Source organism: Pseudorhizobium halotolerans, from assembly GCF_902153235.2.
In the GTDB taxonomy this organism is placed as follows: Bacteria; Pseudomonadota; Alphaproteobacteria; order Rhizobiales; family Rhizobiaceae; genus Neorhizobium; species Neorhizobium flavum.
This window is the reverse complement of the sequence record NZ_CABFWE030000005.1, coordinates 503,442-559,680: the sequence shown is the minus strand read 5'-3', so window position 1 is coordinate 559,680 and position 56,239 is coordinate 503,442. Positions and strand designations below refer to the sequence as shown.

52 protein-coding genes and 3 pseudogenes (2 of these 55 only partly in view) are annotated in these 56,239 nt (G+C 63.7%); 28 read left to right on the top strand and 27 right to left on the bottom strand.

The genetic code is table 11. The annotated features are described in order from the left end of the window. Together FN060_RS07645 and FN060_RS07640 are read left to right on the top strand one after the other, a co-directional pair. On the top strand, positions 1–884 hold the end of the coding sequence (locus tag FN060_RS07645) for an NADP-dependent malic enzyme (RefSeq protein ID WP_142587544.1). Its footprint begins 1,420 nt before the window's first position; only the last 884 of its 2,304 coding nucleotides appear in the window; the start codon falls outside the window, past its left edge; the stop codon is at positions 882–884. Positions 885–958: 74 nt separating this feature from the next. Continuing rightward, the gene (locus FN060_RS07640) at positions 959–1,636 is read left to right on the top strand and encodes a hypothetical protein (RefSeq protein WP_142587543.1); all 678 of its coding nucleotides are present in this window, start codon (positions 959–961) and stop codon (positions 1,634–1,636) included. 9 nt (positions 1,637–1,645) lie between these two features. Here the strand turns inward: FN060_RS07640 and FN060_RS07635 are convergent. Both FN060_RS07635 and FN060_RS07630 read right to left on the bottom strand, forming a co-directional pair. Then, a pseudogene (locus tag FN060_RS07635) lies at positions 1,646–2,487 on the bottom strand (TolB family protein). Beyond that, positions 2,488–4,167 (bottom strand): NAD+ synthase, encoded by a 1,680-nt coding sequence (locus FN060_RS07630; protein WP_142587542.1) that lies wholly within the window; start codon positions 4,165–4,167, stop codon positions 2,488–2,490. Between the two features lie 155 nt (positions 4,168–4,322). Between FN060_RS07630 and FN060_RS07625 the strand changes: the two genes are divergently transcribed. Next, on the top strand, positions 4,323–6,275 hold the full coding sequence (locus FN060_RS07625) for an LTA synthase family protein (RefSeq protein ID WP_244665717.1): 1,953 nt from the start codon (positions 4,323–4,325) through the stop codon (positions 6,273–6,275). Here the strand turns inward: FN060_RS07625 and FN060_RS07620 are convergent. Together FN060_RS07620 and FN060_RS07615 are read right to left on the bottom strand one after the other, a co-directional pair. Beyond that, a complete protein-coding gene (locus FN060_RS07620; protein ID WP_142587541.1) occupies positions 6,251–6,655 on the bottom strand; it encodes a GFA family protein in 405 nt (134 codons plus the stop codon). The genes FN060_RS07625 and FN060_RS07620 overlap by 25 nt on opposite strands. A gap of 137 nt (positions 6,656–6,792) precedes the next feature. Next, entirely contained in the window at positions 6,793–8,886 is a 2,094-nt protein-coding gene (locus FN060_RS07615) for an OmpA family protein (RefSeq protein ID WP_142587540.1), read from the bottom strand. A gap of 325 nt (positions 8,887–9,211) precedes the next feature. Here FN060_RS07615 and FN060_RS07610 point away from each other — a divergent pair, with 325 nt between their 5' ends. From FN060_RS07610 to FN060_RS07595, 4 genes are all read left to right on the top strand, one after another. Beyond that, positions 9,212–9,982 carry an ABC transporter substrate-binding protein gene (locus tag FN060_RS07610; protein WP_142587539.1) on the top strand — a complete coding sequence of 257 codons (771 nt, stop codon included), beginning with the start codon at positions 9,212–9,214 and terminating at the stop codon, positions 9,980–9,982. A 107-nt stretch (positions 9,983–10,089) separates the two neighbouring features. Next, positions 10,090–10,872, top strand: a complete 783-nt coding sequence (locus tag FN060_RS07605) for an ABC transporter permease (RefSeq protein WP_142587538.1) — start codon at positions 10,090–10,092, stop codon at positions 10,870–10,872. Continuing rightward, complete coding sequence (locus FN060_RS07600) at positions 10,869–11,699, top strand: ABC transporter permease (RefSeq protein WP_142587537.1); 831 nt, start codon at positions 10,869–10,871, stop codon at positions 11,697–11,699. Before FN060_RS07605 ends, FN060_RS07600 begins: the two co-directional genes overlap by 4 nt. Before the next feature lie 118 nt (positions 11,700–11,817). Next, positions 11,818–12,084, top strand: coding sequence for an usg protein (locus FN060_RS07595; protein ID WP_142587536.1), 267 nt, complete (start codon positions 11,818–11,820; stop codon positions 12,082–12,084). A gap of 10 nt (positions 12,085–12,094) precedes the next feature. On the opposite strand, the gene FN060_RS07590 is transcribed toward FN060_RS07595, so the two are convergent. Further along, a complete protein-coding gene (locus FN060_RS07590; protein ID WP_142587535.1) occupies positions 12,095–12,817 on the bottom strand; it encodes a DUF2270 domain-containing protein in 723 nt (240 codons plus the stop codon). 132 nt (positions 12,818–12,949) lie between these two features. Here FN060_RS07590 and FN060_RS07585 point away from each other — a divergent pair, with 132 nt between their 5' ends. The 5 genes and pseudogenes from FN060_RS07585 (at position 12,950) to FN060_RS07565 (ending at position 16,370) form a co-directional block, all read left to right on the top strand. Continuing rightward, positions 12,950–13,759, top strand: a complete 810-nt coding sequence (locus FN060_RS07585; RefSeq protein WP_142587534.1) for a class I SAM-dependent DNA methyltransferase — start codon at positions 12,950–12,952, stop codon at positions 13,757–13,759. A gap of 20 nt (positions 13,760–13,779) precedes the next feature. After that, the gene (locus FN060_RS07580; protein ID WP_142587533.1) at positions 13,780–14,340 is read left to right on the top strand and encodes a DinB family protein; all 561 of its coding nucleotides are present in this window, start codon (positions 13,780–13,782) and stop codon (positions 14,338–14,340) included. 2 nt (positions 14,341–14,342) lie between these two features. Next, positions 14,343–14,753, top strand: coding sequence for a CopD family protein (locus tag FN060_RS07575; RefSeq protein WP_142587532.1), 411 nt, complete (start codon positions 14,343–14,345; stop codon positions 14,751–14,753). Positions 14,754–14,805: 52 nt separating this feature from the next. Beyond that, positions 14,806–15,684: pseudogene (locus FN060_RS07570) on the top strand (NAD(P)-dependent oxidoreductase); the annotation flags it as partial. Then, positions 15,681–16,370, top strand: coding sequence for a DNA alkylation repair protein (locus tag FN060_RS07565; protein WP_142587530.1), 690 nt, complete (start codon positions 15,681–15,683; stop codon positions 16,368–16,370). The pseudogene FN060_RS07570 and the gene FN060_RS07565, both read left to right, overlap by 4 nt. 2 nt (positions 16,371–16,372) lie before the next feature. Here the strand turns inward: FN060_RS07565 and FN060_RS07560 are convergent, their stop codons facing one another. The 3 genes from FN060_RS07560 to FN060_RS07550 all read right to left on the bottom strand — a co-directional run bounded on the left by FN060_RS07560 (position 16,373) and on the right by FN060_RS07550 (position 18,141). Next, positions 16,373–16,858: an Lrp/AsnC family transcriptional regulator gene (locus FN060_RS07560; protein ID WP_052638297.1), complete on the bottom strand. Its 486-nt coding sequence runs from the start codon at positions 16,856–16,858 to the stop codon at positions 16,373–16,375. A 66-nt stretch (positions 16,859–16,924) separates the two neighbouring features. After that, the gene (locus FN060_RS07555; RefSeq protein ID WP_244665716.1) at positions 16,925–17,605 is read right to left on the bottom strand and encodes a uracil-DNA glycosylase family protein; all 681 of its coding nucleotides are present in this window, start codon (positions 17,603–17,605) and stop codon (positions 16,925–16,927) included. Next, complete coding sequence (locus tag FN060_RS07550) at positions 17,575–18,141, bottom strand: thermonuclease family protein (protein ID WP_142587529.1); 567 nt, start codon at positions 18,139–18,141, stop codon at positions 17,575–17,577. Before FN060_RS07550 ends, FN060_RS07555 begins: the two co-directional genes overlap by 31 nt. Before the next feature lie 121 nt (positions 18,142–18,262). Between FN060_RS07550 and FN060_RS07545 the strand changes: the two genes are divergently transcribed. Beyond that, a complete protein-coding gene (locus tag FN060_RS07545) occupies positions 18,263–19,798 on the top strand; it encodes a sensor histidine kinase (protein ID WP_142588426.1) in 1,536 nt (511 codons plus the stop codon). 5 nt (positions 19,799–19,803) lie between these two features. On the opposite strand, the gene FN060_RS07540 is transcribed toward FN060_RS07545, so the two are convergent. The 4 genes from FN060_RS07540 to cobT all read right to left on the bottom strand — a co-directional run bounded on the left by FN060_RS07540 (position 19,804) and on the right by cobT (position 22,974). Next, the gene (locus FN060_RS07540; protein WP_142587528.1) at positions 19,804–20,835 is read right to left on the bottom strand and encodes a hypothetical protein; all 1,032 of its coding nucleotides are present in this window, start codon (positions 20,833–20,835) and stop codon (positions 19,804–19,806) included. Between the two features lie 109 nt (positions 20,836–20,944). After that, positions 20,945–21,448: a DUF3280 domain-containing protein gene (locus FN060_RS07535; RefSeq protein WP_142587527.1), complete on the bottom strand. Its 504-nt coding sequence runs from the start codon at positions 21,446–21,448 to the stop codon at positions 20,945–20,947. A gap of 114 nt (positions 21,449–21,562) precedes the next feature. Further along, the gene (locus FN060_RS07530; protein ID WP_142587526.1) at positions 21,563–21,955 is read right to left on the bottom strand and encodes a diacylglycerol kinase; all 393 of its coding nucleotides are present in this window, start codon (positions 21,953–21,955) and stop codon (positions 21,563–21,565) included. Positions 21,956–21,957: 2 nt separating this feature from the next. Beyond that, positions 21,958–22,974, bottom strand: a complete 1,017-nt coding sequence (gene cobT, locus FN060_RS07525) for a nicotinate-nucleotide--dimethylbenzimidazole phosphoribosyltransferase (protein WP_077546062.1) — start codon at positions 22,972–22,974, stop codon at positions 21,958–21,960. Between the two features lie 94 nt (positions 22,975–23,068). On the opposite strand from cobT, the gene FN060_RS07520 reads away from it, so the two are divergent. From FN060_RS07520 to FN060_RS07505, 4 genes are all read left to right on the top strand, one after another. Next, complete coding sequence (locus FN060_RS07520; RefSeq protein ID WP_244665777.1) at positions 23,069–23,851, top strand: adenosylcobinamide-GDP ribazoletransferase; 783 nt, start codon at positions 23,069–23,071, stop codon at positions 23,849–23,851. A gap of 18 nt (positions 23,852–23,869) precedes the next feature. Further along, positions 23,870–24,088, top strand: a complete 219-nt coding sequence (locus tag FN060_RS07515; protein WP_142588424.1) for a DUF1289 domain-containing protein — start codon at positions 23,870–23,872, stop codon at positions 24,086–24,088. Further along, the gene (locus tag FN060_RS07510; protein WP_142587524.1) at positions 24,085–24,789 is read left to right on the top strand and encodes a TIGR02281 family clan AA aspartic protease; all 705 of its coding nucleotides are present in this window, start codon (positions 24,085–24,087) and stop codon (positions 24,787–24,789) included. The genes FN060_RS07515 and FN060_RS07510 overlap by 4 nt, the downstream gene beginning before the upstream one ends. Before the next feature lie 100 nt (positions 24,790–24,889). Next, the gene (locus FN060_RS07505) at positions 24,890–25,048 is read left to right on the top strand and encodes a hypothetical protein (RefSeq protein WP_156157138.1); all 159 of its coding nucleotides are present in this window, start codon (positions 24,890–24,892) and stop codon (positions 25,046–25,048) included. A 5-nt stretch (positions 25,049–25,053) separates the two neighbouring features. Here the strand turns inward: FN060_RS07505 and FN060_RS07500 are convergent, their stop codons facing one another. Then, on the bottom strand, positions 25,054–26,031 hold the full coding sequence (locus tag FN060_RS07500; protein ID WP_142587523.1) for an AraC family transcriptional regulator: 978 nt from the start codon (positions 26,029–26,031) through the stop codon (positions 25,054–25,056). A 74-nt stretch (positions 26,032–26,105) separates the two neighbouring features. Here FN060_RS07500 and FN060_RS07495 point away from each other — a divergent pair, with 74 nt between their 5' ends. Then, a complete protein-coding gene (locus FN060_RS07495) occupies positions 26,106–27,314 on the top strand; it encodes an MFS transporter (RefSeq protein WP_142587522.1) in 1,209 nt (402 codons plus the stop codon). Positions 27,315–27,336: 22 nt separating this feature from the next. Here FN060_RS07495 and FN060_RS07490 read toward each other — a convergent pair whose 3' ends face one another. The 7 genes from FN060_RS07490 to FN060_RS07460 all read right to left on the bottom strand — a co-directional run bounded on the left by FN060_RS07490 (position 27,337) and on the right by FN060_RS07460 (position 34,338). After that, entirely contained in the window at positions 27,337–28,098 is a 762-nt protein-coding gene (locus FN060_RS07490; RefSeq protein ID WP_142587521.1) for an ABC transporter permease, read from the bottom strand. Then, positions 28,095–29,021: an ABC transporter ATP-binding protein gene (locus FN060_RS07485; RefSeq protein WP_142587520.1), complete on the bottom strand. Its 927-nt coding sequence runs from the start codon at positions 29,019–29,021 to the stop codon at positions 28,095–28,097. Before FN060_RS07485 ends, FN060_RS07490 begins: the two co-directional genes overlap by 4 nt. A gap of 129 nt (positions 29,022–29,150) precedes the next feature. After that, a complete protein-coding gene (locus FN060_RS07480) occupies positions 29,151–29,972 on the bottom strand; it encodes a sulfite exporter TauE/SafE family protein (protein ID WP_142587519.1) in 822 nt (273 codons plus the stop codon). 108 nt (positions 29,973–30,080) lie between these two features. Further along, on the bottom strand, positions 30,081–30,404 hold the full coding sequence (locus FN060_RS07475; RefSeq protein WP_142587518.1) for an MmcQ/YjbR family DNA-binding protein: 324 nt from the start codon (positions 30,402–30,404) through the stop codon (positions 30,081–30,083). 11 nt (positions 30,405–30,415) lie between these two features. Then, positions 30,416–31,711 carry an extensin-like domain-containing protein gene (locus tag FN060_RS07470; protein ID WP_142587517.1) on the bottom strand — a complete coding sequence of 432 codons (1,296 nt, stop codon included), beginning with the start codon at positions 31,709–31,711 and terminating at the stop codon, positions 30,416–30,418. A 104-nt stretch (positions 31,712–31,815) separates the two neighbouring features. Continuing rightward, complete coding sequence (locus FN060_RS07465) at positions 31,816–32,394, bottom strand: NAD(P)H-dependent oxidoreductase (RefSeq protein ID WP_142587516.1); 579 nt, start codon at positions 32,392–32,394, stop codon at positions 31,816–31,818. Positions 32,395–32,511: 117 nt separating this feature from the next. After that, positions 32,512–34,338, bottom strand: coding sequence for a methyl-accepting chemotaxis protein (locus FN060_RS07460; RefSeq protein ID WP_142587515.1), 1,827 nt, complete (start codon positions 34,336–34,338; stop codon positions 32,512–32,514). Positions 34,339–34,528: 190 nt separating this feature from the next. Here FN060_RS07460 and FN060_RS07455 point away from each other — a divergent pair, with 190 nt between their 5' ends. Beyond that, positions 34,529–34,936: an acyl-CoA thioesterase gene (locus FN060_RS07455; RefSeq protein ID WP_052638281.1), complete on the top strand. Its 408-nt coding sequence runs from the start codon at positions 34,529–34,531 to the stop codon at positions 34,934–34,936. 4 nt (positions 34,937–34,940) lie between these two features. Here the strand turns inward: FN060_RS07455 and FN060_RS07450 are convergent, their stop codons facing one another. Next, a complete protein-coding gene (locus FN060_RS07450) occupies positions 34,941–36,515 on the bottom strand; it encodes a GMC family oxidoreductase (RefSeq protein WP_142587514.1) in 1,575 nt (524 codons plus the stop codon). A gap of 215 nt (positions 36,516–36,730) precedes the next feature. Between FN060_RS07450 and FN060_RS07445 the strand changes: the two genes are divergently transcribed. Beyond that, a complete protein-coding gene (locus FN060_RS07445; protein WP_142587513.1) occupies positions 36,731–38,728 on the top strand; it encodes a putative bifunctional diguanylate cyclase/phosphodiesterase in 1,998 nt (665 codons plus the stop codon). Here FN060_RS07445 and FN060_RS07440 read toward each other — a convergent pair whose 3' ends face one another. Continuing rightward, on the bottom strand, positions 38,729–40,132 hold the full coding sequence (locus FN060_RS07440; RefSeq protein WP_142587512.1) for an aminotransferase-like domain-containing protein: 1,404 nt from the start codon (positions 40,130–40,132) through the stop codon (positions 38,729–38,731). 113 nt (positions 40,133–40,245) lie between these two features. Between FN060_RS07440 and FN060_RS07435 the strand changes: the two genes are divergently transcribed. After that, the gene (locus FN060_RS07435; protein WP_142587511.1) at positions 40,246–41,109 is read left to right on the top strand and encodes a DMT family transporter; all 864 of its coding nucleotides are present in this window, start codon (positions 40,246–40,248) and stop codon (positions 41,107–41,109) included. Positions 41,110–41,117: 8 nt separating this feature from the next. Here FN060_RS07435 and FN060_RS07430 read toward each other — a convergent pair whose 3' ends face one another. Then, positions 41,118–42,515, bottom strand: a complete 1,398-nt coding sequence (locus tag FN060_RS07430; RefSeq protein ID WP_077546079.1) for an aldehyde dehydrogenase family protein — start codon at positions 42,513–42,515, stop codon at positions 41,118–41,120. A 170-nt stretch (positions 42,516–42,685) separates the two neighbouring features. Between FN060_RS07430 and FN060_RS07425 the strand changes: the two genes are divergently transcribed. Next, positions 42,686–43,318 (top strand): hypothetical protein, encoded by a 633-nt coding sequence (locus tag FN060_RS07425; protein WP_142587510.1) that lies wholly within the window; start codon positions 42,686–42,688, stop codon positions 43,316–43,318. 73 nt (positions 43,319–43,391) lie between these two features. After that, the gene (locus tag FN060_RS07420; protein ID WP_077546081.1) at positions 43,392–43,625 is read left to right on the top strand and encodes a hypothetical protein; all 234 of its coding nucleotides are present in this window, start codon (positions 43,392–43,394) and stop codon (positions 43,623–43,625) included. Positions 43,626–43,672: 47 nt separating this feature from the next. On the opposite strand, the gene FN060_RS07415 is transcribed toward FN060_RS07420, so the two are convergent. The 3 genes and pseudogenes from FN060_RS07415 to greA form a co-directional block, all read right to left on the bottom strand. After that, positions 43,673–44,974 (bottom strand): PQQ-dependent sugar dehydrogenase, encoded by a 1,302-nt coding sequence (locus FN060_RS07415; RefSeq protein WP_142587509.1) that lies wholly within the window; start codon positions 44,972–44,974, stop codon positions 43,673–43,675. A 135-nt stretch (positions 44,975–45,109) separates the two neighbouring features. Continuing rightward, on the bottom strand, positions 45,110–45,874 hold the full coding sequence (locus FN060_RS07410; protein WP_142587508.1) for an AAA family ATPase: 765 nt from the start codon (positions 45,872–45,874) through the stop codon (positions 45,110–45,112). A gap of 189 nt (positions 45,875–46,063) precedes the next feature. Next, positions 46,064–46,556 (bottom strand): annotated as a pseudogene (gene greA / locus FN060_RS07405) (transcription elongation factor GreA). Between the two features lie 231 nt (positions 46,557–46,787). Between greA and FN060_RS07400 the strand changes: the two are divergent. The 5 genes from FN060_RS07400 to uvrB all read left to right on the top strand — a co-directional run bounded on the left by FN060_RS07400 (position 46,788) and on the right by uvrB (position 54,705). Continuing rightward, on the top strand, positions 46,788–47,678 hold the full coding sequence (locus FN060_RS07400; protein WP_142587507.1) for an HNH endonuclease: 891 nt from the start codon (positions 46,788–46,790) through the stop codon (positions 47,676–47,678). A 180-nt stretch (positions 47,679–47,858) separates the two neighbouring features. After that, a complete protein-coding gene (locus FN060_RS07395; protein ID WP_077546088.1) occupies positions 47,859–49,682 on the top strand; it encodes an SLC13 family permease in 1,824 nt (607 codons plus the stop codon). Positions 49,683–49,814: 132 nt separating this feature from the next. Next, positions 49,815–51,023 carry an MFS transporter gene (locus FN060_RS07390; RefSeq protein WP_142587506.1) on the top strand — a complete coding sequence of 403 codons (1,209 nt, stop codon included), beginning with the start codon at positions 49,815–49,817 and terminating at the stop codon, positions 51,021–51,023. 61 nt (positions 51,024–51,084) lie between these two features. Beyond that, positions 51,085–51,477 (top strand): GFA family protein, encoded by a 393-nt coding sequence (locus FN060_RS07385; RefSeq protein WP_142587505.1) that lies wholly within the window; start codon positions 51,085–51,087, stop codon positions 51,475–51,477. A gap of 99 nt (positions 51,478–51,576) precedes the next feature. Further along, positions 51,577–54,705, top strand: a complete 3,129-nt coding sequence (gene uvrB, locus FN060_RS07380; RefSeq protein ID WP_142587504.1) for an excinuclease ABC subunit UvrB — start codon at positions 51,577–51,579, stop codon at positions 54,703–54,705. Positions 54,706–55,158: 453 nt separating this feature from the next. On the opposite strand, the gene FN060_RS07375 is transcribed toward uvrB, so the two are convergent. Next, a protein-coding gene (locus FN060_RS07375; protein WP_244665714.1) for a deaminase crosses the window boundary here: on the bottom strand, positions 55,159–56,239 show its 3' portion. The gene runs 155 nt beyond the window's last position; only the last 1,081 of its 1,236 coding nucleotides appear in the window; the start codon falls outside the window, past its right edge; the stop codon is at positions 55,159–55,161.

Genomic DNA, 56,239 nt, shown 5'->3' with positions numbered 1-56,239 from the left:
TCGAAGATCGCACGGCGCGGCCGATCCTGATCGGTCGCCCGAGCGTCATCGAGGCCCGCCTGAAACGCTTCGGCATCCGCATCCGCCCGAACGTCGATTTCGAGGTGGTCAACCCGGAAGACGATCCGCGCTACCGCGACTATGTCGACGACTACTTCTCTCTCGTGGGCCGTGCGGGGGTCAATCCGGAAGCTGCCCGTACCGTCGTCCGCACCAACACGACCGTGATCGGTGCCCTTGCCGTTCGTCGTGGCGAGGCTGACGCGCTCATCTGCGGTGTCGAAGGTCGCTTCGACAAGCATCTGCGTGACGTCAACCAGATCATCGGCAAGCGCACGGGCGTTCACGCCTTTTCCGGCATGAGCCTGCTGATCTCCCAGCGCGGCGCAATCTTCTTCACCGACACCTTCGTCACCTACAATCCGTCTGCCGCGGAGATCGCCGAAATGACGATCCTGGCGGCGCAGGAAATCCGTCGCTTCGGGATCACGCCAAAGGCGGCACTCATCAGCCATTCCAACTTCGGTTCACGCCATTCCGAAAGTGCGGCAAAGATGCGAGAGGCCCTGGCGCTTCTTCGCCGGCAGGCGCCGGAACTGGAAGTGGACGGCGAGATGCAGGGTGGATCGGCATTGTCGGAGCCGCTGCGCAAGCGCGCCATGCCGGACAGCACCCTCACCGGTGAAGCCAATCTCCTCGTCTTCCCGAATCTCGATGCGGCCAACATCTCGCTCGGGATCGTCAGGACCATGATGGATGCGCTGCATGTCGGCCCCATCCTCCTCGGCGCTGCCTTGCCCGCGCATATCCTGTCGACATCCGTCACCTCGCGCGGCGTCGTCAACATGGCTGCTCTGGCGGTGGTCGAGGCGTCGCAAGGCTGACCGGCTCCTGTTATGACAATCTCAACCGGCGATGTGGATGATCGCGGGGAGAGATTGCTTCGACAGGAGGAGGCATGTTCCTTCGCCTTACCATCACGGCCGCACTGCTGTTCGTTCCGCTGACGGCGACGGCCGAGACGCCGGACATCTGCCGGACGCTGCAGAGGCGGCTTGCGACGCTGCCGCAAGTGATCGGAAGCACGACGGAGGTTCGTCGGCACGCTGAGGCGCTGCGCTATCATGATGACGAAATCCGTCACTTGCGGACGGAAATGCGGCGCGCGCGCTGCGGTGGCAGCATCGTTACGTTCGGCCGGCAGAACGACCTCTGCGCCGACCTGGCAGTCGCCCTGCGGGAGATGGAAACGGCGCGGGACGCCATCGCCGCACAGCGCGCGGCGGCTCAACGCATCCTGCGCCCGAGCGGAGAGCGTAACGCCATCCTCGCAGCGCTGCAGGAAAACCGCTGTCAGGCTGACGCAGTCCCGGAGCCGGTCCCCGTTTCCGCCGACCCTTCCCCCTCCGTTCACGGTGAGGGATCAGTGAAACCCTACTCCAGCATCACGACCCTGGCCCCGGACGCCGGACGCAAGCCCTCGCCGGACGCCGAGGCAATCGCGGCGCCCCCGCCCCCCGAGCGGCCCTATGACGCGTCGAAGCCGGTGCGAACCGTAGGCCCGGTGTTTCTTCCCGACGACGATCGGATCGACCTCGCCAATCCCGCAAAGGACGGGGCCCAGCCGAGGCAATGACCGGGCCACTCAGCCTGACGTGTTGACGGGAAAATAGCGGACATAGGCGAAGGCACTGCCATCCGGCGACCAGTTGGGGGAGTTCATTGTCCCCTGTCCGCCAAAGAGCTCGACCAGGGTTTCGGCATTGCCGCCATCGGAATCCATGATCCGGATCCGGACCGGCTTATCCCGCGGATGGTCGAAAACCTCCGGATCGTAGGAGAGGAAAATGATCCTGTCACCGTTCGGTGACGGATGCGGGAACCAGTCGCCATAGGCGCTCTCGGTGATTCTCTCGGCCGCGCCTCCCTCAGCCGGCACCCGCCAGATCTGCATCAGGCCGCTGCGACTGGAGTTGAAGTAGATCCAGCAGCCATCCGGTGAATAGTCTGGCCCGTCATTGCGTCCTTCGCCGAAGGTCAGCCGACACTCTTCCCAACCTTCCATGTCGATCGTGTAGATGTCGAAGAGGTCGTCCCTGATCCCGCAATAGGCGAATTTCCGTCCGTCGGGCGACCAGCCATGCCAGTAGGAGGGAAGGTTTCGTGTCACCAGCCGCGGCTCGCCACCGGCAGCCGGGAGCACGTAGAGGCCGACTGGCCGTACTCGGCCTTGTCAGAGATCGCGATCAGCGAACCATCCGCGGAGATGCCGTGATCGTTGTTGCACTGTTGGGCGAAGCCCGTGTCGACCAGCTCCGGGCGCATGCTGCCGTCGATCGGCAGCCTGTAGATCAGTCCCTCGCTGTTGAGGAGCAGGTATCGCCCGCAGGGCGACCAGTTCGGCGCTTCGAGCAGCGCCTCCGTCTGCCAGACCACGCGGCTCTGGCGGGTGGCGAGATCGAACGTCTCGATGGAGCTGCGAAGCATCTACCGGTCCCGGAAACGGTTGGTGATCGGGTAGCGCCGGTCACGGCCAAAGTTCTTCTTCGTGATCTTGACGCCGGGCGCCGATTGCCGCCGCTTGTATTCCGCAAGATAAAGCAGGTGCTCCACCCGGTGCACGGTCGCCAGGTCATGGCCGCGCGCCACGATCTCCTCCACCGACATTTCCTGCTCCACCAGGCATTCCAGGATATCGTCGAGCACCGGATAGGGTGGCAGGGAATCCTGGTCGGTCTGATTGGGCCGCAATTCCGCTGACGGTGCCTTGGCGATGATGTTCTGCGGGATGACGGTACCCGTTGGTCCGAGCACGTTCGGCGGCATGTGCTTGTTGCGCCAGTCGGCGATCGCATAGACCTGCATCTTGTAGAGGTCCTTGATCGGGTTGAAGCCACCGTTCATGTCGCCGTAAAGCGTCGCATAACCGACCGACATTTCCGATTTGTTGCCGGTCGTCACCACCATGGACCCGAACTTGTTGGAGATCGCCATCAGGATCGTGCCGCGGGTCCGGCTCTGGAGGTTCTCCTCGGTGATCCCCTCGTCCGTTCCCTCGAAGAGCTCCGCGAGCGACGACAGGAAGCCCTCGACCGGGTCGGCGATCGGGACGATGTCATAGCGCGTCCCGAGCGCGCTGGCGCAGTCGGCGGCATCCTTCAGCGACTCCTCAGATGTGTAGCGATAGGGCAGCATGACGCAGCGCACCCGCTCCTCGCCCAGCGCATCGACGGCAATCGCCGCGCAGACGGCAGAATCGATGCCGCCAGAAAGGCCGAGGACCACGGACTTGAAACCGTTCTTGTTAACATAGTCCCGGAAGCCGAGGACGCAGGCGCGATAGTCCGCTTCCTCCTTTTCCGGCAGGCGTGCCATCGGACCGTTCGTACAGCGCCATCCATCCGGCCCGCCGCGCCAGTCGGTGACGGTGATTGCGGACTCAAACTGGCTCATCTGGAATGCCAGCGTCCGGTCGCCATTGAAGCCGAAGCTTGCGCCGTCGAAGACAAGCTCATCCTGGCCGCCCAACTGGTTGGCGTAGATCATCGGCAGCCCGGTCTCGATCACCTGCTTCAGCACCACCTGGTGGCGCACATCCACCTTGCCGCGATAGTAGGGCGAACCATTCGGTGACAGCAGGATCTCAGCCCCACTCTCGGCGAGCGTTTCGCAGACGCCAAGATCGCCCCAGATATCCTCGCAGATCGGAATACCGAGGCGGATGCCGCGGAAGTTTACCGGCCCCGGCATCTCGCCAGCTACGAACACCCGCTTCTCGTCAAACTCGCCATAGTTCGGCAGGTCGACCTTGTCGCGAACGGCGAGGATCCTGCCCTCGTCCAGCACCGCGATAGAATTATGTCGCCCGCGCTCTCCCTGCCGCGGGAAACCCATGACCACGCCCGGTCCGCCATCGGCCGTGTCCGCAGCCAGCGCCTCGACCGCCTGAAGGCAGGCTCTCAGGAAGGCGGGCTTCAGAACCAGGTCCTCGGGCGGATAGCCGGAGATGAAGAGCTCGGTGAAAATCACCAGGTCGGCGCCCTCGCGCGCGGCTTCGGCCCTTGCCTCGCGTGCCTTTGCAAGGTTCTGGACCACGTCTCCCACGGTCGGGTTGATCTGGGCGATGGCGATACGAAGGGCGCGAGCTTCGGGATTTTTCTGGGTCATGTGCGAGATCTACCGCAGCCTGGGAAAGCGAGCAACGGCGACGCCCGCCGATCGTTGGCAGACCCCATGCAACCTTGTCGTCTTCAACGGGTTCACCTCCCGTTCATGACAGTTATGTGACGGCTTCATGACAGGACTTAGCATGGAGTACGACTGTGGCCGAAGCCGCCGAGCATGGAGATCTGCCGAAGAAGGATATTGGCCGCGTCTCGCCCGCGCTTCATCATGGCGCGATCATTCTCCTTCTCCTGATGCTGTCTGTCGCGCTTGTGGCAGGAGTCGAATCGCTGGCCGGGCGGCCCCTTCACAGGATTCCGCAGTTCCTTTTTTCGATGCCTGGGCTGACGACAGTCGCCGGCATCTTCATGATCGCGCTGGGCCTCGACGTGCTGATGGGTCGCGCCTTCCGTTCCATGCTTCTCATTGCTCCCGCCGCACTCGCGCTCGCTTTCCTATCCGGCGAAAAGCAGCAATATCTTTCCGATCCGCTCTATCCGTCCGACCTCCTCTTTGCCCGCCAGATCAAGGAACTCCTGCCGGTCATGGCGAGTGCCCAGCCGTTGATGGCAGTTACGCTAGGCCTTGTGACAGTGCTGGTGCTGGCACTCGTTGTTTACTGCGGCTTCTTCGCCTGGAACCGCTTTCCGAAGCTCTCCTCCCGCGCGCGCCTGTTTCGCCTGGTCTTCTCTCTGCCGTTCCTCGTCGGCTTTACGCCCATGATGGAATATACCGACCATTCCTGGCTGCGCGACCGGCTGAAGATCCGGCCGATGATGTGGGACCAGGCTGCAAACTACAGGCATAACGGCTTCCTCGTCGCATTTGCCTTCAATGCGCCCATGTCGAAGGTTTCGGTTCCCAAAGGATATGACGCAGCGGCGATCGCACAGGTGGAGGTTGACCGGGACGTCACTCCCGCCTCCCCGGTGGCAGGCCGGAGCCAGCCTGCGGACGTCATTGTGGTCATGAGCGAATCGCTCTGGGATCCGACGAGGATGCCGGGGGTGGAGTTCACGGCCGATCCGATGCCGACCATTCGCCAAAATCAGGCCGGCAATGTCTTCTCCCCGGAATTCGGCGGGATGACTGCCAATGTCGAGTTCGAGGCACTGACGGGCTTCTCTAACGCCTTCCTCCCCTATGGCAGTATCCCCTACCAGCAGTATATCCGCCGCCCGCTTCCTTCGCTTGCGAGGTTCTTCCGCGACAAGGGCTACGAAGCGGTCGCCCTTCACCCCTTCGAGGGCTGGTTCTGGAATCGTGAGAATGTCTACCGACATCTCGGCTTCGATCGTTTTCTGGCACAGGACGCGCTTCCTGAGCTGGAAAAGCGCGGCCGGTTCGCATCCGACGAAGCCCTGATCGACCAGATCATGCGTATCGGTGACGAAAGTGCCGCGCCGCTCTTCCTGTTTGCTGTCACCCTGCAGGGGCATGGCCCCTATGAAGCCACGCGCTATCCTTCCGAAAACGTCGAACTTGCCAGCACCCTCTCGGCCGCTGCGACGCAGCAGGTGGGCACCTATGCCGAGGGTGTCCGGGAAGCGGACGCAAGTCTGACACGGCTGATGGAGTGGGCGAAGACGCGGCCACGCGAGACCATCATCGTCCTTTTCGGCGATCATCTTCCGCCGCTCGGGAAAGCCTTCGTCGAAAGCGGCTATATGGAGGATGCCGTCGCCGCCCGACGCGCGCCTCTGCCGGTCATGCTCAAGGAACACGAGACGCCGCTGATCGTCTGGTCGTCGAAGACGGGGCCGAGAAAAGATCTCGGGACGATCAGTCCGGCGCTTCTCCCCCACCAGATCGTAACGTCCGCCGGCCTCAGTGATCCCTTCTACACCGGCTTCCTCGGAAAGATCGCCGCGCACTACTCGGTGATCGACCGCTACATGCTGGTGGATGCCGAGGGTTCGGCGCACCCCGGCTGGCAGGATGGACGGAAGGCGGCACCGCCTCCCCTCCAGGAATACCGGCTGCTGCAACACGACATGATCTTCGGCGACCAATTCTCCCGCGAACGCTTCTTCCCCGGCCTTGAGGGCGACGAAGCGGAGGCGGGCGAGCCCGTGGCTGCCCTGCCTCAGTCGCCCCGGCTGCCGGGATAGCGCGGGCGCCCGTCATCAGGCAGGTCATAGAAGTCGGCCTTGTCATCACAGAAGATGTGGCAGCCCATCGTCAGGCTGCTCGGCTGGTCGAAAGCACCGGCGAGAACCGAGATATCGTCAGCATCATCCTCTTTCCAGAACAGGGCCGAACCGCAGGTCGCGCAGAAGCCGCGCCGGGCCTGGGCGCTTGCGCGATACCACCGCACGCCGTCTTCTCCCGCGATCCTGAGGTTGGCGACCTTCAGCCTGGTGGCCGTGTAGTAGAGGCCGGTCTGGCGTCTACATTGCGAGCAGTGACATGCGGTCAGATCCTCCAGCGGCCCTGATGTGACGAATGACACCGTCCCGCACAGGCAGCGTCCACTTTTCTTTACCATCATATTCTTCCTCCCTGCGTTGAAGGAGTAGATGACGGCCATCCCGTTCTCAAACGCATTCCGTTGACGGTAAGCATCAGCGAGACGCGAAAAAGCCGCCGGATCGCTCCGGCGGCTTTTCAATTCGAGTCAGTGTACGCTTACTGGTTGGACGCGACCGGCTTCACCAGCGGCGTGATCCGGCGGATCGTGACGCGGCGGTTCTCCTGCTCGGCAGCCTCGGTCCTGATCTTCAGGAAGCGTTCGCCATAGCCTTGGGTGGTCAGGTTCTCCGGCGGGATGCCAAATGCATCCGTGAGGACCACGGCGACCGAGTCGGCACGCTCATCGGACAGGATGAGGTTGCTTTCATCGGATCCCACCGCATCCGTGTGTCCCTCGATGAGGAAGGTCTCGGCCGGGTTGTCGTCGAGGATCTTCTTCATCGCATCGGCGACCTTGCGGAGCGACGTCGCCTGGTTCATCGGGATTTCCGCGCTGCCGGTGGCGAACTTGATCGTGTCAAGATCGATCCGTCGGGCCTTGTCGCGGATACGGGCGGAGTAGCGAACCTCGTCGATCGAGTAGACACGCTCGACGCGCTCGACCGGTGGCAGTTCCAGGAACTCGTAATAATCACGATCCGGATCACTGGAGGTGTCGATGATGTATTCGCTGACCGGCACCGTCAGGCGCATCGGCGGCAGTTCCCGGCCGGGATCGCGCCACACATACTCCTCTTCCTCATAGAGTTCGGGAGCGTAGTAGAGCACGTATTCCTCACCATCGATGATGCGCGAACGCTGGACGACGACGCCATAGCTGTTGCGGATCGTCACCACCTGTACGCCGCCGGGACGTTCTACCACTTCACGATAGCGCTCGCCGGGCAGGCGCTCGTAATAGACTTCGCCTCCGTCCCGATAGAAGCGGCGGGAGTCATCGCTGCGAACGATGGTCCGGTTGTCGATCGAGATGATCACGCGCAGATCGTCGTCGTCACGGTCGAGGCGATCACGACGGTCCCGGTCACGCCGGCCGTCTCCATCCCGATAGGTCCAGCCATCAATCCGACGATATTCCGGTGCGCTCTCGATGCGCTCACCCTCAACGGAGGTGATCGCGCGCATCTCTACCGTGCCGCGCTGCTGCAGCGGAGCCTGGGCTTCAGCATCGGACGTCGGAGCGGCGACCGGCTCGGTCGACTGCGCCTGTACCGGAGCCTGCGCATCGGCAGCCGGAGCTTCGGTCGTGGTCGTGGTGGTTGTCGTGGTGGTGGTTGTCGTTTCCTTCTGGCTGTCGAGGATGGCAGCGCCATTCTCGACCGGCAGCAGGACAGTCTCGCCCTCTTCAGCCGCGGACGGATCCTCGGCCAGTTGCTGGGCGCGCTCGACCTGTTCAGGCGTCGTTGCGACGGCGGGCTCGCTGGCCTGGGCGGCGGGGTCAGCAGTCGGAGCTGCTGCCCCATCGGCATCGGTGGTCGTACCCTCCTCGGCTGGCGCAGGCGCTTCGCCGGTGGCAGGAGTCTCAGCGCTCGGTGCGGTGGCGTCGGCTGGCTGTTCTTCGGCTGGAGCCTCTTCAGCAGACGGCGCCTCCGCTGGAGCTTCTTCCGTCGGAGCGGCGTCCGTGGCAGGCACCTCTTCCGCACTCGGAGCCGGCTCAGCAGGCGCCTCTTCCGCCGCAGGGCTTTCGCTCGTAGCCGGCGCGCTTTCTTCCGCCGGAGCTTCCTCGGCTGGCTGCTCTTCGGGCTGCGGCGCTGTCTCAGCAGCCGGTGCTTCCTCAGCAGCCGGTGCCTCCGGTTCCGGTGCAGGCGTAGCTTCGGGAGCCTCGGCTTCCGGTTCAGCAGGAGCTTCGGGCTCTGGTGCCGGTTCAGGCGCTGGCTCCGGCTCGGGTTCCGGTTCAGGGGCTACTTCGGGCTCTGGTTCTGGTTCCGGTCCTGGTTCCGGCTGCACTTCAGCCGGTGCTTCCTGTTGTGCCTCCGGCGCCGGTTCTGGTGCGGGCTCGGCAGGTGGCTCCTCGGCGGGCGGCTCTTCGGCCGGAGGCTCCTCGGCAGGCGCCTCCTCCTGAGGCTGTTCCTCTTCCGGCGCCGGGGTTCCGTCGGGCAGGATCAATCTCTGTTGAACCTTGATGACGTCGCCTTCTGCTTCAGCGCTCAGAGGTGCCTTCAGCATCACGGCACCGGCCGGCTGAATCATCAGCGGCAGCGACACGAGCGGCGCTGCGACGCTGGCGAACAGTCTGGATTTGATGGACATCGAATTCTCCTCGACTTGGGATTGTCGTCCCTTCTTCACGCGTCCTTATGCCGGACGTCGTACGCAATGGTGCGGGCGCTCAACGAGACGTCACGCTTTTTGTTCCCTGAAGCTTGCCCTCACGGGACTGAACCTCCGGTGAATGGCCATCCGGCGCGCATCGAGCTTCGCCTAACCGTCTGGGCGATGGACCTGCACGTAAAATGCCGTTGCAATTCCCGTGCAGCCGGTATCTAAAAATCTGCAGCCGGAGCGCGAGCTCCGCTTCCGGGCGCGGATAAGAGCAACCCAACAACCGCGCCGGCCGCCAACAGAGAGGATCATCATGCGTATTGCACCACATTTTCTTGCTGCCGCTTCGATTGCAGCATTCGCCCTTTTCGCCGGTTCTGTCTCGGCTCAGGAAAAGATCGTCATCGCGTCCGAGGGAGCCTATCCGCCCTTCAACAGCCTTGAGACCGACGGCACCCTGACCGGTTTCGATATCGACATCGCCAAGGCCCTGTGTGAGGAAATGAAGGCGGAGTGCGAACTCGTGACCAATGACTGGGACGGCATGATCCCCGCTCTGCAGGCCAAGAAGTTCGACGCCATCATCGCCTCGATGTCGATCACGCCGGAGAGGCTCCAGCAGGTCGACTTCTCGAAGAAGTACTACAACACCGGGCCGGCAATCGCGGTCCCAAAGGACACCGACATCACCGATCTGGAAGGCCTGAAGGGCAAGACGCTCGGCGCCCAGACCTCGACCACCCATGCGAACTACGCCGAAAAGCACATGCCGGACTCCGATCTGAAGCTCTATCCGACGGCTGACGAATACAAGCTCGACATCCAGAACGGCCGTATCGATGCGGTGATCGACGACGTGGTCGTGCTCTCGGAATGGGTGAAGTCCGAGGACGGCGCCTGCTGCAAGATCTTGACGCCGCTGACGCCTGACGTGGAGATCAACGGCGAAGGCGCCGGCATTGCGGTTCGCAAGGGCGATCCCCTGGCTGACAAGTTCACCGCCGCCATCGCCGCGATCCGTGAGAACGGCAAGTACAAGGAAATCAACGACAAGTACTTTGATTTCGACGTCTACGGCGACTGAGGCATTCTCCAACCGTAAAGATCGGCGGATGGGTTGCCCTTCCGCCGATTTTCTTTTTTAACAGAGCAACGATAACAAGCGGCCAAGCCGCAAGGGGAAAGCAGTTTATGAGCGGATGGCTCTCCGCCCTCGCCACGGCGCTGGATCCGCTCTGCGGGCCGGTCGGCATCTTCACGCTCCTGGCTGGCGACGGCCTTGTCAGTTGCGGAGCAAGTGGCTGGGGCGACGAAATCGCCTTCGGCGTCAAGGTGACCGTCACTCTCGCGATCGCCACCCTGCCCATCGGCCTCCTGCTCGGCTTCCTGATCGCGCTCGCGGCGCAGTCCGAAGACAAGTTGCTGCGCGCCGCAGTCGGCATATACACGACCATCTTCCGAGGCCTTCCCGAACTGCTGACACTCTTCATAGTCTATTACGGCTTGCAATTGCTGATCCAGTCCATCCTCGGCTGGATGGGCATCGAGCAGCGCATTGAGATCAACGCCTTCCTTGCCGGCATGATCGCGCTGGCCGTGGTGTTTTCATCATACGCGTCGGAAGTGCTTCTCTCAGCATTCCGGGCCATTCCGAGGGGCCAGTACGAGGCGGGCGACGCGCTCGGCCTGCACCGGTCGAGGACGATGATGCTGGTGATCCTTCCGCAGCTCATCCGCATCGCCCTGCCCGGCCTCGGCAATCTCTGGATGATCCTCCTGAAGGACACCGCCTATGTCTCCATCATCGGCCTGTCGGACATCGTCCGCCAGACCAGTGTTGCCGCCCGGGTCAGCAAGGAAGCCTTCTTCTTCTATTTCCTGGCCTGCCTGCTCTATCTCGCGCTGGCAATCATCTCCTCCTTTGGCCTCAGCTTCATCGAGCGCTGGTCCCGCCGCGGCGAGGTTCGCCGATGACCTACGCCCAGGAACTCATCGCCGCGCGCCCGGCGCCGCCCGCACCCGGCAAGCCGCTTACGGCAACGCGCATTCTCGCCCTCGTGATCCTCGCTCTCTGGGCCGCCCTCGCCCTCGCCATGCTGGCACTGGTGGTGACGGGTTGGGACGAGGCAAAGTTCCTCCGCTACGGCCCACGTTATCTTTCCGGTCTCTGGACGACGGTAACGCTGGTCGGCCAGGCGGTTATTCTCGGCGCCATCCTCTCTCTGCCGCTCGCCTTTGCGCGGATGTCGAACAATCGCGTCATCGGCGGCATCGCCTATTCCTATGTCTATGTCTTCCGCGGCACCCCGCTGCTGGCCCAACTCTTCCTCATCTATTACGGCCTCGGCAGCTTCCGGCCGCAACTGGAAGCCGTCGGCCTCTGGTGGTTCTTTCGCGAGGCCTGGTATTGCGGGCTCCTGTCGCTCACTCTCAACACCGCTGCCTACCAGGCGGAAATCCTGCGCGGCGCAATCGAGAGCGTACCCCGCGGTCAGCATGAGGGTGCCGCGGCACTCGGGCTTCCAAAGAGTGTGGCGCTCCGCAAGATCATCCTGCCGCAGGCGCTGATCGTCGCGCTTCGACCCTACGGGAACGAGATCATCCTGCTGATCAAGGGCTCGGCCGTCGTCGCCATCGTCACGGTCTACGACCTGATGGGAGAGACCCGCTACGCCTTCTCGCGAACGTTCGACTACCAGACCTATCTCTGGGCGGCGATCTTCTATCTCGCCATCGTCGAGACGCTCCGGCACATATGGGCCTGGCTGGAGGCCCGCCTCACCCGTCACCTGAAGCGATAGCTTCCCGGAACTTGCGGGGGCAAAGCTTCTAGCGACGCACCCCTAAAGACTTCGTTAACCGCAGCATGTTCCCCTGTGGATGACGCTACTGCGTCGTCAACCAAGAGCGGGAACGAACATGAACGCGGAAATGGAAATGATGCTGAAGGGCTACGGCCTGACGACCGCCCAGATCTTCTATCGCATGCCCGATCATCCCACCCTCCTCCAGAGCTATGTCTGGCAGAACTACGACCTCGCGCCCGACTTCCCGGAGATGAAGGGCTTTCTGAAGTTTTGGGAGGAGAAGCTGGATGGCCCGCTGCACTCAGTGCGTTACGTCCATCGGAAGATGATTTCGGCCAGCGAATGGCGCGCGCTTAAGGGAGAGTTCATCTTGCATTGAGGCTGCGCCCTCAGACATGCACTTCGCCGTGAGCGAGTTCGCCGTCGTCGGAGGCATGGTGAAGCGATGCGTAGAAGACGAAGGCATAGAAGCAGCCAACGACGGCAATGACGCTCCAGCCGGGAAACGGACCGAACGCCGCGTTCGCCACCGCATCGCGCCAGGAGAAGACGACATCGGCTTCGGTCTCGTCCGGAAGTAACTTCGGCGTCGAGATCTTCAGCAGCCAGGCCAGGAGCAGGATCAGGTACATCCAGCAGTAGTTTCGCCTGATCCGACGAAAGAGCGCGTCCCGGTAGCTGACCAGGAAGCATGGTGTCCGCAGGCTTTTTGCGATCGCCTCCGCCCAATCCGGCTTGAGGTCCGCCTGCGGAAAGAGCGCCTGGGCAAAATAGTGCCGCTCCAGCTTTCTCACCCGCGCCCGGTATACGTCGAAGAACCGGTAGCGCCGCGCCTCGATCAGCAGCAGAAGCGATACCAGCAGCATGCCGAAGAGAACGACGCCATGGTGGGCGGTCGGCGTCGACAGCGATACCGACAGCAGCGCGGCCACGACGGTGATTGCCCAGTTGGTCGTCCGGTCGATGCGGTCGCGCCAGCTCGTCATCCGCCCCATCTCGCCGCGATAGTAGTGGATGATCATGTTGGCCTTCTCGGCCGAGGTGATCGGCAACGAGGGCGCTCGCCGCTCTATGTTCTCCTCCAGGGCCGTCTGGACCGGATTGACTGACATCGTCCTTCTCCCACTCGCGTCGCCTGCGAGCCGTTCCGAAGGGATGAACGATCCTGCTGCGGTCTGCGTTCCGCAGCGATTGCCAAAGGCCCCTATCCCGCCTAAAGCGGGCGGCAACGACGGAGAAAGCCGATGAAGAAGATCGACGAGGAAGCGCTGGCCGAAGCCTATAACCGGGCCCTTGGGCTGGAAAAGGCCGGCGACGTCGAAGCGGCCGTCGCCGCCTATCAGGAGGTTCTTGCCATCGATCCGGAAGACCACGGCGGGGCCGCCGTGCGCATCGCCGCACTCGGCCGCGGCGAGGCTCCGCCGAAGGCTCCCGACGCTTATGTGGAAACGCTCTTCGACCAGCATGCCGAAAGCTTCGAGGACATTCTCGTCGAGCAGCTCGGTTATGCAGTCCCTGTCCTTGTTCGCCAACGCCTCCAGGAACTCAACCTCGGCCCCTTCAAGCGCATGCTCGATCTCGGCTGCGGCACGGGCCTGACCGGCGGAACGCTGCGCGACATGGTGGACGATATCACCGGTATCGACATCTCGGAGAACATGGTCGAGATCGCCCACGAGAAGGATCTCTACGAGACGCTCTATGTCGCCGAGGTGGAGGATTTTCTCGAAGACAATGACGACGAGCCCTTCGACCTGATCACCGCGACCGATGTCCTGCCCTATCTGGGCGCGCTCGAGCCGCTCTTCTTCGGCGCTGCCGAAAACATGCTGCCCGGCGGCATCTTCATCTTCTCGTCAGAAACGCTCCCGGCGTCTGACGGGCGAAGCTACATCGTCGGCCCGCACCAGCGCTTCCTGCATTCCGAGGCGTATATCCGGACACGTCTGACAGAAACCGGATTCGATCTCGTCGAGATCACCGAGATCAATGTCCGGATGCAGGACGGACAACCCAGCCCGGGCCATCTGGTCATCGCCAGGCTCAGAGGATAGGGTCTCCGCCAGGAGGCCCCATGACGCCACAGCGCTACCTTCTCGCCCAGGCCTACAACAATGCCTGGGCCAATCACCGGCTGTTGAACGCCTGCCGGATGCTTTCACCGGAGGAACTCGCCGCACCGCGGACGGGCTTCTTTCCCTCCATCGTCCACACGCTCAACCACATCCTCACGGTCGACTGGCTCTACATAAGTGCGCTGGAAGGCCGGTGTGTTGGGGTCGCCGCCTTCGACCCGGAGATTCCTTTCCCCCGCATCCTCGACCTCGAACGCGAGCAGCGGGCCGCCGATCGCAGGCTGATCGACCACTGCCGCCAGCTCGACCGCGATACGCTCGCAGCCGAGGTGCTTATCCCGCGGGAAAGCCATGTCCAGGTCGAGCGGGCGGACCGCATCCTGCTGCACCTCTTCCAGCACCAGATCCACCACCGCGGGCAGGTCCATGCCATGCTCTCGGAAACCTCCGTCGCCCCGCCGCAACTGGACGAGTTCTTTCCCGCCGATCCGACCGAACAGGCATTGCGCCGGCAGGATTTCGCCGAACTCGGCTTCACCGAAGACCTCATCTGGAACTGACCATGCTCTATTTCGTCCTCAAGTCACTGCACATCATCTCCGACATTGTCTGGGTAGGTGGGATGCTGGTGAATGCTTTCGTCATCGCCATGGTCCCGCCAACGATCCGCACCGGCGTCATTGCCGCCGTCCGCCCGTTCGACCGCCGGATCACGACGGTTGCCGAGGGCGGTGCATGGCTCTTCGGCATCATCCTGGCCATCTGGTACGGCTGGTACGCGACCGGCTGGTTCGGCTTCAAGTTCCTCATCGTCGTGATGCTGTCGGCACTGCACGGCATGCAGGCGGCCTGGCTGCGGCGCATGGAAGCCGATCCCCATCTTGATCCGCCTGCCTTCGTGCGGGTGGGGATGCCGATCGTGCTCATATCCGTGGTCGCGATCGTGCTTCTGGCCGTCGTCAAGCCGTTCTAGCCATTGAGGCTCTGCGGGGTTTCCGCTACGTCTCAAGGATCAATCAGTTGAGGAGGACGACATGGCAAAGGTGTCATTCATCGGTCTGGGCGTAATGGGTTTCCCGATGGCCGGGCATCTCAAGGAAAAGGGCGGCCACGACGTCACTGTCTACAACCGCACCGCTGCCAAGGCGGAGGAATGGGCGAAGAAACATGGTGGACGCTCGGCCGCCACTCCCGCCCAAGCCGCCAAGGATGCCGACTTCGTCTTTACCTGCGTCGGCAATGATGACGACCTCCGCTCCGTCACGCTCGGAGATACCGGCGCCATTGCCGGCATGAAGGCTGGCGCCATCTTGATCGACAACACCACTGCCAGCGCCGAAGTCGCCCGCGAGCTTGCCGATTCCGCCAAGGCCAAGGGCGTCGACTTCATCGACGCACCCGTCTCCGGCGGCCAGGCAGGCGCGGAGAATGGCGTCCTCACGGTCATGTGTGGCGGCGACCAGGCCGTCTTCGATCGTGCCAAGCCGGTGATCGAGGCCTATGCCCGCATGGTCGGACTGATGGGGCCGGTCGGCGCCGGTCAGCTCACCAAGATGATCAACCAGATCTGCATTGCCGGGCTCGTCCAGGGTCTTGCCGAGGGGATTCACTTCGGCAAGAAGGCCGGACTGGACATCGAGAAGGTCGTCGAGGTCATCTCCAAGGGCGCCGCCGGCTCCTGGCAGATGGAGAACCGCCACAAGACCATGAACCAGGGCAAGTACGACTTCGGCTTTGCCGTCGACTGGATGCGCAAGGACCTTGGTATTGTCCTCGCGGAAGCCCGTCGCAACGGCGCCAAGCTGCCAGTCACCGCCCTCGTGGACCAGTTCTATGGCGACGTCCAGTCCATGGGCGGAAACCGGTGGGACACGTCGTCGCTTCTCGCGCGTCTGGAAAAATGACCCTCACGCCATCCTCATCCGCCGAGGAGATCGTTGCGCATCTGAAATCGTTGCGCAACGAGGCGAACATTGCAGGGATGGCCCGCTACGGGATCGACACCTCGACAGCGCTCGGGATCACGACCCCGCAGATGCAGGCGGTAGGCCGGCAGGTGAAACGAAACCACGAACGTGCTCTCGAGCTCTGGCGGACTGGTCTGCGCGACGCCCGAATGGCTGCAATCCTCACCGCTGACCCTGCCCGGCTGACGAAGGAAGACGCGTGGGCCTGGGCAGGCGACTTCAATTCCTGGGAAATCGTCGACACTGCGGCCGACCTCTTCACCCAGACGACGTTCTGGCGGGAACTGATTCCCGAGTTCGCCGCGGGCAGTCGCGAATATGTACGTCGGACCGCCTTCGCGATGATCGCCGGCGCGACCGTACATAACAAGCAGGAGCCGGACGACAATCTCCTCGCCTATCTGCCGCTGATCGAGGCCCACGCGGCGGACCCGCGCAACTTCGTCAAGAAGGCCGTGAACTGGGCCCTGCGCAATATCGGCAAGCGCAACCGCGCCTGTCATGCTCCGGCACTCGCCGTGGCGGAAAAGCTCTCCGCCGGCGACGACAGGACTGCCCGCTGGATCGGCAAGGATGCGGTGCGGGAGCTGACGAGCGAGAAGATCCTCGCCCGCCTGAAATAGGATCAGTCGTCGCCTGACTTCTGATCGAGGATCATGTAGTCGAGCGGCAGTTCGGTCGTGTACTTGATCTGCTCCATCGCGAAGGCGGAGGACACGTCACGGATTTCGATGCGGGCGATCAGGCGCTTGTAGAAGGCGTCATAGGCGGCGATATCCGGCACGACCACGCGCAGGAGATAGTCGACGTCGCCGCTCATGCGGTAGAACTCGACGACCTCGGGAAAATCCACGACGACTTCCGAGAAGCGCTTCAGCCACTCGATCGAATGGCTCGCCGTGCGGATCGAGACGAAGACGGTGACTTTCGTGTTGACCTTGACGGGATCGAGCAGCGCCACGCGGCGGCGGATCACGCCCTCTTCCTCCATTCGCTGTATGCGACGCCAGCATGGCGTGGTGGACAGGCCGACCTTCTTGGCAAGATCCGCGACGGCGAGCGTCGAGTCTTCCTGAAGGATACGGAGGATTTTGCGGTCAAGGCGGTCCATTATACGGTCCTTCGAAATGCTTTTCTCCTGCATGGGTCCTTTTAGCACGAACAGGCGTAAATTGTTTTAACGTATCAGTCTATCCACATCCTGCTTCAACACCGGCAGGACATCGGCCTCGAACCAGGGATTACGCCTCAACCAGCCGGTATTGCGCCAGCTCGGATGCGGGAGCGGCAGGATGCGCGGTGCCTGGTTCGCGAAGTAATACTCCCGCCAATTGCGGACCGTTTCCGTCATGCCCTTTTTCCGCCTCGCTCCCAGGTGCCAGGCCTGGGCGTATTGGCCGATGGTCAGGATCAGTTCGATCTGGGGCATTGCGTCCATTACCGGCTGCCGCCACAGCGGCGCGCATTCGCGGCGTGGCGGCAGGTCGCTCCCCTTGTCATCATATCCCGGAAAGCAGAAACCCATCGGCACGATCGCGAAGCGATCCGGGTCGTAGAACTCCTCCCGGCCGACGCCGAGCCAGGACCGCAAACGGTCTCCCGACGCATCGTTGAAGGGAAGGCCGCTTTCGTGAACCCTCAGGCCGGGTGCCTGACCGGCAATCAGGATGCGTGCTGTCCGAGAGAGAACCGCGACCGGTCGAGGCTCATGCGGCAGGCAATGTTGAGGGCCTCGGGCTGGCGCATCACGGCAGAGCCGGCAGATGCGGATGGCGGCCCGCAGGCTGTCAAGGCCGTCACCCTGCCCGGAAGCGGCCAACTGCTCCGTCAGTTCAGCCCCAGCCATCCCTTCAGCCATGCGAGGATACCCTCTGCCGCGCTCGGATCATCCATCACCCCATGTCGTACCCGCCAGTCGCGCGGGCGCTCGAACTCTCCGGCCCAGACGCCCTCGCCCTTTTCCTGCGCCTGCGCTTCCTCGGAAGCGTAATTGCCGGACGCCACCGCCAGGCCCAGAGCCACCATGCGGGCGTTGATATCAAGCTCGCCGTCGCGGCAGGCCGCCAGAAGCCGATCATAGCGGTCACGCTCGGACCCGCTGCACATGACGGAGGCGGCAGAAGTAAGGCGCTCGAGGGCAGCCCTTGCCTCCTCGCCGCAGCGCCAGTCTCTGCCCCGGCGATCCGTGCAGGTCTGCCGGACCTCCGGTGCATCGAGCCCGTGCAGGCGCAAGCGCTCGGCGCCAAAGGCCAATGTATCGCCATCTATCGCGACGAATGGGCCTCCGATCGAGACGGCCGAGCTGTCTTCCAGCCGCGCGGCGACAAGTGCGCCTAGGAATACCAGCGCGAGCAGAAGCCCGGCATCCCTCAGCTTCCGGTAAATCCGCGTCACGATCCCGCCCCAATCAACAACAGACCCTTCAGGAAAATGGCAAACAAAACCTTGCCCGGCAGTATCTTCTTAAGGTTTCCCGCCTAGGGTCTCAACCATCGGGGACATCTATCCAGTGGTCATGAGTAACGGCGCAAGCGCCTCGGCGGACAAGAACATCGTCGACCTGTCTCGCAGCCACCGCAACAAGGCGGTGTCAAAGACCGTCCGCGCGACCCGTGAACGTTTGCAGTCGACGGGGCGCAATGCGTCCGCCTTCGACCGCGACGTGCTCGCCATGCACGTCAATACGGTCCTGCAAGGCGCGCTGGTCACACCCTTCTTCGTCGCCATCGTGACCGCCGTCGGGCTCTACATCAACCCGACCGCCAACCTCTTCGGCTGGGCGCTGCTGGCGCTCAGCGTCCACGCCATCAACATCCTGATTGCGCGGCGCGCGAGCCGGATCGAGATCACCGCGGCCGATACCGCAAAATGGCATCGCCGTCTGCTGATCGGCCAGATCCTCATCGGCGTCGGCTGGGCGGTGTTCGCCTTGCAGGATTGCGCGAGCTGCTCCGGCGACGGCTACTACTTCTACCAGGGGATGGCCCTTCTCGTCGCCATCTCGATCAGCGCGATGAACAGCGTCATGCTCCGCCAGGGCGTCCTGTTCGGCTTTCTGCCGCTGGTGGCAACCCTGCTGGTCACCGCGTTCCTGTCGCGCCATCCGCTGGACATCGGCATGACGGCCATGGCGGCGATCGCCGTCGTCTTCTTCCACTACATCTCCCAGCGGCAATATCGCTCGAACCTGACCCTGATGTCCTACCAGTCGGAGAAGGACGACCTGATCGCCGAGCTGGAAGTGGCCAAGTCGATGTCGGACGAAGCCCGCCGCCGCGCCGAGGACGCCAATCTGGCCAAGTCCCGCTTCCTCGCCACCATGTCACACGAGTTGCGCACGCCGCTCAACGCGATTCTCGGCTTTTCCGAGGTGATGAATTCCGAACTTCTGGGCCCCCTCTCCAATCCGACCTACCGCGAATATGCCGCCGACATCCACCGGTCGGGCGAACATCTCCTCAACCTGATCAACGAAATCCTCGACCTCTCGCGCATCGAGGCGGGTCGCTACGAACTCAACGAGGAAGCGCTCTCGCTGCTCGACATCGCCGAGGACTGCATCGGCATGGTGCAGCTGCGGGCCAGCACGAAGAGCATCGTCATCCACGAGCAGTTCGAGCCCACGCTGCCGCAGATATGGGCGGACGAGAAGGCCATCCGCCAGGTCGTCCTCAACCTTTTGTCCAATGCGGTGAAGTTCACCACGCAGGGTGGCGAGATCACAGTGAAGGTGGGCTGGACGGCGGGCGGCGGGCAGTATGTTGCGGTCAAGGACAATGGTCCCGGCATACCCGAGGAGGAAATCCCAGTCGTCCTCTCCGCCTTCGGGCAGGGCTCCATCGCCATCAAGAGCGCCGAGCAGGGAACTGGCCTCGGCCTGCCGATCGTCCAGGCGATCCTTGCCAAGCACGACGGCCAATTCGTGTTGCGCTCGAAGCTGCGCGAGGGAACGGAGGCCATCGCCATCCTCCCGGCCACCCGTATCCTGCAGAGCCTGCCGGCGGTGGAGGACACCGCTCCGGTGGAGCGACGGCGCAAGACGTTTGCCTGAGGGCGTTAGCCGACGATCTTCCTGAACCGGCGGTCGCTTGCGAAATCCTGCAGGTCATTATCCCTTGCGGTCGGCTGGGCAAGGTCGGCCAGGCGCCGCTTGAAGCTTGGATCCAGGTCGACTGCCTTCTGCACGGCCTCCAGTACAGCCTTGTGAGCCTTGGCTTGCTCCGGAGCGGGTGCGCCTGCCTCCAGGAGCTGGTGGTGGCGCTGGCCGTTAGCTGCGGCCATCAGGTACCAGAAGCGCGGCATCTCGCCGGCGACAGTATCCGCCAGATCCTCCCCGATATCGAGCACCGTGAGGTATCCCTCGTCCTCGTAGAGCAAGGCCGACAGCACATGCATCGTATGGTCGAGCGTTATCCGGTCGACATTTGCGATATATCGCAGGATTGAGGCCCCCGTCTTCTCGGCCAGCTCCCGGGCGATCTCCCGAATACGTTCCTCCTGGGTCGGGACCTCTTCCTGTCCGAGACGGCTGATCAGCTTTTCAACATGTAGGAACAGCGGCGAGAGGTAGAGACGCGTATACAGATACAGGAAGACAAAACCGCCAACGAGCCCCACGATCAGGATGAACGGACCGACCGCGGCGACAGTCTTGAAGTTGTGCCGCGTCAGAAAGTTCGTGAAGTTTGCGAAATGTTCCCCCACCGAGGTGATCTGGCTGAGCCCCACTCCAACGATCATCGTCGTGAGCCACTCAGAAATCCGCTCCAGGTTGGTGTTTGACCCGAGAAGGCGTACCGTCTGCGCCGCTTTGCTGGTCTCTGGAGCCTTGGAATTCGTCTCGCCGACCGAGAGGACGCGTGGGACGGAAAACAGAAAGCCCAGAGCACCACCGGCGGCGGCCGACGCAAAAAGGATCACGCCGCCGAGGCCCATCGCGCCAGCCATGCCGGGCGCCTGCGAGAGTAAAAGGAAGGCAAGCGTCAGCCCGGCGCAGATCAGTCCTACCATCGCCAGAAGCGCAGCATATTGATCCCGCCGCCGGGTTTCACGATCGGTAACCCAACGCCGCATGAACACCCGAAGCATGACACGCCCTCCAGTTGCAACTCATTCAAATACAACTCACAGGGGAGTGGAAGTCAAGATGCAAGTGAGCGACCGAGCCCGCTGGTCGCCAACACCGTCGCTTGAAGGACTACTTCAGGATGCGGTTCTTCATCAGCCATTTCGCTGTGCGGGGCCAGGCATGGTTGGCACCCATTCGCAGGTCCGTGAAGCCAACAGCCACCGGCTTGCCCGTGTGGACATCGAGGACCCGGATGAACATTGTGTGCTCGGTGCGGTTGACCCGCGTCACCACACCGAGAACTGCCAGCGACGCTCCATGGCTGCGGGCAATCCCAGCCTCACAGCCTCCGCAATGTCGCAGTGGTTCGGTAGCCGGAGCAGTCGCCGAGTCCGCCGGATTGGTCACAAGCGTATAGCGCCCCGTCTCCGCGAACATGTCCCGTGCGACCTTGGCAGCTTCTGCCAGATAGCGCCTGTCATAGTCGTCCGGCGGCACGATCCCTGCACCGGCGCTCTTGTCTTCCAGTTCGAAAGGGAAGACCTCAACCGGGACAGGCTCCGCCTGCTGGGCCTGCACCGGCGCGATACCGCAGCAGAAGAGCAATGCAGCGACGAACGAATGGCGTGGCATCGGACAATCCTGCTTCGTCAGATCGAAGCGGCATGGTGAAGGCTATCGGCATTTTACCGACAGCGATTCTCGCACATTTCTCGGCGTCGTGGCGATCACGAATTCGGGAAACCGCTACCCGACCAGCCTGTCATACAGGCACCACAGCACAAACAGGCCGTTCACGCACAAGAGGCAGAAGACGGCGAACGAACCCAGGTCCTTTGCGTGCCGGCCAACCGTGGAAATCTCTGGCGAAATCCGGTCGACGAGCTCCTCGATCGCCGTATTCAACGCCTCGACGCAGAAGAGAAGCAGCATCAGGACAACGAAGATCAGGTATTGATAGGGTTCTGCGCCGATGAAGACGAACAGCAGCAGCCCGAGGGCGAAGGCCACGACCTCGGTTCGAAACGCCTCTTCGCCCCACAGCCGCACCAGTCCCTGCAGCGAGTAGCGCGTTGCCGCCAGCACGCGCCGAGGCCCGCTCGCCTTGCGGATCCCACTTTCCTGCGGCGCCTTTTCCAAGGTCAGTTCCCCGCGCTCACGCCCGCCTGGGCAAAGGTCGCCATTCCGGAATGGCAGGCGGCCGCAGACTTGACGATGCCTGCGGCAAGGGCTGCCCCGGTACCCTCGCCGAGCCGCATGCCGAGGGCCAGCAGTGGTGTCTTCCCAAGCTTCTCCACCGCCTTCAGATGGCCCGGTTCAGCCGAGACATGGCCGATCAGGCAGTGATCAAGGGCGGAGGGATTGGCCGCCTTCAGGATGGACGCCGCCGCCGTCACGACATAGCCGTCGAGCAGCACCGGTATCTTCTCGATGCGCGCCGCCAGGATCGCGCCCGCGATGGCGGCGATCTCCCGCCCGCCCAGCCGCCGCAGAACCTCGAGCGGATCCTTGAGATGATCCTTGTGGAACTCCACGGCCGTCTTCACCGCCTGGATCTTCCGCTCCATCTGGACGCCGTGCGAACCGGTCCCCGGCCCCACCCAATCCTCCGCCTCTCCACCGTAGAGGGCGAGGTTGATGGCGGCCGCGATCGTCGTGTTGCCGATCCCCATTTCGCCGATGCACAGGAGGTCGGTTCCTCCCGCGATCGCTTCCATCCCGAAGGCCATGGTGGCGGCACAGTCGCGCTCCGAAAGTGCGGCCTCGCAGGTGATGTCGCCCGTGGGATAGTCGAGCGCCAGGTCGAAGATCTTCAGTCCGAGGTCATGGGTAACGCAGATCTGGTTGATCGCCGCTCCGCCCGCGGCAAAGTTTTCGACCATCTGCTGTGTCACCGAGGGCGGGAACGGCGTGATCCCATGTTTCGTGACGCCATGGTTCCCGGCGAAGATCGCCACCAGCGGACGTGTCACCGCCGGGGGACGTCCCGTCCAGGCCGCCAGCCACATAGCGATTTCTTCCAGCCGGCCGAGCGAACCCGGCGGCTTCGTCAGTTGCGCATCCCGCTCGCGTGCAGCGACCAGCGCCCGCGAATCAGGGCCGGGCAGGTTCTGCAGGAGGGTGCGGAAGTCGTCGAATGGCAGGCCGCTCACGCTCATCGGGATGCTTTCTCTCGTCCTTGGCCGGTCGCTTGTGTTTTGCCGGCAAATCACGCTTTGTTGCTCTCATAGTCGCGCAGGCACGGAGGGACAACTGCCAAAGGTGACGGAATTCCTCGACGACCTCGCGCGTTCGGTCGGCTTTCTCGGACGATTGCCGGTTCCCTCGCGCTTTTTCGTAGGGCACGACGGGTCGTTAAGCCGCGCGGTGCGTGCCTTTCCCTCTGCAGGCCTGGTGATCGCCACCCCGCCCGCGCTGCTGCTCGCCTTGCTGCTGCACCTCGACGCCGACCCGCTCCTGTCGTCGCTGGTCGCACTTGCCGTGCTGACCGTCCTCACCGGCGCGCTGCACGAGGACGGTCTCGCCGATGCAGCGGACGGTTTTGGCGGTGGCCGTGATCGCGAGCACATCCTGTCGATCATGAAGGATAGCCGCAATGGGAGCTATGGCGTCATCGCTCTGATCCTCTCCTTCGCGCTGCGTGCGGCCGCGCTCTCCGCTCTCGCCGGTCCCGCAACCACCCTCCCCGCATTTGCGCTGGTCGCCTCGGCGGCGCTCAGCCGGGCGCTGATGGTCGCGCACTGGCACGCCTTGCCGGCTGCCCGCAGCAATGGGGTCGCGGCAGGCGCCGGCAGGCCGGCTACGGGTGCGCGCAACGTCGCCCTCGGAAGTGCCGCCCTTGCCGGCCTTATGCTCCTGTGGCCGGTCGCTGGCTTCCTGCCTTTTATCTTCGCCGGCGGCCTGTCGGCGCTTGCGGCAATGGGCGTCACACGGCTAGCCGCCCGCAGGATCGGCGGTCATACGGGCGATACGATCGGCGCCACCCAGCAGGCTTGCGAGATCGTGTTCCTGGTCTCCCTTGCGTTCGTGGCGTGAACCGCAGATATGAAGAACATGATTTCACCCTGCATCCTCGTCTGCTCCATCGACGAAACCTCCGGCAACTGCATCGGCTGCGGGCGCACCCGCGACGAAATCGCTCGCTGGACAAGCTTCACCGACGCGGAACGCCGCGCTCTGATGGATGTCCTGCCCGCCCGGCTAAAGCGCGCAGGGCTGGACGGAGGCACCGGGCAAGTCCAGCGACCGGCACGGGAGCGGGCTGCCTCGTGAACGGCCTCACCTTCGTCCTCCTCGTCCTTGGCGCGGGTCTTGCCCTTCTCGTCTTCAACCACGACAGCGGCCAGACCTTCGGTATCGCCAACGAGGACTTCGGGCAGATGATCTATCTCCTGCCGATCGCCGGCCTTCTCTCGGTCGGCATCCTCGCGGGCAACCGCGGCGGCTTGACCCAGGTTCTTCGCTATATCGCGGTGTGGCTGGTGATCATCCTCGCCCTCGTCGCAGCCTATATCTACAGGTACGATCTGCAACAGGTCGGCGCCCGGCTCTCAGCCGGGCTCATCCCGGGCAGCGCCGTCGAGGTCACAACGGCACAGGGCGTCACCGAAGTCATCATCCACCGCGGCATTCGCGGGCATTTCCACACGTCCGCCAGCGTGAACGGGCAAGCGGTGTCGATGCTTGTCGATACCGGCGCCAGTGCCGTCGTCCTCTCCTTCGAGGATGCTGAGCGCATAGGCCTTGAACCGCAGCGCCTCGCCTATACCGTCACCGTCTCCACCGCAAACGGACGCGCGACGGCAGCACCGGTCCGCCTCGACGAGGTCGCCATCGGGCCGATCCTGCGTCGCGATGTCCGGGCCATGGTGGCCGAGGAGGGACGGCTGGACCAGAGTCTCCTCGGGATGACCTTCCTGTCGACGCTTGGCTCGATCCAGATGCAGACCGACGAGTTGCGGCTGCGCGACTGATCCGGCTTACGCACGCGTCATCACCGGTGGTGCCCAGGAACAGACCAGGTGCGTCAGAACGTCCTTTTGTCAATTTTGACAGGTGGATTATAAGCTCAGCATGTCCAGCAAGCTTCTCATCCCCCTCCTCGCCGTTATCGCGATCGCGCTCATCGCCTTCGGCGCCGTGACCATCGGTCTAGCCCCGGCCATCACCATGGTGGCTCTTGCCTCGATGCTGATCGTCTTCGTATTCCTGGTCCGCGTCAGCATGCTCTGAGGCGGTCACTCGGCCGCCGCCGCCATCCGTGTGGTGGTGGTCGCCCGGTAGGCGCTGGGCGGTGCGCCGATGATGCGCTTGAAGGCCCTGCTGAACGAAGCCTCGGCATCATATCCAAGACGCTGCGCCGCCACCGATACCCGCATCCCCTGGCTCAGCCACTGGCGCGCCTGATGCATCCGGACGCGAGCGACGTAACGGGCCGGCGTTTCGCCCACGACCCGAGAAAAGCGTTCCGCAAAACCCGACCGCGACGCGCCCATGAGCCTGGCGAGATCCGCCACGCTCCAGTCCCGCTCCGGCTGCAGGTGGATCGCCGCCAGCACGCGACCGATCTCCGGATTGCGCACCGCCGCAAGCCAGCCGGTCGACTCGCCGCAGCCATGCTCGACCCAGGTACGGATGAGCGTTGCCGTCAGCACGTCGGCGAGCCGCGCAAGGATGCCGCCTGCTCCCACCCGATCCATCTCCACTTCGCGGCCCATGGCATCCAGCAGATGCGGGATCGCCGGTTCGCTTCCCGCCAGATCGCTCGTCATCATCACGTCCGGCATGAGTTGCAGAAGCGGATGAAGCCGGTCGACGTTGAACCGCATGGACCCCACCAGCAGCAGCGTGCCGCCCGGAGCATTCGGGCACTGCACGTCGTAGATCCCCTGGCAGACTTCCCGGCGGATGAGCTTGTCATAGGGCGCCGGAGGAACTTCCTTGCCGCTCGCCATCACATGCGCCCCGCCCCGCGGCAGCAGAACCGCATCGCCCGCAGATAGCGTCAGCCACTCGCCAGAAGGCGTCTGTAGCAAGGCGCGCCCGGAGGCGAGGAAGTGGAAGCGCGCCTCGTCCTGTGCCGGAAAGGCAGTGGCCCAGGGCTCGCAGGGACGGCAGCGGCCGTATTCCACGCCGTCGAGGCGCAGGCCACGCAGCAGATCACTCAGCGGATCGCCGGATGTAGCCACAGCAGATTTGGACGAACGGTCAAGCATGTCGGATTTTCTAGCATAGAAACGACAGGAGGTCACTCATATCTGTTGAGCCTTCAACAACGCAGGAACCGATCATGACCGACTGCACTCTTGATCCCTCCCATGCCTCATGCGGCACCCGCGGCGATGCCGCCTGGGCTGCCGTCGTCTCCCTGTCGCTTGGCGTCTTCGGCCTTGTCACCGCCGAATTTCTCCCCGTCAGCCTGCTGACCCCGATCTCCCAGGACCTTGCCATCACGCCCGGCACGGCCGGCCAGACGATCACGGCGACGGCCGTGATCGGTGCCATTGCCGGTCCGGGCGTGGTGATCGGCACCAGAAACCTGGACCGTCGCTGGGTCCTGCTCACGCTCACTACCCTGCTGGTCGTCTCCAGCACGCTTGCAGCGCTCGCAAGCAGCCTGCCGATGCTGCTCGTCGCACGCCTCCTGCTTGGGATCGGCCTCGGTGGCTTCTGGGCCATGTCCGCCGCACTCGCCATGCGGCTCGTACCGGAGCATCTGATGCCCCGCGCCATGGCGATCGTCTTCACCGGCGTCTCCGTCGCGACCGTCTGTGCAGCACCCCTTGGCGCCTGGATCGGCGCGACGCTCGGATGGCGCGCGGCCTTCGCGCTTTCGGCGGGCGTAGGCGTCGTCGCCCTCCTCGTCCAGGCCTTCACGGTCCCGTCGCTGCCGCCGCGTGGCAGTGCAAGCCTTGCGACGATGGTGTCGCTGCTCGCCCGCCCGCGGGTCCGGGTCGGGCTGCTCGTGACGCTGATCATCGTGGCGGGGCATTTCGCCGGCTTCACCTATGTTCGTCCTTACCTGGAGCAGATCCCCCGCTTCAGCGTCGAGATGATCTCGCTGGTCCTCCTCGCCTATGGGGTTGCCGGCTTCTTCGGAAACCTCCTCGGCGGCGCGATCGCCAGCCGCAGCACGACCGGCTCCGTCGCCTTGGGTGCCGGGCTGGTGGCACTCTCGGCATTGCTGATGCTCTGGGCGGGCGCGCTGCCGCTGGTGTCATGGGCGGCAATCGTGCTGTGGGGCCTCGCTTTCGGCATCCTGCCCGTCAGCATTCAGACGCACGTCACCCGGGCGGCGTCCGATGAGGCCGAAAGCGTCGGCGCGATGCTGCTCACCACCTTCCAGGTTGCCATCTCGTCCGGAGCCGTCCTGGGTGGCCTGCTGGTCGACAGCCAGGGGCCCCTCGGCGTCGTGACCTTTGTCGGCATCGCCTGCGCCCTCGGCTCCGTCGTGATGCTGGCGCGTGGCGGACGACAGGCCGCGCTCCAGCAGAACTGACCCTGCCCCGCCGGCTGCGAGATCAGTTTCGCAGCCGGTAGCCCGTGCGGAATATCCAGGCGACCAGCGCCAGGCAGACCACCAGGAACAGGGCGATCATGCCGAGGCTGATCAACGGATTGACGTCGGCGATCTCGTAGAAGCTCCAGCGGAAACCACTGACCAGATAGAGAACCGGGTTCAAGTGGCTGACCGCCTGCCAGAACGGCGACAGCATTTCCACCGAGTAAAAGGTTCCGCCCAGGAAGGTCAGCGGCGGCACAACCAGCATAGGCATGATGTTGAGCTGCTCGAAATTCTTCGCCCAGATGCCGACGATGAAGCCCGCAAGGCTGAAGGTAACCGCCGTCAGCACCAGGAAGACCAGCATCATGACGGGATGGGCGATCGAGATGTCGACGAAGAAGGAGGCGGTCGCCAGGATGATCAGGCCGATGATAAGGCCCTTGCTCGCCGCCGCCCCCACGTAGCCCAGCAGGATCTCGGTCATCGCGATCGGCGAGGACAGGATCTCGTAGATCGTACCGGTGAACTTCGGGAAATAGATGCCGATCGAGCCATTGGAGATGCACTGGGTCAGGAGCGACAGCATGATCAGGCCCGGCGTGATGAAGGCGCCGTAGGAGACGCCGTCGATCTGCTCGATCCGGGACCCAATCGCCGCACCGAAGACCACGAAATAGAGCGACGTCGTCAGCACGGGGGAAATGACGCTCTGCATCAGCGTGCGCCGCATGCGCGCCATCTCGAAAAGGTAGATGGATTTGACCGCTTCGAAGTTCATGCTCTCTGCCCCACCAGTTCGACGAAAATGTCCTCGAGCGAACTCTGCCGCGTCGAGAGGTCCCGGAACTCAATCCCTTGTGCCGCCAGCGAGCCGAGCAGCGTACCGATGCGTCCCTGCTCCGCCTCCCCCTGATATTCGTAGATCAGCGCGCCACCGTCCTCGGCGAGCGCGAGGTTATAGGACGCGAGCACCGGCGGCAGCGCGCCAAGCGGCTCGGCGAGTTCGAGGCGCAATTCCTTGCGTCCAAGCTTCCGCATCAGGGCCGTCTTGTCCTCCACCAGCAGGAGTTCCCCGTGGTTGATGACGCCAACCCGGTCGGCGATCTCCTCAGCTTCCTCGATGTAGTGCGTGGTGAGGATGACGGTGACACCGCCTTTGCGAAGCCGCTCGACGACCTGCCACATCTCGCGCCTCAGGTTGACGTCGACGCCGGCGGTCGGTTCGTCCAGGAAGAGGATTTCCGGCTCGTGCGCCAGCGCCTTGGCGATCAGCACGCGGCGCTTCATGCCGCCGGAAAGTTCCCTCAGCATGTTGTCCTTCTTGTCCCACAGGGAAAGGTCCTTGAGGATCGTCTCGATCCGGCTCGGATCCGCCTTCTTACCGTGCAATCCCCGCGAGAACGACACGGTGTTCCAGACGGTTTCGAACATGTCCGTCGTGAGCTCCTGCGGCACGAGGCCGATCATCGCCCGGGTCTGCCGGAAATCACGCACCACGTCATGTCCGCCCACAAGCACCTGGCCGCCGCTTGGATTGACGAGGCCGCAGACGATCGAGATCAGCGTCGTCTTTCCCGCGCCGTTCGGGCCCAGAAGTGCCAGGATCTCGCCCTTCTTGATGTCGAGGTCGACGCCCTTCAGCGCCTGAAAGCCGTTGCCATAGGTCTTGGCAAGGTTACGAATAGATACAATGGGAGCCATGGGAAGGTCTTTTTGAAATCTGTTTCCGGGAAGTGGCGCCAATATAGGCGTCACGCGCGCCGAGACCATCCCAAATAGAAGAACATTGCGTTCGCGCTGCCGGACCAATCCCGCAGAAGACTGGAGGGTTCAAGCAACGATCGTTGCGAAGAACTGCAGCGACACCAGGATCAGGAAAATTCCGAAGCCGATCTCGAGCTGTCGCTTCGACATGGCATGCGCCAGTTGCGCCCCGAGCGGCGCAAGCGACAGGGTGATCGGAATCAGCAGGGCGACGGCGAGCCAGTTGATGTAGCCCGTCGAGAATGGCGGCAGGCTGTCGAGCCCCCAGCCGCCCCAGACATAACCGACCAGGCCCGGGATCGAAATGAGTACACCAAGGCCGGCCGACGTGGCCACTGCTTGGTGAATCGGCCGTCCGTAGAGCGTCATGAAGGTGTTGTTGAGAACGCCGCCGCCGATACCCATCAACCCCGAAAGAATGCCGATACCCGTACCCACGAGGAACCGGGCCGGATTTCCCGGCAGATCGCTGCCGAGCTGCCAGGTTGCCCGGTTGAAGATCATCCGGAAGGCGAGCGCCAAGGCGATCAGGGCGAAGATCACTCGCAATTCGACGCTGGATGCCTTGGCCGCGACATAGGCTGCGATGAGCGTGCCGAGCGGGACAGCGATGACCCAGCCCCTTAGCAGTTCGGTGTCGACCGCCCCGCGTTTGCGATGGGACATGAAGGAGCGCACGGAGGTGGGGACAATGATCGCAAGCGATGTCCCCAGAGCAAGCTGCATCCGGACCTCTTCCGGAACGCCCAGGAGCCCGAAGACGTGGAAGAAGATCGGCACCAGGATCGCACCGCCACCGATCCCGAACATGCCCGCAAGCAAGCCCGCCAAAGCGCCCGCGGCGGCGAGCGCGACGGCGAAGGGAAGAAGTTCGGCAACAGGATGCATGGGGTACCGGAATGACGGCTAGGCCGATAGAGGTCTGGGAGGCACTTCTGGCACCAACTTGGTTGTCAGACAAGTGCCGAGGTCGTCACTGCCTGTCCCCTGGCTCCCTCATCGCTTCCGTCGCTTCGGCAACGCATGGCGCCAGGCCGTCTCCAGCGCATCCTTCAGGTCCTCTTCCGTCATGGGCTCCAGCAGACCTTGCGTCCACCCCTGTCTTCCCCAGGCATTCGGTACCGGAGAAAAGACGGCTGGCAGCAACATGCACTTGAATGCCTGTTCTTCCGGCAGGAACCTGAAATTCGCGGATAATCCGTCTGGGGCAAGTGTCGCGTAGTTTCGAGCGACCCGGAACGCCATGCGGTCGAAATGCGGCCTCTCGGTCGTGCCATCGAGGGAGAGAGCGATCCGCCGCAGTGTCTCCCCGTTCGTCATGACGCCTCCCGTCAGTCGCAGTACTTCGATCCGGACTTGCGGGACCGAAGATCGAAGTGGAAGTGGTTCCAGTGCTCCTTGTTGCTGCCAGGCCCCAGCACCGTATGGAAGTACTTGCAGCTGTCGTCGCGGACCGTGTTGAGCAGTCCTCGCTCGCGGAAGGCGAAGATGTTCTTCTTGCGCACATCGATCTTCTTGCCGTTCTTCAGAACGAACTTGCCGAGATCGATCGCATTGCCGCGTGCGTGCTCCGACATCGGGTTGCGCTTCTGGCGGCTGTTGTTCATGCGCCGGCAGGAGTAGCCGCCCATGGACTCGATCGTCTTCACGCCGGAAAGGTAGCGATAGCGCGACGAGGGTGCCAGCTCGAACTTCACCCATTTGGCGAGCGCCAGCGTCGTCTGGCAGTTGAGCTTCGTCGCCGGCTTCAGGGCGATATTGCCCGAAAACCCGCTGAGCAGCACGGGATGCTCAATGCCGCAGCTCGGGCCGTCACTGATGCGGGGGATGTCACGGAACTGCACCCCGAGGCGGCGCAGTTCGGCGCGGCAACTGACCTCCGATTGCGGCATAACCGCCCGCGGTCGGATCGGCTCCCGCTCTGCCATCGGATTGCCGGGCGCAAGCATGGCGACCTGCTGCGGCTCTTCGGGCGGCAGCCGGGTCGGAGCGACGACAGGCGATTGATCACCCCAGACGAGCGCCTGATTCTGCGGCTGCTGGATGCCGGCGCCCTGCCGCTTCGGCGGCACGGAGATGATCTGATCATCCGGAGGGGCCAGGAAGCCTGGAGGTGCACCGAGGCTCACGGGATTGTCGGTTCCTATCCCGTCGACCACCGGCTGCGCGGTGGCACCTTCTGCAATCATCTGGTCCTGCTCCTGTGCAAGACCCACCACCTGCGGCTCGCCGGCATCGACGAAACCGAACTGGGCGTCCATGTTGACGCCTTCCTCTGGAATTGCGGCGGGGCTGCCTGATGACTGCAGACCGAGTGCCTCGTCGCTGTCGATCATCGGCAGCGAAGAGGACTGCGCCGCGGGCGCCTGCTGGATCGGATAGGACTGCGCTCCGGCATCGGTCGGGTAAGGGTCGATGTATCCGCCACTCACCTGCGACACAGGCGCGACCGGCGCCTGGTAGGGCTGACGGACACCCGTCGGCTCCGACATCGCGCCGATCGAGCTTACCCGCGTTTCGCCATCAATACTTGCCGGCGGCATCAGCCCCTCAGCCGAGCAGCTTACCAGCATCGTCGTGATCATCAGCGAGGCAAGAACCTGCCGAGAAAGGGAAGCGTACGCCATACCAATCGCTGCTCTCGGTGCCGAAATGGCACGTTCGGCAAATTTACGACGATGCGGTAAACGAAGGCTTGAGAGAAGATGACCATATCAGGGCATCATCGGGGCTACCTGGCCATTCTCCCGAGCCGTAGCATCTCGTCCAGCCAGGATCCGCCGTCAAAGCGTTTCGCGCCAACCATGCCGATCAGCGTCGACCGTATGGGTGCGATCCCGACGAACCGCAGGATACCGATCTTCATCGCCTTCAAGCTATGGCTGCCATAGTACAGCCGGTAGACAAACGCCGGCATGCCCATGGTGATGACGATCCGCGCCGACTTGCCGCGAAGCAGGCCGCTCCTCAGCGGCGACCCACCGAGATCATAGGCGAAGCCCGGGCGCGCAACCTGCTCGAAGAATGCCTTGAGGAGGGCTGGCATTTCGCCGAGCCAAAGCGGGAAGACGAAGACGATATGGTCGGCGGCCCTGATCAGATCCTGCGCCTCGCTGATTGCCGGCCCGACCACGCCCTCTTCCTGCTCCTTCTGCGACGTTAGGAAGGGTATGTCCATGCGCGCGAGCTCCAGCAGCGAAACACTGTGGCCGCCGTCTTGAGCGCCTTCGGCATAGGCATCCGCCAATGCATGGCAGAGGTGACGCTCGGCGCCATCCGGATGCCCCAGGACGATCAGGATCTTCGCCATCAACCTCTCCTTGCTTGCGGAGAGCCTAGCAGAGGCCGGACGTCCGCCATTGAGCGGCATCAAAAAAGCCCGCCGGAGTTTTCCCCGACGGGCTCAGATGTTCTCGGATCCGAGCGGTCAGGCTGCGCGCGTCGCCTGGCCGGAGCCGTAGCCGCCGTGGCCGTTCTCCAGGCGGAAGGCGGAGAGCAGGCTTTGCAGATGCAGGCTCTGTTCCGCAAGCGTCTGGCTGGCAGCGGTCGTCTCCTCGACCATTGCGGCGTTCTGCTGCGTCATCTGGTCCATGTTGTTGACCGAGGAGTTGATCTCCTGCAGCGCAGTCGCCTGCTCGCGGGACGCCGTCGCGATCGTCTCCACATGGGAATTGACCCGCTCGACCAGTTGCGCGATCTCGACCAGGGCATCGCCGGTGGAGCGAACGAGCGAGACGCCGTTTTCGACTTCGCGCGCCGAATTGCTGATCAGCGTCTTGATCTCCTTCGCCGCGTTCGCCGAACGCTGCGCCAGTTCGCGCACTTCCTGGGCGACGACGGCAAACCCACGTCCGGCTTCACCGGCGCGCGCTGCCTCGACGCCTGCGTTCAGCGCCAGCAGGTTCGTCTGGAACGCGATCTCGTCAATGACCGAGATGATCTGGTTGATGCGGCTGGACGAATCCTCGATCCGGCCCATTGCATCGACTGCGTTGCGGACGATCTCGCCGGAGCGGCCGGCGCTGTCCTTTGTTTCGGCAACCATGGTCCGAGCCTCGTTGGCACGCTCCGAAGCCGTCTTGACCGTCGCAGTGATCTCGTCGAGAGCCGCGGCGGTTTCCTCCAGGGACGCTGCCTGCTGCTCGGTCCGGCGCGACAGGTTGTTCGTCGCACCGCTGATGTCGGACGCGCTGTCGCGGACGACATGGCTCGTCTCGGTAATCGCCTGCACGGTCTGGCGCAGCGAGCTCACCGCCTGGTTGAAGTCCTCGCGGATCTTCGCATAGTCGGAACCGAGGTCGGCCACGCTGACCGAAAGATCGCCCTGCGCGAGCTCCGAAAGGGCGCGACCGAGTTCGGCCATGGCACGCGCCTGCCGCTCGGAGGCGGAGGCGAGCGCCCGCTCGTTGGTGGAGCGTTCCTCGGAAAGGGCACGTTGCTGTTCGCTCTCGCGGGCCTGGAGGGCGAGCCGCTCCTCGACCGCATCGCGCAGGACGACGAGCGCCCGGGCCATGCTGCCGATTTCGTTCTTCTGCTGGGTGTGGGGAACGGTCACGTTGGCCTCCCCGTCAGCAATGTGCTGAAGCACGCCTTGGACCTGACCCAGAGGCCTCGTTACGCTACGGATCACGAAGAAGGCGCCGCCGACGAGAACGAGTGCGCAGACACCAAAGATTGCTGCGTAGGTGATCAGGTTGTCGCGGAACATCGCGTGCAGGTCGTCGACGTAGACCCCGGTGCCGACGATCCAGCCCCATGGCTCGAAGCCGATGACGTGCGAATACTTCTCGACCGGCTCCTCGAGGCCCGGCTTTGGCCAATAGTAGTCCACGAAGCCCTCGCCGCCTGCCTTGACCGTATTGACCATCTCGACGAACAGGTGCTTGCCGTTCGGGTCCTTGTTCTGGGACAGGTCGGCGCCGTCCAGCTTCTTGTTGATCGGATGCATCACCATGTAGGGACGCATGTCGTTGATCCAGAAGTAGCCGCTGCCTCCGTCGTAACGCATCTCCCCGATAGCCTTCATCGCCTCAGACTGCGCCTGCTCCCGCGTCATCGCACCGGACGTCTCGAGAGCATGAAATTTTTGCAGGACGCTGATGGCGATGCCGTCCATGAATGCGAGCCCCGCTTTACGCTCGCGCTCGGCAGATCCGTAGCTCTGGAACAGACTGAACGTTAGCGCACCAGCCAGGATCGCGAGAGAAAGCGCGATGAGACAGTACATGCGCGCAGAAATGGTAAGACGCTGCATAGAGACCCCCTTTGTAACTTGTTGTCACAATATCTAGCCCCTAAAGGTTACTGGCACGTGAAAGCGCTAATTCACGCCTGACGCGAGTTAGATGCAACTTAAGTCTAGTCATGCACGCAGCATGTCATTCTCGTACAAGTGCTGGTATGCACCGCATTGACGACTGTTGTACGCTCGAAAAGGACCTGCCATGAACCACGGCTCCCGCCCCACCGGCGAACTCACTCTGCGGACCCTGGCCATGCCCGCCGATGCCAACGCTGCGGGCGACATCTTCGGCGGGTGGGTAATGTCGCAGATGGACCTTGCGAGTGGCATCAGGGCAGCCGAGCGCGCCCGCGGCCGCGTGGTCACCGCGGCGGTCAAGGAAATGGCATTCCAGTTGCCGGTGAAGATCGGTGACACCCTTAATGTCTACACCGAAATTACCCGCGTCGGCCGCAGCTCGATCACGCTGCAGGTCGAGGCGTGGGCGCATCGGGCCCGCCACCGCATACTGGAGAAGGTCACCGCAGGCACCTTCATCATGGTGGCGCTGGATGAGAGCGGACACCCCGTCCCGGTGCCGCCCGAGGAAGAGCAGCCAGCTGCCAACTGAGGGATCAGTTTCGCCGCATCATACCCGCCAGGTTCTCGGCGATCATCATTACCGGTGCGTTCGTGTTCCCGGCGATGAGCGTCGGCATGACCGATGCATCAGCGACGCGCAGCCCCTCCACGCCCCTGACCCGCAATTGCGGATCGACCACCGAACCGTCGTCCCTTCCCATGCGGCAGGTGCCGACCGGATGGTAGATCGTTTCCGCGCGCCCGCGGATGAACGCAAGCAATTCATCGTCCGACTGGATCTCTTCGCCCGGCAGCACCTCGGCGCGGCGGTAAGGAGCGAATGCAGGCGCCGCCAACAGTCGGCGGGCGATCTTCAGGCCTGCCAGCAGCGTCCCGGCATCGTCCGGATGAGAGAGATAGTTGGCTTCGATTGCTGCGGCCGCCGCCGGATCGGCGGAGGCAAGCCGGATGCGGCCGCGGCTCTTCGGGAGGAGGTCGCAGACATGCAGGGTGAAGCCGTAGCCGAACGAGACCTGCCGGCCATGGTCGCGCATATAGGCCGGAATGAAATGGAACTGCAGGTTCGGCCGGTCACGGGACGGATCGCTGCGCACGAAGCCGCCACCTTCGGCGACATTGCTCGTCAGTTCCCCCTCTCCCCGGCGATAAGCACGCCAGGCTTTCCAAAGCCGCGGCAGCCCGCCGAGGCTGAGACCGATCGCATCGCGGCCGTTTGCACTCGCCATTGCCGTGATGTCGAGATGGTCCTGCAGGTTCTCACCCACCGCCGGCAGGTGATGGACCACCTCTATTCCAAGTCCGGCGAGGTCTTTGCCGTTGCCGATGCCTGAGAGCATGAGCAGCTGCGGCGAGTTGATGGCACCGCCACAGAGGATCACCTCGCCGCCGGCTTTCAGTCTCAGCATTTCGTCGGCCAGCGAGACACCGATGGCGCGCCGGTGCTGGATCACGACCCTCTGCACCTGCGCCCCGGTGCGAAGTTCGAGGTTTGGCCTGTGGCTGATCGGTTCAAGGAAGGCCCGTGCGGAACTGAACCGCCGGCCGTCGCGCTGGGTCACCTGGTAGAGGCCGAAGCCCTCCTGGCTCGCTCCGTTGAAATCGGCGTTGCGGGGATATCCGAGCTGCACGCCCGCCTCGACGAAGGCGCGGCTGAGCGGATTGACGTGTCGCAAGTCGCTGACGCAGAGCTCGCCTTCGGTGCCGTGGTGGTCGTCCGTGATCGATGCGTTGCGCTCCATCTGGAGAAACAGCCGGCGCACACTCTCCCATCCCCACTCGTCGCCAGCGTGCTTCGCCCACCCCTCATAATCTTGCGGGTGGCCGCGCATGTAGATCATCGCATTGATGGAGCTCGAACCGCCGAGCGTGCGCCCGCGCGGCCAGTAGAGCCGCCGCCCTCCAAGTTCCGCTTCCGGTTCGGTCGAATAGCCCCAGTTGATCGAGCGGATGCGGGCGAGCGCCGCGAGGCCGAGAGGCATGTGGATGAACGGGCTCGTATCGGGAGGTCCTGCCTCGATGAGGCAGATGCGCCTGTCGGGATCCCGGGACAGGCGGTTGGCGAGCACGCAGCCGGCCGAGCCCGCACCCACGATGATGTAGTCGTACATTCCCTCGCCCCTCCCGGCGTCCGCACCACCGCATTGGTAGCAGCGTCTTTACCGGCCGGCCATGGCGAAGAGCGGTTTCCCACCGGCGCTGAGAGAAGCCCCGGTGACGTCAGCCACCTCAGATGCTTCGCATCGTCTCGTCTCCGTTAAGCGTAAATTATCGTCAGTGAGCTAGCGTTTTCACGCTGAAAGCTGTTGTAGCTGGGGACGGGTGAATGCTGGAATCGCAGGAAGCAGGCGGAAGCGCCACGACCATCGCGTCGGAAATCCGCATCGCGCAGGCCCGTGCCGTCCTCCACTCCCTGACGATCTCCATCTGGGCGAACAGCTTCATCGCGCTGACGACGGCCGCCATCCTGTGGCTTCACCAGCCATCCGATGCGTTGATCTACTGGCTATCGGCTGTCTGCGGACTGAACCTCGCACGTGTCTTCGCATCCGTGATCATCCATCGCAATGACGCAGCAGTTCGTCACACCGAGCTTACCCTTCGGTTCCTGAGCGGCGCAGCCTTGGTCAGCGGATGTCTATGGGCCTTCGTTCCCTTCCTTGGACTTGCAGTCGAAGGGGACCGGGCGCATGCCTACGTCATCTTCATCATTGCCGGCATCTGCGCCGGCTCGATCATCCAGAGCACCGCCTATTCCAGGGTCGCCATCCTGTTCAGCGCGCCGCAGATGCTTGCCGCAGTCGCATCGCTGCTGATGACCGGCTCGTTGATCGCCGTCGTGGTGTCGGTCGACGTTCTCTTGCTAATGGTGATGATGTTCCGCAGCAGCCTTATCAGCGAGAAGAACTTCATCGCCAGCCACGGCGATCGCCTGAAGGCAGTGTCGCTGGCGCGCTCGCTGTCGAAGGCCAATGCGGAGATTCGGTCCACGAACCAGCAACTGGAGATACTCGCGAGCCGCGACGCGCTGACCGGCCTTGGCAATCGTGCCGCCTTCAACCTCGGTCTCACCGAGGTTCTGGATCGCAGTCGGCGCGACGACAGCCCGGCGGCGCTGATGATCATCGACCTAGACGGCTTTAAGTCCATCAACGACACGATGGGACACTCCGTCGGCGACGCCGTGCTGGTGGAACTCGCGCGGCGGCTTCAGGAGACGGCCAGTGACCGAGATCTGGTGGTCCGCCTTGGCGGTGACGAGTTCGCCGTCGTACTGGAAGGACCGGACGCATTTGCGCGAGCCCGTGCGGCAGCGACAGGCTTCATGGCCCGTGTTGCCGAGACAATCTTGGTGGACGATCGCGAGGTCACGACCGGCACCAGCATCGGGCTTGCACTCTTCCCCGATCATGCCCGCCTGCCGCACGAACTCTTCGCCTGTGCCGATATCGCGCTCTATGCCGCCAAGGACCAGGGCCGTCGGCGCGTCTGCATCTTCGACCCGGAGATGAAGCGGCAGCTTGACCGCCAGCGGCAGCTGGAAATCGATGTCCAGGCGGCGCTCGCGGCTGGGGAGATCAAGGTCTTCTTCCAGCCGCAGGTCGGCCTCGCCGATGGCAGCGTCACCGGTTTCGAAGCACTTATCCGCTGGACCCATCCCTCGCTCGGCCCGGTGGCGCCACCGGAGATCGTCCGTGCCGCGCGCTCTGCCCATGCTTCCGAGGCCCTCACGCGGCATGTTGCCATGGCCTCTGCAAAGCTCGTGGGCGATCTGCCGTCGATGGGCCTTGCCGGCCTCTCAGTCGCTATCAACGTGTCGCCGGGCGAATTTTCCGCCTATTCGCTCTCCAGTACATTGCGCGAGGTCGTCGAACTCTTCGGCATCGACCCGTCATGCTTCGAGGTCGAGATCACCGAGGAGGCCATGCTCGATACGGTCGCCGCCGGCGCCGAACTCGGGCGTCTCGAGCAGATGGGTTTCCGCATCGCCGTCGACGATTTCGGCATGGGCCACTCCTCGCTCGCCTACCTTATGGACCTGAAGGTCGACCGACTGAAGATCGACCGCAATTTCGTCAGCGGCATTGCGCAGAGCCGCCCGAACCAGGCCCTTGTCTCGGCACTGGTCGGCATGGGCCATGCGCTGTCGATCGACATCGTCGTCGAAGGGGTAGAGACGGCGGAGGATGCCGAAGTCCTGCGCATGCTTGGCTGCCGCTTCGGCCAGGGCTACCTGTATGGCCGCCCCATGCCGCAGGATACGCTCCGGACCTGGATAGACAGCCATGCCGGCAACGCCCGGTCCATTGCCGCGGAAGCCTGATCAGACCGTCGCAGCGGCTATTGCTCGCTTCAGCACCGCAAAGACGCGCTCATCCGCACACTGCGCCACATTGAAGCGCATGAAGGTGGCACAGGATTGCGAGACGCTGAACACGTTGCCAGGCGCCAGTACCACATCCTCCGCCAGTGCCCGCCGCGCGAACTCTGCGCCATCTAGTCCGTCAGGCAGCTGGCACCACAGGAAAATGCCGCCCCGCGGCTCGATCCACGGGCGGATTTCGAGCGCCCGAAGCCTTGACGCCACGTCTCCCCTGGCACGCGCCAGCCGGTCGCGGAGACCATTCAGATGGCGCCGGTAGCTGCCGTCGCGCAGGATCGCGTAGACCAGATCGGCGGAAACCGGATTGCCACCGAAGGTCGTCGCAATCTTCAGATCTGAAAGACGCTCGATCCATTCCGGTCGCGCGGCAATGTAGCCGCAGCGCGCCGCTGCCGTCAGCGTCTTCGAGAAGCTGCCGATCTGGATCACCCGGTCGAGACCGTCGAGCGCGGCCAGCCGCGGCGCGGGTTCCTCGCAGAAATCGCCGAAGATGTCGTCCTCGATGATCGTCAGCCCCGCCTCCCCCGACAGCGAAAGCAGCCGGTGCGCGGTCGCCGGTGAGAGCATGGCACCGGTGGGGTTGTGAAGGCCGGAATTGGTGATGTAGAGCCGCGGACGATGCTCGCCGAGTGCCGCCGCGAATGCCGCAAGGTCAGGCCCCGACGGCGTCCATGGCACGCCGACGATCTTGACCCGATGGGCGCGCAGCAGGGCCAGGAAGTTGAAGTAGCACGGATCGTCGACCAGAACCGTGTCGCCTGGTTCGACGAGCAGCCGGCAAAGCATGTCGATTGCCTGCGTGCCGCTTTCCGTCAGCAGGATCTGGTCCGCCGGTGCCACCACGCCCTGCTCGCTCATCCTCAGAGACAGAAGCTGGCGCAGCGACGGATGCCCCAGCGGCGTGCCATAGTCCACCAGCTGGCCGGCTTCGGCACGCGCGAACTGGCGCAGCGCCTTGCGCAGCTCCGTCTCCGGCATCCAGGACGCAGGCAGCCAGCCGCAGCCGGGCTTCAGCACGTCGCCTCCCGCCTCCAGCGATTGGCGGGAGACCCAGAAGGGATCCACCGCCCGCTCCAGCCGCGGACCGATCTCGGCCAGCGCGAGCGGCTGCGGCGCCCGTGTCACATAGAATCCCGAACCCGGCCGCGACTGGATGAGTCCCTCGGCCACCAGCCGCTCATAGGCCTCCACGACCGTGGAGGTGGAAACGCCCATGGTTCGTGCGAAGCTGCGGATCGACGGCAACCTTGCGCCTGGAGACAGCGCCCGCGCCGAAATGCGCTGGCGGATCGCCGCGACCACCCGCGCCGTCTGTCCCCCGTTTGCCGTCGAGGAAACATCCATCCGTACTGCCTCTTGCACCATTACAGTTTGTGCGAACTGTAATGCACTGTCGCTTCAAAAGCCATCCACGACGTCCTAGCCTCCAACATCACGGAAACGGAAGGAACAACAGCATGGACAGGACGACGAGCGGCTGGATCAACGGGTTCCTGGGCGTCGTAGTCTTCAGCGGCTCGCTGCCGGCAACGCGGGTCGCGGTGGCGGATTTCCACCCGCTCTTCCTCACGGGTGCCCGCGCCGCAATCGCCGGTCTCCTCGCAATTCTCCTGCTTGCCGCCTTCGGCGAAAAGCGGCCGGTGCGGACCGACCTCCTGCCGCTGGCGGTCGTGGCGCTCGGCGTCGTCGTCGGCTTTCCGCTGTTGACGGCCCTGGCGCTGGAACATGTCACCGCCGCGCACTCGATCGTCTTCGTCGGCCTCCTGCCGCTGGCTACCGCCCTCTTCGGCGTTTTTCGCGCTGGCGAGCGGCCGAAGCCGGCTTTCTGGCTGTTCTCCTGCCTCGGCAGCGCGCTGGTAGCAGGCTTTGCGCTGAAGGATAGGCTGACCACGTCAACGACCGGCGACATGCTGATGCTGGCGGCCATCCTCGCCTGCGGGCTGGGCTACGCAGAAGGCGCCCGCCTCTCCCGCCGGCTCGGGGGCTGGCAGGTGATCTCCTGGGCGCTCGTCCTGTCGCTGCCGGTGATGGTGGCGCTGGCGGTTGCCACCGTGCCGCCGACGCTGGAAACGACCGGCGGCCCCGCCTGGCTCGGCCTCGCCTATGTGTCCGTCTTCAGCATGCTGGTCGGCTTCGTGTTCTGGTATCGCGGTCTCGCACTCGGTGGCATCGCCGGGGTCGGACAGTTGCAACTGCTGCAGCCCTTCCTGGGGCTGGCGCTTGCGGCCACCCTGCTCGGTGAAGCCGTGAGCCCGGCGATGCTGGCGATAACGCTCGCCGTCATCCTCTGCGTGGCCGGCGCGAAACGATTTGCCCGCTGAACAGGCCGCTATCCGAGGAAACGCTTTGCGATGCGGATCAGCCGCTCGACGCGCGGCCGATAGGGCGGAAAGAGCATCGGCACCGCCGACCAGCGCTCCTTGAGGATCGGCTTGACGTGGCTGAAGGCCTGAAAGCCGAAATACCCGTGTGCCGCGCCGATGCCGGAATTGTTGACGCCGCCGAACGGCAGACCCGCATGGCTGTAGTGCATGGTGGTAAGGTTGACGCCGACGCCGCCGGAAGAGGTGCGGGCGACGATCTCCTCTGCGAAAGCCGCATCCTTCTCGAAGATGTAGAGAGCCAGCGGCTTCGGCCGCGCGTTGATGCGGTTAATCACCTCGTCCAGCCCGTCATAGGCCATGATCGGCAGAACCGGGCCGAAGATCTCCTCGCGGTCGATGTCCATCTGCGGCGTGATCGCCTCGATCAGCGTCGGCGCAAGATAGGTGCCCTCCGCCTCGCCGCCGAAGCTGATCCGGGCACCCTTGTCCGTTGCATCCTGAAGCAGGCCGCGAAGGCGCTCGGCGTGGTGAGCGTTGACGATGCGGGCATAATCGCGGCTCGCCTGCGGATCCGCGCCATAGGCATGGCGGATCGCTGCCCGCAACGCCTCTGAAAAGCGTGCCTCGATGCTGCGATGGACGAAGACGTGGTCGGGAGCGATGCAGGTCTGGCCGGCATTGACGAATTTGCCGAAGGCGATCCACCGCGCAGCCTTGTCGAGATCGGCACCCGGCCCGACGATGGTCGGCGACTTGCCGCCAAGCTCCAGCGTCACCGAAGAGAGATGGCGAGCTGCCGCCGCCATGACGATCTTGCCGACCTCTGGACTGCCGGTGAAGAAGATATGGTCGAAGGGCTGGTCGAGAAGTTGCTGCGAAACCTCCCGGCCGCCCTGGACCACAGCGACGAGATCGGGCGGAAAGGTCTCCTCGATGATGTCGGCGATCACCTGCGAGGTGGCGGGCGTCATCTCCGACGGTTTGACCACCGCACTGTTGCCTGCCGCCAGCGCTGAGACGAGCGGCCCAAGCGCCAGGTTGAACGGATAGTTCCACGGCGCGATGATCAGGCAGAGCCCGCGCGGCTCCGGACGGATGCGGGCAGAGGTGCCGAGGGTGGCAAGTGTCGGCGCAACGCGCCGTTCCCGCATCCACCGCTTCAGGTGCCGCATCGTATGGCGGATTTCCTGCAGCACCGGCAGGATCTCGGTCAGGATGACCTCGGGCTCCGGCTTGCCGAAATCCCGACGGAGGGCCTCGACGATATCCCGCTCGCGCCGCTCGATGGTCTGGCGCAGATGGGCAAGGGCTCCCTTCCGCTCCTCCAGCCCGAAGCGCAGCCGCCGTTCCGCAACTGCCGCCTTCTGCCGCGTGACGGTCGCTTCGATCCTGTCGCCGTCCATTCGCCCTCCTTGCCGTGAACAAGGTCCACCGCCGCACCCGCTTCTTCCTGAAGGTGGTAACCGAGCTTGGGCCAGGCCTCAATCGCTGGCAAGTCATTTTGATCTGCCGGGGTTGGCCCCGGCCACGTATCCATTGACGCCAGCTCTCGCGATCGCCACATGCTGCCGCGATGGCGAAGAGCAAGAAGAACGCGGACATCCCGACGATTACCGAAACCTGGAGCCTGCCGGCGGCAGCAACCTTCGGGTCGCTCGTTCGGGCCAAGGGCATCCTTCTGGAAATCCGCGCGCGGTTGCCGACGGCGGTGCGCAAGTCGCTCGACTACACCGTCGCAAGCTTGACGCTCTCCATGCCCGAAGGCGCCGAGGCGGAATTCCGCCACACCGCCGCCAGCGTGTCGAAGGCGCTCGAGGGCATCGAGGACCTGCCGGTGATCCCGCGTGAGATCCAGGACATCCTGTCGATCTCCACCACCGAGCGCCACCGCTGGCTGGAGGACGGACGGCTCAAAAGCGCCGGCACGCGCACCGTCAAGCTTCGCGGCCGCGCTCGCCAGATCACCTTCCATGTCTTCGACCCGAAGCTCGTCAAGGACCTGCTCGACCATGGCACGGTGGACGAATGGCGCGAACACGACAAGGCAGCGGCGGCCGAAAACCGGCGGCGTGCCGCCTTCAAGGCAAAGCTCACCCGCTCGCTGAAGAAGAACAAGTCTAACCCGAAAACCGCAGGCAAGGCTGCGGACGAAGCTCCGCCGCTCGCCGGCTGGGACGATTTCGATCTCGACGGACTTCTCCGCTGAACCGCGGTCCCGGTATGGCAAAGCTGAAAATCATGATAAGCGCCCGCCACCCGACACCAACAGGAGGTTCCCCGTGAGCGAACTGACCGTGGCCGAGGCCACCGACCGCATCTACCAATCGCTGGCGGCCGACAATGCCGATCTCGACACCCATATCGCCAGCCTCAAGGCAGCCCTCGCCCGCGAAGGCCAGAAGGAAGCCGTCTTCGATCCCGCTAGGCTCGCCCAGAACAACCGTTCCGGCCGCAAGCTGATGCAGGCCTATTTCCGCCAGCGCGGCGTGACGGTGACGTTCGCCACCGCCTGATGCCGGCAGGCAGATACGGTCAGGCACTCCGCCTGACCGCCACCCTGTCACGCCCCGGTGACCCGCCAGATGACGTCGCCGACGTCGTCGGCCATCAGCACCGCGCCGTCGGCGGCAAGCGCCACGCCGACCGGCCGCCCGTAGGAATGCTTCTCGTCCGGCGACAGGAAGCCGGTGAGGATCTCGCGCGGCATGCCGACCGGCCCGCCGTTCTCGAAGGCGACGAAGGCGAGCTTGTAGCCGGAAAGCTTGGAGCGGTTCCACGAGCCGTGCTGGCCGATCGCCATGCCGGCCGGAAAGCCCGGCAGCGTTCCCTCCGGCAGCCAGCAGAGCCCGAGCGAAGCCGTATGGCCGCCGAGCGCGTAATCCGGCTGCAGCGCCGAGGCGACCTTGGCCGCATCCTGCGGCACCCGGTCGTCCACCACCCGGTCCCAGTAGCAGAAGGGCCAGCCGTAGAAGCCGCCGTCGACGACCGAGGTCAGGTAGTCCGGCGGCGTCTCGTCGCCCAGCCCGTCGCGCTCGTTGACCACCGTCCAGAGCGTGTCCCGCGACGGCTCCCAGGCCATGCCGACCGGGTTGCGCAGGCCGCCCGCAAAAATGCGCGATTGCCCCGAGGCGATGTCGTATTCGTGGATGCAGGCGCGGTTTTCCTCCACCGCCATGCCGTGCTCGGCGATGTTGCTGAGCGACCCCACCGCCACATAGAGCTTGGTCTTGTCCTTGCTGGCAATCAGGTTGCGCGTCCAGTGGCCGCCCGGAACGAGGTCCATCAGCTTGCGGCCCGGCTGGGTGATCCTCGTCGCGCCGGGCTCGTAGGGATAGGCGAGCAGCGCATCGCTCGCCCCGACATAGAGCGTGTCGCCGACCAGCGCGATGCCGAAGGGCTGGCGCACGTTTTCGAGATAGGCATGGCTCTCCTCCGCCACGCCGTCGCCGTCGGCGTCGCGCAGCAGCGTCACCCGGTTAGGACTATCGCCGGCTGCCCGCGCCCGCTTCATCGTCGCCGTCATGGCATGGTCGAAGAGGCTGCCGGGCTTGTCCGGCTCACTCATCGATTCGGCCACCAGCACGTCGCCGTTCGGCAGCACATGCATGTTGCGCGGATGCACGAGCCCGCGCGCAAAGGCATTGACCTTCAGCCCCGGTGCTGCGGTCGGTTTATGGTCGCCCTCCCAGCCCTTCGCCGTCGGCATCTTCAGGGTCGGCAGCTTGCCCTGCGGCTTGGCCTCCGGAATGGCCGGCGCGGTTCCATAGACCGGCGCGCGCTCGCCATCGCGGGAATGACGGACGGCAACGGTGACATCGCCCACAAGGGCAACAAGACGGGCTAACAGGGAAGGCTCGGCCATAGGACGCCTCAAACAAACAGGAAAAAGGGAAAGCCGGACGCTAAAGCCTTTGCGCGGGAAGCACCAGAGGCGGATAGGGATATTTCACAAGGCAGCCGCGTTGACCACACGCCCCGGGGGCTCCCTCGCCCGCCCTCAGATCTCGTCCCGCAATGCCCGCTCAACAAAGTCCTCCGGGTCGCTGGTGAAATCCTGGTAGAGCCGGAAGTGCCGTGTCTGGCGAAGCTCCGTTTCCGCTAGCCCGCCGCGGGTGATCTCCAGAAGCCGGGCGCCGGGCACCGCCATCAGGATGGGCGAATGGGTCGCCATGATGATCTGGGCGCTGGCCGTCTCCTGGATCTGGTGGAGAAGGCGCAAGAGTTCCAGCTGGCGTTTCGGCGAAAGCGCGCTTTCCGGCTCGTCGAGGAAATAGATGCCCTGCCGGCTCATGCGCTCCTCGAAGAAGCGCACGAAGCCCTCGCCATGGCTCCAGGAGAGAAAATCCGGCGGTGCCGCATGGGCGTCGCGGGCGGCCTCGTCGAGGAAGCGGGCGACCGAGAAGAAGGATTCGGCGCGGAAGAACCAGCCCGCCGTCACCTTGGGCAGCCAGGCCGCCCTGAGCGCAGAGGCCAGCAGCGCGCCGCTCCGGTCCACCGCGCGGGAGTGGTCGAGAGGCCTGTAGCCCTTGCCGCCGCCCGCCTCGTCATAGCCGCAGAGCGCGGCCACCGCCTCGATCAGCGTCGATTTGCCCGTGCCGTTCTCCCCCACGATGATCGTCACGGGGGTTACGAAATCGAGGGAAAAATCCCCGTCGAGCCAGGGAAGGTTGAACGGATAGTCGCCGCCGAGGCTTGCATCCTCGCGCACCGAAAGGCGCTTCAGATAGGGCGCCGGCAGGTTCGTCAATCTGGTCTTCCGCATCGCAGCCCGCCAATCTCCAGAACCCTTCGTGACAGGAGCAATACGGCCGATCAAGGGCCGGCGTCCCCGAAGGCGGGTCGAGGATGGCGGATCGGCAGGTCGGCGCGTCTGCCGCTTCGGACCTTGCGGCACGATCCGTTCAGGATCGGGAGATCCCCAGCCCTCGCACCGCCGGGCTCCGCGCAAGGCTCACCGGTCGCAGGAAATCGCAACGAGCTCCAGTGCCTGCTCCGCGACCGAAACGACGTCCCCCACCCGCTTGCCCATCAGCTGCCGGGCGACGGGAGACACATGGGAAATCGTGCCCGCCTTGGGATCGGCCTCGTCCTCGCCGACGATCCGGTAGCGCTGGACCCGCCCGTCCTCCCGCGAAAAGGTCACCGTGCTGCCGAAGGCCACGACCTCCGACGCCAACGGCTCGGGCACGACCTGCGCCGAACGCACACGCTCGGTGAAATAGCGCAGATCCCGCAAGGGCCCCCGCCGCCTGCCGCCGCCGCTCGTTGACGTCCTCGATGGCGCTTGCCGCCCCATAAGCCTCCCGCGCCTCCTCCAGCTGCCGCTTCAAAGCCTCCAGCCCCGCCTCCGTCACGAGGTTCGGATGCGGCGAGACAGGACGATCCGGCAACAACGTCTCCGCCGCCGTTTCCGCACTCTCTTCCTTGACGAAGGCAACGCTCATGGTGGGGGTGGTCCTTGTCCGACGATTTCGCTCTACCAGGATATAGGCCGAAGGCTGCAACTCCTCCAGCTTTGGGTGTGGCTCGCATGAAACAGCTGAGGTGGAATAACTTCACCCCGCCCGCAAGTGTTTGGGGGTGCCCATCAAATGTCGCCCGGTTCGCTTTAGCCTCTTTTCCAGATACAGATCGAGAGGTACTCCTAAGAGCGGGACAGTTCGTATGGTGAGGGAATGGCGAAGGGAATCTTCTACCACAAAGTCGACAGCACTTATGACGACGTCACGGGCATCCGCTATCACTTCCCTAAGACTTATTTTTCTCGTGTTCGGCAGACGGTTGGGGACTGGGTAATCTACTATGGTCCACTCCCTCGGATGCGCAGCAGATACTATTCCGGCCTGGCGCGGGTCTCATCAGTTAAACCGGATCCACGTAGAGATGACCACTTCTACGCTCATCTTGAAGACTATTTGGACTTCGATGCGCCTGTAGATTACGTGGCCGGCGGTGGGTTCGAGAGGAAGCTCGTCGGACCAGATCTATCCATTAATCCCGGGCGCAGCGTACAAGCCATTCGTATCATCGAAGAGGAGGAATTCGCCTCCATCGTCGCGGCAGGCCTTGGACAGGAAGACGAATGGCCCGCTCGTTTGGAAAGCCAGACAATCCTCCACTTTGAAGAGGCGCCACAGTCCTCCTATGATGTAGGTGATTTCGAGCGACCCATACTGCTGCAGACAATCAGCCGTCCCTTCCGCGACGCCAAGTTCCGACAACATATCCGTACCGTCTACGATCGCACCTGTGCGTTTACCGGTTTGCGTCTCATCAACGGCGGCGGTCGCCCTGAAGTGGAAGCCGCACATATCATCCCGGTGGAACGCGGCGGAAATGACTCGGTGCAGAATGGTATCGCCTTGTCCGGGACAGTTCACTGGATGTTCGATCGAGGCCTACTTTCTATGGGGGATGACTACAAAATCATCTGCTCACGCCATCTCAATGAGGACGTGACGCATCTATTGACGAAGGATCTCGTCGCTCGCGTACCCACCGAACTCCGATATCGACCTCATCCTCGATACCTTAGTTGGCATCGGGAGAATGTTTTCAAGCAGTAGCGGTTGAACTGGTCGGTGAAGTAGCGGGCCTCCCGCAACAAGCGACGCTTTTCCATCGGGAGTTCCTCGCCCCTCTGTCATTGCACCAGTGCAACTCTCAACCTGCTCGAGATCCATCGTAACTCCTCCCCAAGCTCCGGCAGCCTTGGGATTTCGCACCGTTTACGATAGATCTCCCCCATGCCTGACCTCGCAATCGTTCTTTTCCTGCTCGTTTTAGCCATCATCATGTTCGCGCTCGGGCGTCCCCGGATGGATGCCGTTGCGCTGATCATGGTGGTCGCCCTGCCCCTGACCGGCGTGATCGGCATTGATGATGCGCTGGCCGGCTTCGCCGACCCCAACATCGTGCTGATCGGCGCCCTGTTCGTGGTCGGCGAGGCGCTCGTCCGGACGGGGATCGCACAGCGCCTGGGCGATTGGCTGGTGCGCAAGGCAGGACGCAGCGAGGCCCGGCTGATCGTGCTTCTGATGGTCGTGGTCGCCGGCATCGGATCGTTCATGAGTTCGACGGGCGTGGTAGCGATCTTCATCCCGATCGTGCTGCGGATCGCGCGCAATGCATCAATACCTGCCGGACGATTGATGATGCCGCTCTCGGTCGCAGCACTCCTGAGCGGCATGATGACCCTCGTCGCCACAGCGCCGAACCTCGTCGTCCATGGTGAACTTGTTCGCAACGGGTTTGAAGGCTTCGGCTTCTTCGCCTTCACGCCGTTCGGTATGCCCCTGCTTGCACTGGCCATCGTCTATATGTTGATTGCCAAGCGGTTCCTCGGTCGAGACGCGGCGCCGACCGAACCGGTGAAGCGCCCGACACTTGGCCACTTAGCCAAGGCCTACCGGCTGGAAGGCAGGGAGCACAGGCTGGTCGTGCGGCCGAGTTCTCCGCTTGTCAGCGACCGCCTGAGCGCATTCGATCTTCGGGGGAGCGAAGGCATCAATATCATCGCGATCGAGCGCGCCACCCGCTTCGGGCGGCAATTGATGCGGCCAAAGGCCGAGAGCCGTATCGAAGTCGGCGACGTGATGCTGATCGACGCCCGGTCGCCGGATCTCGATATGGACGCGTTGGCCGAACGGTATGGGCTTGCCCGGCTCGCGCTCGGAAATGCCTATTTTGGTGACCGTTCACAGGAGATTGGAATGGCCGAACTGCTCGTGTCGCCAGACTCGAGCCTCGTTGGCAAGACAGTCGTGGACGGGCGTTTCCGCAGTTTGACGGATCTTGTCGCGCTCGGTATCCGCCGAGGCCGGGAGGCGATTGACACGCCTGTAACCGACGTCGTCCTCCAGACCGGCGACACGATATTGGTGATCGGTCCCTGGCGAGCGATCGCTCGCGTGCCGCAACGTGCCGAGCGGCTGATCCTGCTCAACGCACCGATAGAGATGGAGGATGTGGCGCCAGCATCCGACCGCGCTCCCCATGCCGCGGTTATTCTGCTCGCGACAGTCGCGCTCATGGCGTCCGGCATCGTCCCCAACGTCGTCGCGGCCTTGCTCGGCTGCCTGTTGTTCGGCCTGTTTGGCTGCATCAACATGAATGCCGCCTATCGCTCCGTCCACTGGCAAACGCTCATACTGATCGTCGGCATGCTGCCCTTTTCCATTGCGCTTCAACGGACGGGCGGGATCGATATCGTCGCCCAATGGCTGCTGGCCATGGTGGGCGGGGCCCCGCCGCGTGTCGTACTGGCAACGCTTTTTGTCCTGACCGCGGTGCTGGGGCTCTTCATCTCCAATACGGCAACTGCGGTGCTCATGGCCCCGGTTGCGATAGCGCTTGCCGGCGCGCTCGACGTCTCGCCCTATCCACTCGCCATGACGGTTGCCCTGGCTGCCTCTGCGGCCTTCATGACGCCGGTCTCATCACCGGTGAACACGCTGGTGGTGGGGCCGGGCAACTACCGGTTTGGTGACTTCGTCAAGATCGGCGTGCCGTTTGCGATGGTCGCGCTGGTGGTCACGGTCCTGCTCGTGCCGCTCCTGCTGCCGTTCTGATGCAGGATCCTTTCGGTTCACTTGGCCAGTATCGCTGTATCTGCCACCCCCTGTCGGAATCCCCTCTCCCCATCCGTCCTTGCCTCATATAACCTCGCCGGCGCCACCGCCGGCCTTGTACGGGAGAGGGTCATGGCAAGTGCATATCGTTGGGTAATTGTCGCCGCCGGCGGGCTGATGGGCTGCGTGGCGGCGGGGACCATGTTTTCGCTGGCGATCTTCCTGGAGCCGGTGGCGAGCGAGACCGGCTGGTCGCGCGCCGGCATTTCCACCGCCATGACGCTGAACTTCCTGGTCATGGGCCTCGGCGGCTTCCTGTGGGGCTCGCTCACCGACCGTTTTGGCGCCCGGATCGTGGTGCTGATCGGTTCGGTCCTGCTCGGCCTGGCGCTGGTGCTGGCAAGCCGCGCCGAAAGCCTTCTCGCCTTCCAGCTCGCCTATGGAACGCTGGTGGGGCTTGCCGCCAGCGCCTTCTTCGCGCCGATGATCGCCGCCGTGATGACCTGGTTCGACGAGCAGCGCGGCCTTGCCGTCTCGCTCGTTTCCGCCGGCATGGGCATGGCGCCGATGACCGTCTCGCCGCTCGCCCGCTATCTGATTTCCGCCACTGACTGGCGCACTGCCATGCTGATGATCGGCGTCTGCGCCTGGGCGATCCTCCTGCCCACCGCACTCCTGATCCGCCGTCCGCCGGCGCTCTCGGAGAGCGATCAGGCAAGCGCGGTGGAGGCGCGCCGCCAGCCGCTCTCGCGCCTGCTGCTGACGCCGCAATTCCTCGTGCTCGGCTTCACCTTCTTTGCCTGCTGTGCCGCCCATTCCGGGCCGATCTTCCACATGGTGAGCTATGCCACGCTCTGCGGCATCGCGCCCATGGCCGCCGTCAGCATCTACAGCGTCGAGGGGCTGGCGGGGCTTGGCGGCCGCGTGCTCTTCGGCGTGCTCGCCGACCGGATCGGCGTCAAGCCGGTGCTGGTCGCCGGCCTCCTCGTCCAGGCGGCGGTGATCTCGGCCTATCTCGCTGCAGACAGTCTGACGAGCTTCTACACGCTGGCGGTGATCTTTGGTGGCACCTATGGCGGCGTCATGCCGCTTTATGCGGTGCTGGCGAGGGAATATTTCGGCCCGCATGTGGTGGGCACCGTCTTCGGCGCCGCCACCATGCTGTCGTCGGTCGGCATGGCCTTCGGCCCGCTCGCGGGCGGCTGGGCCTTCGACGCCTTTGCCAGCTACCAGTGGCTGTTCATCGGGTCGGCGCTGGTGGGCCTCGGGGCGGTCGCCATCGCGCTCGCCTTCCCGCCGCTGCCGGGCAAGGAGGCAGAACCGGCCGGCGCCGTGGCCTGAGAGAACTTGCCGCCGCCGGGCCTTCGCCCTAGCCTCCCGTCACGACAGGAAGGAGCGGATCATGGACGACGTCACCGGCGGCTGCCTCTGCGGAAGCGTCCGGCTCACCGCCCGCGGCAAGCCCTACCGCACCGGCCTCTGCCACTGCCTCGACTGCCGCAAGCACCACGGCGCCCTCTTCCACGCCTCCGCGATCTTCCCGACCGACGCGGTGACGATCGAGGGCGAGACGTCGGCGTTTCGCGGCCGGCACTTCTGCCCCCGCTGCGGCTCCTCCGTCTTCGGCACCAGCGCCGACGAGGTCGAGGTGGCGCTCGGCGCGCTCGATGCCCCGGACCAGTTCACCCCCACCTACGAGCTCTGGACGATCCGCCGCGAGGCCTGGCTGCCGCCCTTGCCCCTGAAGCACCATTACGCGCACGACCGCGAGGGCACCGGCCGTACGGAGGACTGACGTCACCGGCCGGAGACAGCGTTTTCACGTTTCCCTTTTGTACTCATTTTTGCGGTCCGCCCTCTTCACTTTCCCCCGGACTCTCGCCATATTCCGGCGATGGCCAAATCCCACCGCAAGTCCGCACCCCCGAGCCCGAAAAACGACGGTTTCGAGGAAGCCCCGCAATCCGGTTTCGAAGGCGCGCCGCTCTCCGGCAGCGTCTCGGACTGGGTGAAGCAGATGGAGGCGGAGGCGGAAGCCTCGGGCATCGAGACGCAGCGCGAGATCGCCTCCAAGGCCGGCAAGCACCGCAAGAAGATCGAGATCGCCGCCCGCGAAGCCGCGATCAAGGAAGCGGCCAAGGACACGGCGAAGACGGCCCCGAAAATCGCCCAGAAAACCGCCAAGCACACGACGGCGTCAAAAACCGCCCGCGGCGTCTCCATCGGCGCCTCGTCGGACCCGGCCACCCGCGCCGCCGCCGGCCTCAACCCGGTCGCCGGCCTCGACGTCTCGCTGGAGGAGGCAAAGTCGCTCGCGCCCGGCGCGGTCACCGCGACGGTCGATGCGCTGGCCAAGCTGATCGAGAGCGGCAATCCGCTGTTCAAGGACGGCAAGCTGTGGACGCCGCACCGCCCGGCCCGGCCGGAAAAGTCCGAAGGCGGCATTTCCATCCGCATGGCGTCGGAGTACCAGCCCGCCGGCGACCAGCCGACGGCGATCGCCGATCTCGTCGAGGGCATCAACACCGGCGAGCGCTCCCAGGTGCTTCTCGGCGTCACCGGCTCGGGCAAGACCTTCACCATGGCCAAGGTGATCGAGGCGACGCAGCGCCCGGCCGTCATCCTGGCGCCCAACAAGACGCTCGCCGCCCAGCTCTATTCGGAGTTCAAGAGCTTCTTCCCGGACAATGCGGTGGAGTATTTCGTCTCCTATTACGACTACTACCAGCCGGAAGCCTATGTGCCGCGCTCCGACACCTATATCGAGAAGGAATCGTCGATCAACGAGCAGATCGACCGGATGCGCCACGCCGCCACCCGCGCCATCCTCGAGCGCGACGACTGCATCATCGTCGCCTCCGTCTCCTGCATCTACGGTATCGGCTCGGTGGAAACCTATACCGCCATGACCTTCCAGATGTCGGTCGGCGACCGGCTCGACCAGCGCCAGCTGCTCGCCGATCTCGTCGCCCAGCAGTACAAGCGCCGCGACATGGACTTTCAGCGCGGCAGTTTCAGGGTGAGAGGCGATACCATCGAGATCTTCCCCGCCCACCTGGAGGATGCCGCCTGGCGCATCTCCATGTTCGGCGATGAGATCGACGCGATCACCGAATTCGACCCGCTCACCGGCCAGAAGACCGGCGACCTGAAGTCGGTGAAGATCTACGCCAACTCCCACTATGTCACGCCGCGCCCGACGCTGAATGCCGCCATCAAGTCGATCAAGGAGGAGCTGAAGCACCGCCTCGCCGAGCTCGAGGCCGCCGGCCGCCTGCTGGAGGCCCAGCGGCTGGAGCAGCGCACCCGCTACGACATCGAGATGATGGAGGCGACCGGCTCCTGCGCCGGCATCGAGAACTATTCGCGCTATCTCACCGGCCGCCGCCCCGGCGAGCCGCCGCCGACGCTGTTCGAATACATCCCCGACAATGCGCTGATCTTCATCGACGAGAGCCATGTCACCATTCCGCAGATCGGCGGCATGTATCGCGGCGACTTCCGGCGTAAGGCTACCCTCGCGGAGTACGGATTCCGTCTGCCGTCCTGCATGGACAACCGGCCGCTGCGCTTCGAGGAGTGGGACGCCATGCGGCCGCAGACCGTCGCCGTCTCCGCCACGCCCGGCAACTGGGAGATGGAACAGGCCGGCGGCGTCTTCGCTGAACAGGTCATCCGGCCGACCGGCCTCATCGATCCGCCGGTGGAAGTCCGCCCGGCCAAGAGCCAGGTCGACGACGTGCTCGGCGAGATCCGCGAGACCGCGAGCAAGGGCTACCGCACGCTCTGCACCGTTCTCACCAAGCGCATGGCCGAAGACCTCACCGAATACCTGCACGAGCAGGGCGTGCGCGTCCGCTACATGCATTCCGACATCGACACGCTGGAGCGCATCGAGATCATCCGCGACCTGCGCCTCGGCGCCTTCGACGTGCTGGTCGGCATCAACCTGCTGCGCGAGGGCCTCGACATTCCCGAATGCGGCTTTGTCGCCATCCTCGATGCCGACAAGGAAGGTTTCCTCCGCTCCGAAACCTCGCTGATCCAGACCATCGGCCGCGCCGCGCGAAACGTGGACGGCAAGGTCATCCTCTATGCGGACAATATCACCGGCTCCATGCAGCGGGCGATGGACGAGACCGCGCGCCGCCGCGAAAAGCAGATGGCCTATAACGAGGAACACGGCATCACGCCGGAATCGGTGAAGCGCAACATCTCCGACATCCTCGATTCCGTCTACGAGCGCGACCACGTCCGCGCCGATATCTCCGGCGTCTCCGGCAAGGGTTTTGCCGATGGCGGCCACCTCGTCGGCAACAACCTCCAGGCGCATCTCAACGCGCTGGAAAAGGACATGCGCAACGCCGCCGCCGACCTCGACTTCGAAAAAGCCGCGCGCCTGCGCGACGAGATCAAGCGCCTCAAGGCTGTGGAACTGTCGGCCATGGACGATCCCATTGCGCGCGAGGAGTCGAAGGCCATGGAAGGCGCCAAGCGCAACGCCCAGGCCACCCGCCAGTCGTTGCCATCGGGCACACCCTCTCCTTCGTCATCCTCGGGCACTCCTTCTCCTTCGTCATCCTCGGGCGAGCGCAGCGAGACCCGAGGACCCAAAGCCACGGGTGAGGAACAATCCTCCTACTTCACCAAGCCCAGCTTGAACGACATGGGCCCCGGCACCGACATGCCGACCCCCCTCTTCCGCAAGAACACCTTGGACGAAATGACGGTCGGCCGCACCGAAAAACCCCTCCCCGGCAAGCTGCCGACAAAACCGGGCGCCGCCCCCTCCTCTCCCCTTGTGGGAGAGGATAGTTCGCCCCAAGAGGCGCAGCCGATTGGCGAGGCGAACTTGGTGAGGGGGTCGGGCCAGCGCTTCTCGCCGCTCTTGGAAGGCCAGCCGGAGCGCGGCGACCCGTCCCCCGTCATCCGCGGCAAGGTCGGCGTCGGCAGCTACGAAGATCCCGGCGAGCAGAAGCGCAAGGGGCGGACGAAGGGCAAGACTGGCCGTCCGGGGCGGTGAGGCATTAGCAGCCTCCTTTTTCTCTCTTGAGGAGAGAATTTGAAGGCAGCACCTTAGCGTCAGCTAATCGCTAGAACTTGCAAGTTGCGCCTACGCCTTGCCTCTTGTGCCGCTTCGATGAGGATCCTATCTTCGTAAGCGTCTTCTTCGCATCAGCGAGAGCAGAGGCCGATAGGCGCCAGCTAACTCGCGGCAGAAAGCTGAGAAACGATATCCGGCCCCAGTTGCGAAATTATGCTTGAGTCTTCGTTTTCGATATATGCCGGGCTTTTATCCTCGATCATTGGCAGTGGCTCACCGTAGTACCAATCCTTCCTGCGGCCATCCTCTTTTTTGCGGGAACGCTTTTCGAATATGTCCCGGTATCGACGCGGAGATATTCCCACGAAGGGCCGGAACAAGACCTTCTTCTCAGAAAGGTCATCTTCGAACGTGATCGAGTCGGAATTCAGTTCAACTGCGTAGCTCTTGGGGTATGGCTCGAGATCTGATGCCTGATGAGACGATATGTTTCGCGCACATGTGACACGGGAATGTGGTGCAGTACATGGTTGCGCCCCGTATGCTGACACCTGTTCTAGCAGCATCTGTTATTGCAGACATCTCCGCATGGATCATCCGGCCAAACTCAATAATGTCCATCACCTGAGAGTCTTTGATATCTTCGTGGCTCATAATCTCCCTAAGCTGCTCTACTGCGTTGCTTTTCGAGGCCAGCTCATTAGACAGGAATCCTGCCTTATTCATCCTCTCTAGTAGATCGTGAAGGATCTCAAGTTTGCGTGAATGATTGGCATCTCGACCACGTTCGAAATCGCGCTGCGCGTTCTCTCCATCCTCAGCCCAGTAGGTTCCTCCGAAAGCCCGTGGCACTTCATTGCATCCCATCGCGAGGATCTCTCCCGCTGCAGTGAATACCGACGCCCCCACTTGACGAGAGAGATCTATAGAACGCAGAGAAGCGGCAGCGGCCGTGTACATCCCGTATTCCATCTTCGTGGGAGACCGTCCATTGTGCCCGAAGAACGATTCAAAAAACCGCTTGAGCGTCTCATCGATGTTCTTTTTGTTCATTCCATAGACGAAAATGTCACCGAGGTGGAATATATTCGATATTTTCTGACCAAAACTTCCGATGCCCTCGTCAAAGTCTTTTTTTATGAGGTCTATCGCCTCTTTTTCACATTCATCTTTATCTTTTGCAGATTCATCAAATTCTTTTATCTTTCTGGCGATTTCGGCGCGACGTTCCTTCTCGGAAGCCGAAATCGAAATTTGGATAAACTTCCTTCCGTAGGTTTTCCTCATCAGCTCGATTTCGTGAGGTCGCTTGAATTGCCGGATGATGTAAGCGTAGCCCAGAGCCGGTTTTTCTGGATCTGAAGTGATTGCTTCTCTCTCCGCCCTTATGCGAGCAACCGCCAGCGCTGCCAGCGCTGCAGAGCTACCAGCGATTTCGCAAACTTTGTCAGCGTAGGCGATGAGGGAGTGATATTTCGCACTGAAGGAAGTCTCGTCAACGGCCACCCCGGTG

What these genes read in the sequence shown, in the direction of transcription:
- FN060_RS07640 (WP_142587543.1), top strand. Translation starts at nt 959, where the DNA reads ATGTTCCTTCGCCTTACCATCACGGCCGCACTGCTGTTCGTTCCGCTG.
- FN060_RS07630 (WP_142587542.1), bottom strand. Translation starts at nt 4,167, where the DNA reads ATGACCCAGAAAAATCCCGAAGCTCGCGCCCTTCGTATCGCCATCGCC.
- FN060_RS07620 (WP_142587541.1), bottom strand. Translation starts at nt 6,655, where the DNA reads ATGATGGTAAAGAAAAGTGGACGCTGCCTGTGCGGGACGGTGTCATTC.
- FN060_RS07615 (WP_142587540.1), bottom strand. Translation starts at nt 8,886, where the DNA reads ATGTCCATCAAATCCAGACTGTTCGCCAGCGTCGCAGCGCCGCTCGTG.
- FN060_RS07610 (WP_142587539.1), top strand. Translation starts at nt 9,212, where the DNA reads ATGCGTATTGCACCACATTTTCTTGCTGCCGCTTCGATTGCAGCATTC.
- FN060_RS07605 (WP_142587538.1), top strand. Translation starts at nt 10,090, where the DNA reads ATGAGCGGATGGCTCTCCGCCCTCGCCACGGCGCTGGATCCGCTCTGC.
- FN060_RS07600 (WP_142587537.1), top strand. Translation starts at nt 10,869, where the DNA reads ATGACCTACGCCCAGGAACTCATCGCCGCGCGCCCGGCGCCGCCCGCA.
- FN060_RS07595 (WP_142587536.1), top strand. Translation starts at nt 11,818, where the DNA reads ATGAACGCGGAAATGGAAATGATGCTGAAGGGCTACGGCCTGACGACC.
- FN060_RS07590 (WP_142587535.1), bottom strand. Translation starts at nt 12,817, where the DNA reads ATGTCAGTCAATCCGGTCCAGACGGCCCTGGAGGAGAACATAGAGCGG.
- FN060_RS07585 (WP_142587534.1), top strand. Translation starts at nt 12,950, where the DNA reads ATGAAGAAGATCGACGAGGAAGCGCTGGCCGAAGCCTATAACCGGGCC.
- FN060_RS07580 (WP_142587533.1), top strand. Translation starts at nt 13,780, where the DNA reads ATGACGCCACAGCGCTACCTTCTCGCCCAGGCCTACAACAATGCCTGG.
- FN060_RS07575 (WP_142587532.1), top strand. Translation starts at nt 14,343, where the DNA reads ATGCTCTATTTCGTCCTCAAGTCACTGCACATCATCTCCGACATTGTC.
- FN060_RS07565 (WP_142587530.1), top strand. Translation starts at nt 15,681, where the DNA reads ATGACCCTCACGCCATCCTCATCCGCCGAGGAGATCGTTGCGCATCTG.
- FN060_RS07560 (WP_052638297.1), bottom strand. Translation starts at nt 16,858, where the DNA reads ATGGACCGCCTTGACCGCAAAATCCTCCGTATCCTTCAGGAAGACTCG.
- FN060_RS07555 (WP_244665716.1), bottom strand. Translation starts at nt 17,605, where the DNA reads ATGGCTGAAGGGATGGCTGGGGCTGAACTGACGGAGCAGTTGGCCGCT.
- FN060_RS07545 (WP_142588426.1), top strand. Translation starts at nt 18,263, where the DNA reads ATGAGTAACGGCGCAAGCGCCTCGGCGGACAAGAACATCGTCGACCTG.
- FN060_RS07540 (WP_142587528.1), bottom strand. Translation starts at nt 20,835, where the DNA reads ATGCTTCGGGTGTTCATGCGGCGTTGGGTTACCGATCGTGAAACCCGG.
- FN060_RS07535 (WP_142587527.1), bottom strand. Translation starts at nt 21,448, where the DNA reads ATGCCACGCCATTCGTTCGTCGCTGCATTGCTCTTCTGCTGCGGTATC.
- cobT (WP_077546062.1), bottom strand. Translation starts at nt 22,974, where the DNA reads ATGAGCGTGAGCGGCCTGCCATTCGACGACTTCCGCACCCTCCTGCAG.
- FN060_RS07515 (WP_142588424.1), top strand. Translation starts at nt 23,870, where the DNA reads ATGATTTCACCCTGCATCCTCGTCTGCTCCATCGACGAAACCTCCGGC.
- FN060_RS07505 (WP_156157138.1), top strand. Translation starts at nt 24,890, where the DNA reads ATGTCCAGCAAGCTTCTCATCCCCCTCCTCGCCGTTATCGCGATCGCG.
- FN060_RS07500 (WP_142587523.1), bottom strand. Translation starts at nt 26,031, where the DNA reads ATGCTTGACCGTTCGTCCAAATCTGCTGTGGCTACATCCGGCGATCCG.
- FN060_RS07495 (WP_142587522.1), top strand. Translation starts at nt 26,106, where the DNA reads ATGACCGACTGCACTCTTGATCCCTCCCATGCCTCATGCGGCACCCGC.
- FN060_RS07490 (WP_142587521.1), bottom strand. Translation starts at nt 28,098, where the DNA reads ATGAACTTCGAAGCGGTCAAATCCATCTACCTTTTCGAGATGGCGCGC.
- FN060_RS07485 (WP_142587520.1), bottom strand. Translation starts at nt 29,021, where the DNA reads ATGGCTCCCATTGTATCTATTCGTAACCTTGCCAAGACCTATGGCAAC.
- FN060_RS07480 (WP_142587519.1), bottom strand. Translation starts at nt 29,972, where the DNA reads ATGCATCCTGTTGCCGAACTTCTTCCCTTCGCCGTCGCGCTCGCCGCC.
- FN060_RS07475 (WP_142587518.1), bottom strand. Translation starts at nt 30,404, where the DNA reads ATGACGAACGGGGAGACACTGCGGCGGATCGCTCTCTCCCTCGATGGC.
- FN060_RS07470 (WP_142587517.1), bottom strand. Translation starts at nt 31,711, where the DNA reads ATGGCGTACGCTTCCCTTTCTCGGCAGGTTCTTGCCTCGCTGATGATC.
- FN060_RS07465 (WP_142587516.1), bottom strand. Translation starts at nt 32,394, where the DNA reads ATGGCGAAGATCCTGATCGTCCTGGGGCATCCGGATGGCGCCGAGCGT.
- FN060_RS07460 (WP_142587515.1), bottom strand. Translation starts at nt 34,338, where the DNA reads ATGCAGCGTCTTACCATTTCTGCGCGCATGTACTGTCTCATCGCGCTT.
- FN060_RS07455 (WP_052638281.1), top strand. Translation starts at nt 34,529, where the DNA reads ATGAACCACGGCTCCCGCCCCACCGGCGAACTCACTCTGCGGACCCTG.
- FN060_RS07450 (WP_142587514.1), bottom strand. Translation starts at nt 36,515, where the DNA reads ATGTACGACTACATCATCGTGGGTGCGGGCTCGGCCGGCTGCGTGCTC.
- FN060_RS07445 (WP_142587513.1), top strand. Translation starts at nt 36,731, where the DNA reads ATGCTGGAATCGCAGGAAGCAGGCGGAAGCGCCACGACCATCGCGTCG.
- FN060_RS07440 (WP_142587512.1), bottom strand. Translation starts at nt 40,132, where the DNA reads ATGGATGTTTCCTCGACGGCAAACGGGGGACAGACGGCGCGGGTGGTC.
- FN060_RS07435 (WP_142587511.1), top strand. Translation starts at nt 40,246, where the DNA reads ATGGACAGGACGACGAGCGGCTGGATCAACGGGTTCCTGGGCGTCGTA.
- FN060_RS07430 (WP_077546079.1), bottom strand. Translation starts at nt 42,515, where the DNA reads ATGGACGGCGACAGGATCGAAGCGACCGTCACGCGGCAGAAGGCGGCA.
- FN060_RS07425 (WP_142587510.1), top strand. Translation starts at nt 42,686, where the DNA reads ATGGCGAAGAGCAAGAAGAACGCGGACATCCCGACGATTACCGAAACC.
- FN060_RS07415 (WP_142587509.1), bottom strand. Translation starts at nt 44,974, where the DNA reads ATGGCCGAGCCTTCCCTGTTAGCCCGTCTTGTTGCCCTTGTGGGCGAT.
- FN060_RS07410 (WP_142587508.1), bottom strand. Translation starts at nt 45,874, where the DNA reads ATGCGGAAGACCAGATTGACGAACCTGCCGGCGCCCTATCTGAAGCGC.
- FN060_RS07400 (WP_142587507.1), top strand. Translation starts at nt 46,788, where the DNA reads ATGGCGAAGGGAATCTTCTACCACAAAGTCGACAGCACTTATGACGAC.
- FN060_RS07395 (WP_077546088.1), top strand. Translation starts at nt 47,859, where the DNA reads ATGCCTGACCTCGCAATCGTTCTTTTCCTGCTCGTTTTAGCCATCATC.
- FN060_RS07390 (WP_142587506.1), top strand. Translation starts at nt 49,815, where the DNA reads ATGGCAAGTGCATATCGTTGGGTAATTGTCGCCGCCGGCGGGCTGATG.
- FN060_RS07385 (WP_142587505.1), top strand. Translation starts at nt 51,085, where the DNA reads ATGGACGACGTCACCGGCGGCTGCCTCTGCGGAAGCGTCCGGCTCACC.
- uvrB (WP_142587504.1), top strand. Translation starts at nt 51,577, where the DNA reads ATGGCCAAATCCCACCGCAAGTCCGCACCCCCGAGCCCGAAAAACGAC.